The sequence below is a fragment of the Cytophagaceae bacterium ABcell3 genome (genome assembly GCA_030913385.1).
Lineage (GTDB): Bacteria > Bacteroidota > Bacteroidia > Cytophagales > Cytophagaceae > ABcell3.
This window is the reverse complement of sequence record CP133159.1, coordinates 2194629-2252299: the sequence shown is the minus strand read 5'-3', so window position 1 is coordinate 2252299 and position 57671 is coordinate 2194629. Positions and strand designations below refer to the sequence as shown.

Annotated in this window: 34 protein-coding genes (1 of these 34 only partly in view); 9 read left to right on the top strand and 25 right to left on the bottom strand. The window is 39.3% G+C overall.

Translation table 11 applies throughout. The features are described 5' to 3' along the window. The 3 genes from RCC89_09060 to RCC89_09050 all read left to right on the top strand — a co-directional run. On the top strand, window positions 1-372 hold the 3' portion of the coding sequence (locus tag RCC89_09060) for a T9SS type A sorting domain-containing protein (GenBank protein ID WMJ73311.1). The gene continues 102 nt to the left of window position 1, outside the view; only the last 372 of its 474 coding nucleotides appear in the window; its start codon lies beyond the left edge, outside the window; the stop codon is at window positions 370-372. Between the two features lie 85 nt (window positions 373-457). Next, the gene (locus RCC89_09055; protein ID WMJ73310.1) at window positions 458-1648 is read left to right on the top strand and encodes an aspartate aminotransferase family protein; all 1191 of its coding nucleotides are present in this window, start codon (window positions 458-460) and stop codon (window positions 1646-1648) included. Window positions 1649-1680: 32 nt separating this feature from the next. Beyond that, window positions 1681-3483, top strand: coding sequence for a matrixin family metalloprotease (locus tag RCC89_09050; GenBank protein WMJ73309.1), 1803 nt, complete (start codon window positions 1681-1683; stop codon window positions 3481-3483). Between the two features lie 2681 nt (window positions 3484-6164). Here the strand turns inward: RCC89_09050 and RCC89_09045 are convergent. Then, a complete protein-coding gene (locus RCC89_09045; protein WMJ73308.1) occupies window positions 6165-6959 on the bottom strand; it encodes a thymidylate synthase in 795 nt (264 codons plus the stop codon). Between the two features lie 171 nt (window positions 6960-7130). Next, window positions 7131-7400 carry a hypothetical protein gene (locus RCC89_09040; protein WMJ73307.1) on the bottom strand — a complete coding sequence of 90 codons (270 nt, stop codon included), beginning with the start codon at window positions 7398-7400 and terminating at the stop codon, window positions 7131-7133. A gap of 175 nt (window positions 7401-7575) precedes the next feature. Here RCC89_09040 and leuS point away from each other — a divergent pair, with 175 nt between their 5' ends. Continuing rightward, the gene (leuS, locus tag RCC89_09035; GenBank protein WMJ73306.1) at window positions 7576-10350 is read left to right on the top strand and encodes a leucine--tRNA ligase; all 2775 of its coding nucleotides are present in this window, start codon (window positions 7576-7578) and stop codon (window positions 10348-10350) included. A 22-nt stretch (window positions 10351-10372) separates the two neighbouring features. On the opposite strand, the gene RCC89_09030 is transcribed toward leuS, so the two are convergent. From RCC89_09030 to RCC89_09020, 3 genes are all read right to left on the bottom strand, one after another. Further along, the gene (locus RCC89_09030) at window positions 10373-10909 is read right to left on the bottom strand and encodes a response regulator (GenBank protein WMJ73305.1); all 537 of its coding nucleotides are present in this window, start codon (window positions 10907-10909) and stop codon (window positions 10373-10375) included. A gap of 7532 nt (window positions 10910-18441) precedes the next feature. Continuing rightward, a complete protein-coding gene (locus RCC89_09025; GenBank protein WMJ73304.1) occupies window positions 18442-19041 on the bottom strand; it encodes an SGNH/GDSL hydrolase family protein in 600 nt (199 codons plus the stop codon). After that, window positions 19042-19221 (bottom strand): hypothetical protein, encoded by a 180-nt coding sequence (locus RCC89_09020; protein WMJ73303.1) that lies wholly within the window; start codon window positions 19219-19221, stop codon window positions 19042-19044. Window positions 19222-19499: 278 nt separating this feature from the next. Between RCC89_09020 and RCC89_09015 the strand changes: the two genes are divergently transcribed. Continuing rightward, a complete protein-coding gene (locus tag RCC89_09015) occupies window positions 19500-21368 on the top strand; it encodes an ABC-F family ATP-binding cassette domain-containing protein (GenBank protein ID WMJ73302.1) in 1869 nt (622 codons plus the stop codon). Between the two features lie 157 nt (window positions 21369-21525). Here the strand turns inward: RCC89_09015 and RCC89_09010 are convergent, their stop codons facing one another. The 3 genes from RCC89_09010 to RCC89_09000 form a co-directional block, all read right to left on the bottom strand. After that, window positions 21526-22089, bottom strand: coding sequence for a hypothetical protein (locus tag RCC89_09010; GenBank protein ID WMJ73301.1), 564 nt, complete (start codon window positions 22087-22089; stop codon window positions 21526-21528). A gap of 1845 nt (window positions 22090-23934) precedes the next feature. Then, window positions 23935-24510: a hypothetical protein gene (locus RCC89_09005; GenBank protein ID WMJ73300.1), complete on the bottom strand. Its 576-nt coding sequence runs from the start codon at window positions 24508-24510 to the stop codon at window positions 23935-23937. A gap of 1904 nt (window positions 24511-26414) precedes the next feature. Then, on the bottom strand, window positions 26415-27077 hold the full coding sequence (locus RCC89_09000; protein ID WMJ73299.1) for a DUF6799 domain-containing protein: 663 nt from the start codon (window positions 27075-27077) through the stop codon (window positions 26415-26417). A gap of 460 nt (window positions 27078-27537) precedes the next feature. Between RCC89_09000 and RCC89_08995 the strand changes: the two genes are divergently transcribed. Further along, window positions 27538-27948, top strand: coding sequence for a response regulator (locus RCC89_08995; protein WMJ73298.1), 411 nt, complete (start codon window positions 27538-27540; stop codon window positions 27946-27948). A 265-nt stretch (window positions 27949-28213) separates the two neighbouring features. Further along, the gene (locus RCC89_08990) at window positions 28214-28852 is read left to right on the top strand and encodes a cyclase family protein (protein ID WMJ73297.1); all 639 of its coding nucleotides are present in this window, start codon (window positions 28214-28216) and stop codon (window positions 28850-28852) included. Window positions 28853-29052: 200 nt separating this feature from the next. Here the strand turns inward: RCC89_08990 and RCC89_08985 are convergent, their stop codons facing one another. Further along, the gene (locus tag RCC89_08985) at window positions 29053-29388 is read right to left on the bottom strand and encodes a DUF202 domain-containing protein (GenBank protein WMJ73296.1); all 336 of its coding nucleotides are present in this window, start codon (window positions 29386-29388) and stop codon (window positions 29053-29055) included. A 113-nt stretch (window positions 29389-29501) separates the two neighbouring features. On the opposite strand from RCC89_08985, the gene RCC89_08980 reads away from it, so the two are divergent. Together RCC89_08980 and RCC89_08975 are read left to right on the top strand one after the other, a co-directional pair. Continuing rightward, complete coding sequence (locus tag RCC89_08980) at window positions 29502-31088, top strand: sialidase family protein (GenBank protein WMJ73295.1); 1587 nt, start codon at window positions 29502-29504, stop codon at window positions 31086-31088. Between the two features lie 165 nt (window positions 31089-31253). Next, complete coding sequence (locus RCC89_08975) at window positions 31254-32093, top strand: DUF6089 family protein (GenBank protein WMJ73294.1); 840 nt, start codon at window positions 31254-31256, stop codon at window positions 32091-32093. A gap of 1090 nt (window positions 32094-33183) precedes the next feature. Here RCC89_08975 and RCC89_08970 read toward each other — a convergent pair. The 16 genes from RCC89_08970 to RCC89_08895 form a co-directional block, all read right to left on the bottom strand. Next, window positions 33184-34104: a transposase gene (locus tag RCC89_08970; protein WMJ73293.1), complete on the bottom strand. Its 921-nt coding sequence runs from the start codon at window positions 34102-34104 to the stop codon at window positions 33184-33186. A gap of 31 nt (window positions 34105-34135) precedes the next feature. Further along, window positions 34136-34522, bottom strand: coding sequence for a hypothetical protein (locus RCC89_08965; GenBank protein WMJ73292.1), 387 nt, complete (start codon window positions 34520-34522; stop codon window positions 34136-34138). A 2613-nt stretch (window positions 34523-37135) separates the two neighbouring features. Continuing rightward, window positions 37136-38557, bottom strand: coding sequence for an undecaprenyl-phosphate glucose phosphotransferase (locus tag RCC89_08960; GenBank protein ID WMJ73291.1), 1422 nt, complete (start codon window positions 38555-38557; stop codon window positions 37136-37138). A gap of 42 nt (window positions 38558-38599) precedes the next feature. Then, on the bottom strand, window positions 38600-39832 hold the full coding sequence (locus tag RCC89_08955) for a WcaI family glycosyltransferase (GenBank protein ID WMJ73290.1): 1233 nt from the start codon (window positions 39830-39832) through the stop codon (window positions 38600-38602). Window positions 39833-39975: 143 nt separating this feature from the next. Next, window positions 39976-41073 carry a DUF1972 domain-containing protein gene (locus tag RCC89_08950; GenBank protein WMJ73289.1) on the bottom strand — a complete coding sequence of 366 codons (1098 nt, stop codon included), beginning with the start codon at window positions 41071-41073 and terminating at the stop codon, window positions 39976-39978. A gap of 59 nt (window positions 41074-41132) precedes the next feature. After that, complete coding sequence (locus RCC89_08945) at window positions 41133-42569, bottom strand: hypothetical protein (protein ID WMJ73288.1); 1437 nt, start codon at window positions 42567-42569, stop codon at window positions 41133-41135. Between the two features lie 12 nt (window positions 42570-42581). Continuing rightward, a complete protein-coding gene (locus RCC89_08940) occupies window positions 42582-43619 on the bottom strand; it encodes a hypothetical protein (protein WMJ73287.1) in 1038 nt (345 codons plus the stop codon). Between the two features lie 174 nt (window positions 43620-43793). After that, the gene (locus tag RCC89_08935; GenBank protein WMJ73286.1) at window positions 43794-45038 is read right to left on the bottom strand and encodes a hypothetical protein; all 1245 of its coding nucleotides are present in this window, start codon (window positions 45036-45038) and stop codon (window positions 43794-43796) included. Between the two features lies 1 nt (window position 45039). Beyond that, the gene (locus RCC89_08930) at window positions 45040-46512 is read right to left on the bottom strand and encodes a hypothetical protein (GenBank protein WMJ73285.1); all 1473 of its coding nucleotides are present in this window, start codon (window positions 46510-46512) and stop codon (window positions 45040-45042) included. Window positions 46513-46539: 27 nt separating this feature from the next. Next, window positions 46540-48081 carry an oligosaccharide flippase family protein gene (locus tag RCC89_08925; protein ID WMJ73284.1) on the bottom strand — a complete coding sequence of 514 codons (1542 nt, stop codon included), beginning with the start codon at window positions 48079-48081 and terminating at the stop codon, window positions 46540-46542. Beyond that, on the bottom strand, window positions 48078-49562 hold the full coding sequence (locus RCC89_08920) for a hypothetical protein (protein ID WMJ73283.1): 1485 nt from the start codon (window positions 49560-49562) through the stop codon (window positions 48078-48080). Before RCC89_08920 ends, RCC89_08925 begins: the two co-directional genes overlap by 4 nt. A 77-nt stretch (window positions 49563-49639) precedes the next feature. Continuing rightward, window positions 49640-50506 (bottom strand): N-acetylneuraminate synthase family protein, encoded by an 867-nt coding sequence (locus RCC89_08915; GenBank protein ID WMJ73282.1) that lies wholly within the window; start codon window positions 50504-50506, stop codon window positions 49640-49642. Between the two features lie 2 nt (window positions 50507-50508). Next, window positions 50509-51672 (bottom strand): HAD hydrolase family protein, encoded by a 1164-nt coding sequence (locus tag RCC89_08910; protein WMJ73281.1) that lies wholly within the window; start codon window positions 51670-51672, stop codon window positions 50509-50511. A 62-nt stretch (window positions 51673-51734) separates the two neighbouring features. Next, window positions 51735-52607 (bottom strand): N-acetylneuraminate synthase family protein, encoded by an 873-nt coding sequence (locus tag RCC89_08905; GenBank protein ID WMJ73280.1) that lies wholly within the window; start codon window positions 52605-52607, stop codon window positions 51735-51737. 312 nt (window positions 52608-52919) lie between these two features. Next, entirely contained in the window at window positions 52920-54071 is a 1152-nt protein-coding gene (locus RCC89_08900) for a Wzz/FepE/Etk N-terminal domain-containing protein (protein WMJ73279.1), read from the bottom strand. Between the two features lie 12 nt (window positions 54072-54083). Then, window positions 54084-56492 carry an SLBB domain-containing protein gene (locus RCC89_08895; GenBank protein ID WMJ73278.1) on the bottom strand — a complete coding sequence of 803 codons (2409 nt, stop codon included), beginning with the start codon at window positions 56490-56492 and terminating at the stop codon, window positions 54084-54086. Window positions 56493-57671 lie beyond the last annotated feature (1179 nt).

Here is a 57671-nt window from a genome sequence, read left to right as displayed (position 1 = left end):
GAAGCGTCCCATTCCCATTTTCACAAAGCAAGCTTATCCGAAAGGTCTGAATTAATTAGAGTAGACAGGGAAGCAGATTACAAAAGTGCCGAAACTATTCAGTTATCTGACGAAGGCTTTGAGTTAAAAATTTTCCCAAACCCATTTTCTGAACATATTTACATTGAAGGTACTTATCAAGGCAACAAACCTATACGTATATCATTATACAATCAAATAGGGGTAAAACTTCACAATATTACCATAACAGATGCATTGATCAAGACCTCGTTTCACACAGCATCACTTGCTGCAGGCATATACTTCTTAAAAGTTGAAACAGAAGACCATAAACTGCTTAAAACGCACAAAATGATCAAAGAACACCTATAGGTATTCTATTTATAAACTGAGATTTTAAAGCCAATACTTCAGGCATGTCTTTAAAAACTGTTAACTTGCAGAAAAAAGACACTTTATGCCTTCAAATCGTGAGCTATTTCTTAGGCACATGGCCCAAACCTCTTCCGCCCCACTCCTGCTCGAAATTGATCGTGCAGAAGGCGTATACATGTATGATCAAAACGGCAAAGCCATTATAGACTTGATCTCAGGAATTGGCGTAAGCAACGTTGGTCATCGCCACCCTCGGGTCGTACAAGCTATCCACGAACAAACCAACAAATACTTACACCTGATGGTTTATGGAGAACTCATTCAAACACCACAGGTAAAACTATCACAAAAGCTTTGCGATTTGCTCCCCAGCACCCTTAACAGTGTATATCTTGTCAACTCTGGAAGCGAGGCTGTAGAAGGGGCAATGAAATTGGCCAAAAGGCACACTGGAAGGTTTGAGATTATTGCCTGTCACAATGCCTACCACGGCTCTACCCAAGGCTCTCTCTCCCTAAATGGCAACGAATATTTTAAAGAAGCCTATAGGCCATTATTGCCAGGCATCAGACACATAAGGTTCGGCCAGACGGAAGACCTTCAGCATATAACCACTGACACAGCAGCAATCATCCTGGAAACTGTTCAGGGTGAAGCAGGCGTTCGAACAACTACCCCTGCTTACTTTAGTGCCCTCAGAAAAAAGTGTAATGAAACAGGCACACTACTGATTCTCGACGAAGTCCAGTGTGGATTTGGAAGAACAGGCACCTTTTGGGCATTTGAACAGTTTGGTATTGTTCCAGATATTCTGGTATGTGCAAAAGGTATGGGGGGAGGAATGCCTATAGGAGCTTTCATATCCCCACAGGAAATCATGCACAGCCTTTCCGAAGATCCGGTTTTAGGACATATAACAACTTTTGGCGGACACCCTGTCAGTTGCGCTGCATCACTGGCCACTATAGATGTTATCCTTAGTGAAAGTCTAGTATCACAAGTCAAAGAAAAAGAGTTGCTTTTCAAAAAGCACCTAAACCATCCGGCAATTAAAGAAATAAGGAGCTGCGGACTCCTTATGGCTGCTGAAATGGAAAATTATGACACTCTAAAAATGGTTATTGACCGGGCAATTGAATTAGGTGTACTCACAGACTGGTTTTTGTTCTGCGACAACTCTATGCGTATAGCTCCCCCCCTTACTATTAGCCACGAGGAAATTGTCAACACATGTAACATCATCAAACAAGCCATTAAAGAGACCAAGGCATAAGATCAGGCAAATATTTACGTTAAGTATTCACCATGAAAAAATGCATTTACCTGTTTTTTATTATTTTAACCATCACTAGCATTAAAGTCTTTCATGCTTCAGCGCAACATATGATTGGAGATGCGTGCATGATGCTTCCCATATCTTTGGAAGACAAAACTAAAAAAGCTGCGCTCATAGTAGAAGGCCACATTGTAGATTCTTACGTAAAAAAAGATCCAAAAAACAACACATTATATACCTACTTTACCATTTCCGTAGCCACAGTTTTTAAGGGTGACAAAATAAGCAAAGAGATAACTGCTAAGTCCCCCGGAGGAAAAACAGAAGAAGAATGGCATATTATAACAGGCAGTCTAAACCCCACTATAGAAGACCAAGGTATTTTTTTCCTTACAGCTTCTCAAGAACAAGATATTTATGAACCATTAGGTGCCGTTCAAGGGCTTATCAAGTTCACGTCAGATGGAGAAGCCTCAGATGGTTTGCGCAAGTATAAAGACACAGAACAAGAAATAAGGCAAAGAATTGAACACTTGCTAGGAAAATCACCTACTCATCTACAAAAAAGGAAAATGAGGAAGATAAACCCAAGCCTTCCAGGCACTCCTACCCTTCCGGTCATACAGTCTTTCTCCCCCACAAACATAAGTGCAGGAACAGACAAAGTGCTTACAATTAAGGGTTCTGGCTTTGGGTCAATAAGAGGAACCGGCGGGAAAGTGGAATTTAGGAACTGTAACGATGGCGGTAGCACTTGGGTATCTCCAAGCTCCATCAGCTACACCCACTGGTCAGATACAGAAATAAGAGTAAAAGTACCTTCTAGTCCATGTGCAGGAACAGGCAATATCCGGGTTACCAATGCTTCTGGCGCAAGTACAATTAGCACAAAAGCCCTTTTGGTAAATTTTTCATATATAAATATTGAAGCGCACGGCATTACGCACATACCGGTACTTACCAACACCGACAATCGTGGCGGCCATAGTTTTAGGTTGAATGTAGACTTTGATGAAAACGAACCTGCCAAAGAAGCTTTCTACAACGCCCTGATCGCTTGGAGGTGCAATACGGGAGTTAACTTCAAAATAGGCAACACCACCACCAACAACACCTCTGAAGGAGACGGAGAAAATGTAGTAAGATTTGCCTTACCGGGCGAACTTCCTGAAGGCGTGCTGGGGAGGTGCTTGACCAGGCTCAGCAACTGCCATTTCAACAATTGGTATGTGGTAGAAACAGACTTGGAGTTTTCTTCTGATATCAATTGGAGTTACTCAGCTGGACGTACACCACAAAATCAAATAGACTTCGAGTCCGTTGCTATTCACGAGTTAGGACATGCTCACCTCATAGGCCATGTGATCAAACACAACGCAGTCATGCATCATGCAATAGGTTTTGGACAACAAAGGAGAGATTTAATTGAAGAGGTTGAAGTAGAAGCAGGAAATTATGTGCTTGACAAAAGTGGCGGATCAAGATTGTGCGGCCCAGGAAACATGACGCCTCTAGCAGAAGAAGATTGCGAAGATCCAGAAGGGCCTTTCGAATATGTCAATAATAAACCTGGGAAAGACAAGCCTGTGCTAATATTTTATAATTACAGGGACGACGAGCTTGTAATTGCGATTTCCGGCATGGAGGTAAAGAACACCTCATTACGGATCAGCAACATCAACGGACAAATCATAGACAACATTCCTATCAATACAGAAAACGGGGAATTTTACACCACCAAAACCCTGACCCACCTACCGCAGGCCATGTACCTCTACAGCCTATTTACAGATGAAGAAAAATACGCTGGAAAGTTTATCATCCAGAAGTAACCCAACTAAGATTAATACAAACAAGACTCGACGCGATGTTTGGTTGTAGAGCCGATTTCCTATCGGCTAAACGAAGCTGTAAATGTAGAGCCGATTTTTTATCGGCACGGCCTATATTGTTTGTTACCCAACTATGCCTTTGTAAGGAGGAACGGTGAAACAATTTTATTGTCTGGTATAATTATTTAACACTTACGCTGTCAGGACCAAAGGACGCTGACAGGTAAACAATCTATATACCAACACTATAGCTCTCTCCGTCATTGCGAGGAGGCACGACGAAGCAATCTCATCGTCAGGTCTAGTATTTGACACCTTTACTATCCTATAAAGTAACCTGTCATTCCGAGGAACGAGGGATCTGTCAGACGCTGGCACTAAGGGTATAAAAATAATAAAAGCCACCAAAAGTACTTACCCCAAACAGATCCTTCCTTCGTCAGGATGACAATTAGAAGTTGTTAAGGGAAGAGGGTAATACTAGCATTGGTATCATTACTGGTCAATTAAACAACCACAAGACCATACCCAGACAGACCCCGCAACAGGTGCGGGGAGACAGCTATAGTGTTTATTTTGGTGCTTTAAACAACATTCCAAAAACTAACACCTAGAGCTTGCAATAACCTCCTAACTGGTAAGCGCCAAAAAGTAGACAAAAAGAATAACTCCATAATCAGCAATCCGGTAGCTACTAAGGGGCGGGCAGGGACTCTATGGCTGGTTTGGGGCATATTGCGGCTTGTGGGGTGCCGGATTTTTAAAAATGCCGCCATAAAGAACTGCATTTGACAATGAATCGTCAGTTAAGGCATTTTTTGGGCAGGGAGGGATTGTGCGTCTAGTGCGTGGCAATATGCTTTCAGCCATAGTGTCTTTTTTTGGTTACCTTTTTTGGACAAGCAAAAAAGGTAAGAAAAGCTGGAGAACGAGCTTTTGGTGACATTAGCTCATTAAGTTTATTAATAAAACCATCAATATAATGATTTGATGATGCGCCAATCGTCAGGTCTAATATCATTCCCCACAAACAATCAACCAACACAGCTTACCCTAAACAGATTGCCGCGGCATTTTTTCATAAGAAATTTTAGGTTTTAAATTTCCAACCAAGAACTTTTACCACTACTAACTAATGCCTCGCAATGACGGTTAAATTTTGGTTTTCTGCCAATTATAACTTTAACAGGTATAACAAAAAATCTTAATAAAACCACAATTACCACATTACCCCACCACGTCATGCAAGGAGAAACGACGAAGCAATCTAGTCGTCAGGTCTAGTATTAAACCACAAACAATCAACCAACACAGCTTACCCTAAACAGATTGCCGCGGCATTTTTTCATAAGAAATTTTAGGTTTTAAATTTCCAACCAAGAACTTTTACCACTACTAACTAATGCCTCGCAATGACGGTTAAATTTTGGTTTTCTGCCAATTATAACTTTAACAGGTATAACAAAAAATCTTAATAAAACCACAATTACCACATTACCCCACCACGTCATGCAAGGAGAAACGACGAAGCAATCTAGTCGTCAGGTCTAGTATTAAACCACAAACAATCAACCAACACAGCTTACCCTAAACAGATTGCCGCGGCATTTTTTCATAAGAAATTTTAGGTTTTAAATTTCCAACCAAGAACTTTTACCACTACTAACTAATGCCTCGCAATGACGGTTAAATTCTGGTTTTCTGCCAATTATAACTTAAATAGGTAAACAAAAAATCTTAATAAAACCACTAATCATCACATTACCCCACCACGTCATTGCAAGGAGTAATGACGAAGCAATCTCATCGTCAGGTTTGGTATTATTCCCCCACAAGCATCAACCAGCACAGTTCACCGCAAACAGATGCCGCGACATTGTTTCATAAGAAACTTAAGGATGATTCGATGATATCGATGATGCAATGATATATAACCTGTCATTCCATCCCGATAGCTATCGGGAGAGGAATCTGTTAGACGCTAGCACTTACCATTGTAAAGACACTCACACTGTTACCCCAAGCAGATCCTTCCTTCGTCAGGATGACAGATAGAAGTATTAAGGACAGAGAGTAAAATTAACATTGGTATCATTACTGGTCAATTAAACAACCACAAGACCATATCCAAACAGACCCCGCAACAAGTGCGGGGAGACTGCTATAGTGTTTATTTTTAGAGCTTAAAACACCATCCCAAAAAACTACACCCAAAGCTAGCGATACCCTCCAATCTGGAAAGAGTCCAAAAGCAGACAAAAAGGATAACTCCATAGTCAGCAGCCCGGTAGCTACTAAGGGCGGGCGGGGAATCTATGGCTGGCGTGGGCATATTGCGGCTTGTGGGGTGCCGGATTTTTTAAAAATGCCGCCATAAAATACTGCCTTTGACAATGAATCGTCAGTTAAGGCATTTTTCTAGCAGGGAGGGATTGTGCGTTTAGTGCGTGGCAATATGCCTTTCAGCCATAGTGTCTTTTTTTGGTTACCTTTTTTGGACAAGCAAAAAAGGTAAGAAAAAGTGGAGAATGAGATTTAGGTGACATTAGCTCATTAAGTTTATTAAAGATACATTGATGATGAGGTTACCTAATAAGTCGACGGAGCTCTCATCGTCAGGTCTGGTAATATTCCCCTACAAATAAAAAAACAAACACAGCTTACCCAAAACAGTCGCATAACTAAACAGCTACCGGAGCTTTAATATGCGGATGGGGATCATAACCTTCCAACACAAAATCCTCAAATTTAAAATCAAAAATACTTTTAACTTCAGGGTTAAGTTTCATGGTAGGCAAAGGACGAGATGTTCTGGAAAGCTGAAGCCTTGCTTGCTCAAGATGGTTACTATATAAATGAGCATCACCCAAAGTGTGTATAAACTCTCCTACCTTGAGGCCTGAAACCTGTGCAAACATCATGGTCAACATGGCGTAAGAGGCTATATTGAATGGCACGCCTAAAAACACATCTGCACTTCTCTGGTATAGCTGACATGACAGTTTTCCATCTGCTACATAAAACTGAAAAAAGGCATGGCATGGAGGCAACTTCATCTTATCTACATCAGCTACATTCCATGCGCTCACTATTAACCTTCTACTGTCTGGGTTATTTTTAATTTGATCAGCAACCTGCGCAATCTGATCAATACTAGCCCCATCAGGAGTTGGCCAAGACCTCCATTGGTAACCATACACCGGCCCTAACTCTCCATTATCATCAGCCCACTCATCCCATATACTGACCTTGTTGTCCTTCAAATATTTAATATTGGTATCTCCTTTTAGAAACCATAACAACTCATGAATAATAGATCGCAAATGCAGCTTTTTTGTGGTAACAAGGGGAAAACCTTCCGAAAGATCAAAGCGCATTTGATAACCAAATACACTTAAGGTTCCGGTTCCGGTTCTATCTTCTTTTTTTACACCCTTATCAAGAATGTGCTGCATAAGGTCCAGATACTGCTTCATGAGATTTATTAAATTTTAAAGAATGTTATCCCTTCCTGTGCCCAGAAGAATAACGATATATTTCATTGACTTCAAAAATACCGGTTTATTAAATATAAAAAAAGCTGCCTCCTTCAGAAACAGCTTTATGAGAAACTAATAATGTATAGCGGTTGTCCTTGTAAGGCGATATTATTCGCTCTTCTTTTTAGAGCAGCAACCTTTTTTATCAGCTTTAGCTTCTGATTCACATTTCTTTTTCTCTTCCTTAGTGCACTCTTTTTTGTCTTTCTTACAGTCTTCCTTCTTTTCAGACTTGCAGCACTTCTTCTTACCTTTGTCTTTATCTTTTTCTTTATCTGTTAAAGAAACAGCGATTTCATTGCTAAACAAGGCAGCATTTACCATTGGCGAAGCAGCGGTTGCCACACAAAATATGATTGCAAAAACAATTTTTTTCATAGTTATAGGGGTTTAATATTTATACTCCAAAAGTTAAGAAAAATTCATTTTTTAACAAAAAACGAAGAAAAGAAAAAAAGATTTTTCTAATTTTCGGAAATATTTTCACAAACAAGATTCCTTACCAAAGTTTCTTGTTTTTTACAATTGTAGACCCTTTCTAAACTAAAGCTATATGAGCGAATATAATTTCAAGGAAACAGAAAAAAAGTGGCAAAACTACTGGGCGGAGAAACAAATATTCAAAACTGACAACAGCTCTTCAAAACCCAAATATTATACATTAGACATGTTCCCTTATCCTTCTGGTGCTGGATTGCATGTAGGTCACCCACTAGGATATATAGCAACAGACATTGTAGCAAGATATAAAAGACTCAAAGGGTACAATGTCCTTCACCCTATGGGGTACGATTCTTTTGGGTTGCCGGCAGAGCAGTATGCAGTGCAAACAGGGCAACATCCGGCTATTACTACAGAAAAAAACATTAGCAGATATAAAGAACAGCTTGACAACTTAGGCTTTTCTTTTGACTGGAGCAGAGAAATCAGGACGAGCAATCCGGACTATTACAAATGGACTCAATGGATATTTATCCAACTGTTCAAATCGTGGTACAACAAAGAGACAGACAAGGCCGAGCCTATAGCTAAACTTATAAGTGCCTTTGAAAAAGAAGGCAATGCAAATATCCATGCCGTATGCGATGAAGACACACCACCTTTTACAGCCGATGACTGGAAAGGAATGTCTGAAAAGGAGCAGCAAGAAATGCTCTTAAAGTACAGGCTCACCTACCTTTCTGAGACTATGGTAAACTGGTGTCCTGCGTTAGGAACAGTTCTGGCCAATGAGGAAGTTAAAGATGGGCGTTCTGAAAGAGGAGACCATCCTGTAGAACGGAAAAAAATGGCACAATGGAGCATGCGCATTACAGCATATGCAGAAAGGCTTTTGCAGGAACTGGACAAGGTTGACTGGCCAGAACCGATGAAGGAAATGCAGCGTAACTGGATTGGGAAATCATTAGGCGCAGAGCTTAATTTCAAAATCGAAAATTCTGATATAGAGATTAAAGTATTTACCACCAGGATTGACACAACCTATGGCGTCACTTTCTTAACACTAGCTCCTGAAAATGAACTGGTAGCACAACTAACAACACCCGAACTTAAAAAGGAAGTAGAGGCTTACGTAGAAAAAGCGAAGAACCGTTCAGAAAGAGACCGCATGAGTGATGTCAAAACCATCTCAGGTCAATTTACAGGATCCTACGCTATCAACCCTTTTAATGGAGAGCGTATTCCAGTTTGGATTGCTGATTATGTACTGGCGGGATATGGCACAGGAGCTGTTATGGCAGTACCATCTTCAGATCCCAGGGACTACAACTTTGCCAAGCATTTCAACCTCCCAATAATACCTGTTCAGGAAGGCGAAGGCACCGATATCAGCAAAGAGGATTTTGACCCCAAAAAAGGAACTATGGTCAATTCTGGTATCCTTAATGGGTTGACCGTAGAGCAAGCCATACCGAAAGCAATTGAGTATGTGGAGCAAAAAGGAATCGGCAAAGCGAAGATCAACTACAAAATGCGCGATTCCATTTTCAGTAGGCAAAGATACTGGGGGGAACCTATACCTGTATATTTTAAAGACGGTATACCATATGTGCTAGAAGAGTCCGAGTTGCCATTGGAACTGCCAGAAGTGGATGAATACAAACCTACTGAAACAGGTGAACCTCCATTAGGCAGGGCAAGCAACTTTCAGACCAAAGAAGGATATCCGTATGAGTTAAGCACCATGCCAGGCTGGGCAGGGTCTAGCTGGTACTACCTACGTTACATGGACCCTAAAAACACCGAACAACCATTCAGCAAAGATGCGGTAAACTACTGGGGACAGGTGGACTTATATATTGGCGGAGCCGAACATGCCACAGGACACCTTTTATATAGTAGGTTTTGGAACAAATTCCTGTTTGACCTTGGGTTAGTACCCCATGATGAACCATTTAAAAAATTGATCAATCAGGGAATGATCCAGGGAAGGTCAAATTTTGTCTACAGAGTAAAAGGCACAAACAAGTTTGTATCGTATGGACTAAGAAAAGACTATGATATCACACCTTTACACGTAGATGTCAATATAGTTGAAAATGATATACTAGATACAGAGGCATTTAGAAAATGGAGGCCAGAATTTGAAAACGCAGAATTTATTACCGAAGACGGCAAATACATCTGCGGAAGTGAGGTCGAAAAAATGTCTAAATCAAAATACAATGTCGTTAACCCAGATGACATGGTAGAAAAATATGGCGCCGATACTTTGCGTATGTACGAAATGTTCCTTGGCCCATTAGAGCAATTTAAGCCATGGAACACCAATGGCATTGACGGAGTGTTTAAATTTATCCGAAGGTTTTGGAACCTCTTCCATGATGGGCAAGGGAACTTTAAGGTATCAGAAGAAAAACCTTCTGAAAATGAACTTAAGGTCCTTCACAAGACCATAAAGAAAATTGAAGAAGATATTGAAAGGTACTCTTTCAATACATCTGTGAGTACTTTTATGATCTGTGTAAATGAATTAACATCATTAAAGTGCAATAAGAAAAGCATACTTCAAGACCTTTTGGTCATACTTGCGCCTTATGCACCACATATTACAGAAGAATTATGGAACAAGCTTGGGCACACAAGTTCAATTGCCAATGCCTCCTTCCCTACCTATGACGAATCATATGTTAAGGAAAACAATGTAACATATCCTATATCTGTTAATGGTAAAGTACGTGTAAAACTTCAGCTTCCGGCAGACATGTCCAAAGATCAAATAGAACAAGAAGTCTTAAAAGCTGAGCAAATTCAGAAATGGTTGGAAGGCAAACAACCTAAAAAGGTCATTGTAGTACCTAATAAAATTGTGAACCTTGTAATTTAAATGGATTAAGGGTAGCGTTTGGTTATCTCCTTGCCGCTGCCCTTGCTCTTTTCCTTTTCAGGTTCCTGCTATCTAATTTTACAGGTTCTTCGTTTTCAACAACAGCTCCAGCAACGTCAATATCCTCTACTTCATCATGCTGCTCTTCTAAACTAAAATACTTTTTAACAATGCAGTTAACCTCTTCAAAATTTACTGGTTTAGATACTGTATAATCAACACCTAAAAGCTCAAGCTCCTCTTTGACATCATCATCTATATGATTAGCCTGTACAACAATAAGGATATTTTCTTTATGGAATTCAGGTGTTTGGTTAAAGTTTTTCAAAAACTCCAAACCGTCCATAATAGGCATTTCCAAATCAAGTAAAACCAGCAATTTAGAGGTTTTGATCATAGCACTCATTTGATGTAAATACACCAAAGCATGTCCACCATTTAAGGTCGATTTAATTCTACTAAAGTTTGCTTTGCGAAATACTTCTTCATTCGCAGCATTGCAATCTTTATCATCATCTACAAGTAGTACATGAGAAACAGTTTCCATATTTTTTTCCATATAAATCTTTTACGAAGCCTTCAACAAGCAAGTTTCATATATTAAGGATTTACTTGAATTATTTCCAGAAACATGTAAAATTGTGAAGCCGATTTCCTATCGGCTAAACGAAATTATAGTAAAACCGACTTTTTATCGGCAAAGCTAAGTGAATGATTGATGATGCGATAATAAAAAAATGTGATGATGCTCCTAATCGTCAGGTCTGGTATTATACTGTCTGAACCGGGATTCGCAGGATGAAAGGATAGACAGGATTTAAGGAAAGAGGTTTTTACAATCTATCAGACAATAACACCCACTATTATAACTCACCCCACACGTCATTGTGAGGAGGAACGACGAAGCAATCTCATCGTCAGGTTTGGTATTATTCCCCCACAAGCATCAACCAGCACAGTTCACCGCAATCAGATTGCCGCGGCATTTTTTCATAAGAAACAAAAGACTTAAAAATTCAAACCAAGAGCTTTATCCACTACTACCCTAATGCCTCGCAATGACGGTTAAATACTGGTTTTCTGCCAATTATAACCTTTAACAAGTTTAACATAAATATCCCGTAATCACTATATAACCCCACTATTACACCCCACCCCACCACGTCATTGCGAGGAGGAACGACGAAGCAATCTCATCGTCAGGTCTGGTATTAAACTGTCTGAACCGGGATTTGCAGGATGAAAGGATAGACAGGATAAAGGAAAGATGTTTTTACAATTTATCAGATAATACCTCCCAGCAAAACTATTCCTGCTCACTGTAGCCTGTGGCTACTGATACGATGATTTGTTTGAAGAGCCGTTTTTTTATAACACCCACTTACAACTCACCCCTCAACGTCATTGTGAGGAGGAACGACGAAGCAATCTCATCGTCAGGTTTGGTATTTGCAAACCTAACAACAGCATTTAGAGCTTACCGCCAACAGATTGCCGCGGCATTGTTTCATAAGAAACTAAAGACTTAAAAATTCAAACCAAGAGCTTTATCCACTACTACCCTAATGCCTCGCAATGACGGTTAAATTCTGGTTTTCTGCTAATTAAGAACCTTCATAATAACCAGTCATCCCGAGGAACGAGGGATCTGTCAGACGCTGGCACCTACCATTGTAGTAGGAGCAGATAAAGATATTCATACTGATACCCCAAACAGATCCTTCCTTCGCCAGGATGACATGAAGAAGTGTCCAAGGAAGAGGGTAATATAACTTTGGTATCGTTACTGATCCATTAAACAACCACAAGTCCTTACCCAAACAGACCCCGCAACAGGTGCGGGGATGAATCTATAGTGTTTATTTTGGTACTAACAACCAAAACTTACGATACCTCCAAACTGGTAAGAGCCGAAAAATAGACAAAAAGGATAACTCCATAGTCAGCAGCCCGGTAGCTACTAAGGGCGGGCGGGGACTCTATGGCTGGTGTGGGCATATTGCGGCTTGTGGGGTGCCGGATTTTTAAAAATGCCGCCATTAAAAACTGCCTTTGACAATGAATCGTCAGTTAAGGCATTTTTCTGACAGGGAGGGACTGTGCGTTTAGTGCGTGGCAATATGCCTTTCAGCCATAGTGTCTTTTTTTGGTTACCTTTTTTGGACAAGCAAAAAAGGTAAGAAAAAATGGAGAATGAGCTTTAGGTAACATTAGCTCATTAAGTTTATTAATAAGGCGATCAATTTGATGAAGCAATCCCAACACAGCTTACCGCAAACAGATTGCCGCGGCATTTTTTCATAAGAAACTTAAAGACTTAAAATTCAACCCAAAGAACTTTACCCACTACTATCTTGCGCCTCGCAATGACGGTTATTTTTTGGTTTTCTGCTAATTACAACCTTAATAACAACCTACATCCCGAGAAACGAGGGATCTGCCGGACGCTGGCGGTAAACTGTCTGAACCGGGATTCGCAGGATGAAAGGATAGACAGGATTACAACTCACCCTCAACGTCATTGTGAGGAGGAACGACGAAGCAATCTCATCGTCAGGTTTGGTATTATTCCCCCACAAGCATCAACCAGCACAGTTCACCGCAATCAAATTGCCGCGGCATTGTTTCATAAGAAACTAAAGGATGATTCGATGATATGATGATGCAATGATATATAACCTGTCATTAATTAATAACCTGTCATTCCGAGGAACGAGGAATCTGTCAGCCGCTAGCACCTACCATTGTAGTAGGAGCAGATAAAGATATTCATACTGATACCCCAAACAGATCCTTCCTTCGTCAGGATGACAGGTAGAAGTGTTAAGGAAAGAGGGTAATATAACTTTGGTATCGTTACTGATCCATTAAACAACCACAAGTCCTTACCCAAACAGACCCCGCAACAGGTGCGGGGAGGCATATATAGTGTTTATTTTTGGAGCTTAAAACACCATCCCAAAAAACTACACCCAAAGCTAGCGATACCCTCCAAACTGGTAAGCGCCGAAAAATAGACAAAAAGGATAACTCCATAGTCAGCACCCCGGTAGCTACTAAGGGCGGGTGGGGACTCTATGGCTGGCGTGGGCATATTGCGGCTTGTGGGCTGCCGGATTTTAAAAATGCCGCCATTAAGAACTGCCTTTGACAATGAATCGTCAGTTAAGGCATTTTTCTGACAGGGAGGGACTGTGCGTTTAGTGCGTGGCAATATGCCTTTCAGCCATAGTGTCTTTTTTTGGTTACCTTTTTTGGACAAGCAAAAAAGGTAAGAAAAAATGACAATGAGCTTTAGGAGACATTAGCTCATTAGGATTATTAAAGATATATTGATGATGCGGTTATTTAATGAGTCGATGATGCTCTCATCGTCAGGTCTAGTATTATACTGTCTGAACCGGGATTCGCAGGATGAAAGGATAGACAGGATTAAAGGAAAGATGTTTCTACAATCAACCAGATAATAACACCCTCTATTACAACTCACCCCTCCACTAATTACGAGGAGGAACGAGGAAGCAATCTCATCGTCAGGTCTAATATCACTCCCCCACAACCAACCTTTACAGCTCACGGCAAACAGATTGCCGCGGCATTGTTTCATAAGAAACAAAAGGATGATTCGATGATATGATGATTCAATGATATATAACCTGTCATTCCGACGCAGGAGGAATCTGTCAGACGCTAGCACCTACCATTGCAAAGACACTCATGATGTTACCCAAACAGATCCTTCCTTCGTCAGGATGACAATTAAAAATATTAAGGGAAGAGGTATAATATTAACATTGGTATCATTACTGGTCAATTAAAAAACCACAAGCCCTTACCCTAACAGACCCCGCAACAGGTGCGGGGATGAATCTATAGTGTTTATTTTGGTACTAACAACCAAAACTTACGATACCTCCAAACTGGTAAGAGCCGAAAAGTAGACAAATAGGATAACTCCATAATCAGCAATCCGGTAGCTACTAAGGGCGGGAGGGGACTCTATGGCTGGCGTGGGCATATTGCGGCTTGTGGGCTGCCGGGTTTTTAAAAATGCCGCCATTCAGAACTGCCTTTGACAATGAATCGTCAGTTAAGGCATTTTTCTGGCAGGGAGGGACTGTGCGTTTAGTGCGTGGCAATATGCCTTTCAGCCATAGTGTCTTTTTTTGGTTACCTTTTTTGGACAAGCAAAAAAGGTAAGAAAAAATGGAGAATGAGCTTTAGGTAACATTAGCTCATTAGGTTTATTAACAAGGTGATCACCTTAATGATTTGATAATGCTATAATCGTCAGGTCTAGTACTATTCCCCACAAAGAATCAACCAGCACAGCTTACCGCAAACAGATTGCCGCGGCATTTTTTCATAAGAAACTTAAAGACTTAAAATTCAACCCAAAGAACTTTACCCACTACTATCTTGCGCCTCGCAATGACGGTTATTTTTTGGTTTTCTGCTAATTACAACCTTAATAACAACCTACATCCCGAGAAACGAGGGATCTGCCGGACGCTGGCGGTAAACTGTCTGAACCGGGATTCGCAGGATGAAAGGATAGACAGGATTACAACTCACCCTCAACGTCATTGTGAGGAGGAACGACGAAGCAATCTCATCGTCAGGTTTGGTATTATTCCCCCACAAGCATCAACCAGCACAGTTCACCGCAATCAGATTGCCGCGGCATTTTTTCATAAGAAACAAAAGGATGATTCGATGATATGATGATGCAATGATATATAACCTGTCATTCCGACGCAGGAGGAATCTGTCAGACGCTAGCACCTACCATTGTAAAGACACTCACACTGTTACCCCAAACAGATCCTTCCTTCGTCAGGATGACAGATAGAAGTTGTTAAGGGAAGAGGGTAATATTAGCATTGGTATCATTACTGGTCAATTAAAAAACCACAAGCCCTTACCCTAACAGACCCCGCAACAGGTGCGGGGAGGCATATATAGTGTTTATTTTTGGAGCTTAAAACACCATCCCAAAAAACTACACCCAAAGCTAGCGATACCCTCCAAACTGGTAAGCGCCGAAAAATAGACAAAAAGGATAACTCCATAGTCAGCACCCCGGTAGCTACTAAGGGCGGGTGGGGACTCTATGGCTGGCGTGGGCATATTGCGGCTTGTGGGCTGCCGGTTTTTTAAAAATGCCGCCATTCAGAACTGCCTTTGACAATGAATCGTCAGTTAAGGCATTTTTCTGGCAGGGAGGGACTGTGCGTTTAGTGCGTGGCAATATGCCTTTCAGCCATAGTGTCTTTTTTTGGTTACCTTTTTTGGACAAGCAAAAAAGGTAAGAAAAAATGGAGAATGAGCTTTAGGTAACATTAGCTCATTAGGTTTATTAACAAGGTGATCACCTTAATGATTTGATAATGCTATAATCGTCAGGTCTAGTACTATTCCCCACAAAGAATCAACCAGCACAGCTTACCGCAAACAGATTGCCGCGGCATTTTTTCATAAGAAACTTAAAGACTTAAAATTCAACCCAAAGAACTTTACCCACTACTATCTTGCGCCTCGCAATGACGGTTATTTTTTGGTTTTCTGCTAATTACAACCTTAATAACAACCTACATCCCGAGAAACGAGGGATCTGCCGGACGCTGGCGGTAAACTGTCTGAACCGGGATTCGCAGGATGAAAGGATAGACAGGATTACAACTCACCCTCAACGTCATTGTGAGGAGGAACGACGAAGCAATCTCATCGTCAGGTTTGGTATTATTCCCCCACAAGCATCAACCAGCACAGTTCACCGCAATCAGATTGCCGCGGCATTTTTTCATAAGAAACTTAAAGACTTAAAATTCATCCAAAGAACTTTACCCACTATTACCTTGTGCCTCGCAATGACGGTTAATTTTTGGTTTTCTGCTAATTAGAACCTTAATAGTAACCTGTCATTCCGAGGAACGAGGAATCTGTCAGCCGCTAGCACCTACCATTGTAAAGACACTCACACTGTTACCCCAAACAGATCCTTCCTTCGTCAGGATGACAGATAGAAGTTGTTAAGGGAAGAGGGTAATATTAGCATTGGTATCATTACTGGTCAATTAAAAAACCACAAGCCCTTACCCTAACAGACCCCGCAACAGGTGCGGGGATGAATCTATAGTGTTTATTTTGGTACTAACAACCAAAACTTACGATACCTCCAAACTGATAAGAGCCGAAAAGTAGACAAATAGGATAACTCCATAATCAGCAATCCGGTAGCTACTAAGGGCGGGCGGGGACTCTATGGCTGGTGTGGGCATATCGCGGCTTGTGGGGTGCCGGATTTTAAAAAATGCCGCCATTCAGAACTGCCTTTGACAATGAATCGTCAGTTAAGGCATTTTTCTGGCAGGGAGGGACTGTGCGTTTAGTGCGTGGCAATATGCCTTTCAGCCATAGTGTCTTTTTTTGGTTACCTTTTTTGGACAAGCAAAAAAGGTAAGAAAAAATGGAGAATGAGCTTTAGGTAACATTAGCTCATTAGGTTTATTAACAAGGTGATCACCTTAATGATTTGATAATGCTATAATCGTCAGGTCTAGTACTATTCCCCACAAAGAATCAACCAGCACAGCTTACCGCAAACAGATTGCCGCGGCATTTTTTCATAAGAAACTTAAAGACTTAAAATTCAACCCAAAGAACTTTACCCACTACTATCTTGCGCCTCGCAATGACGGTTATTTTTTGGTTTTCTGCTAATTACAACCTTAATAACAACCTACATCCCGAGAAACGAGGGATCTGCCGGACGCTGGCGGTAAACTGTCTGAACCGGGATTCGCAGGATGAAAGGATAGACAGGATTACAACTCACCCTCAACGTCATTGTGAGGAGGAACGACGAAGCAATCTCATCGTCAGGTTTGGTATTATTCCCCCACAAGCATCAACCAGCACAGTTCACCGCAATCAGATTGCCGCGGCATTTTTTCATAAGAAACTTAAAGACTTAAAATTCATCCAAAGAACTTTACCCACTATTACCTTGTGCCTCGCAATGACGGTTAATTTTTGGTTTTCTGCTAATTAGAACCTTAATAGTAACCTGTCATTCCGAGGAACGAGGAATCTGCCGGACATTAGCACCTACCTTCGTAAAAAGAGCAGATAAAGACACCCTGCTGTTACCCAAACAGATCCTTCCTTCGTCAGGATGACAGGTAGAAGTGTTAAGGAAAGAGGGTAATATAACTTTGGTATCGTTACTGATCCATTAAACAACCACAAGTCCTTACCCAAACAGACCCCGCAACAGGTGCGGGGAGGCATATATAGTGTTTATTTTTGGAGTTTAAAACACCATCCCAAAAAACTACACCCAAAGCTAGCGATACCCTCCAAACTGGTAAGCGCCGAAAAATAGACAAAAAGGATAACTCCATAATCAGCAGACCGGTAGCTACTAAGGGCGGGCGGGGACTCTATGGCTGGCGTGGGCATATTGCGGCTTGTGGGGTGCCGGATTTTTAAAAATGCCGCCATTAAAAACTGCCTTTGACAATGAATCGTCAGTTAAGGCATTTTTCTGGCAGGGAGGGACTGTGCGTTTAGTGCGTGGCAATATGCCTTTCAGCCATAGTGTCTTTTTTTGGTTACCTTTTTTGGACAAGCAAAAAAGGTAAGAAAAAATGGAGAATGAGCTTTAGGTAACATTAGCTCATTAAGTTTATTAATAAGGAGATCAATGTAATCATATAATGATGTTATCGTCAGTTCTGGTATATAACACCCACTATTACAACTCACCCAACCACGTCATTGCGAGGAGGAACGACGAAGCAATCTAGTCGTCAGGTCTGGTATTATTACCCAACAAACAACCAACACAGCTTACCCCAAACAGATCCTTCCTTCGTCAGGATGACAGGTAGAAGTGTTAAGGAAAGAGGGTAATATAACTTTGGTATCGTTACTGATCCATTAAACAACCACAAGTCCTTACCCAAACAGACCCCGCAACAGGTGCGGAAAGGCAGCTATAATGTACACTTCGAACCTTTTAACAACCTTACAAAAATCGAACTATTGCATCATCCCATCATCGTATCATCACTTTCCTCTTTACCTCTACTCAACCAACTTAACCAGCTCTTCTGCCCATAATTCATACATACGCCCTGAATAATGCAGTTTATCTTCAGCGAGCAAATCAGGTTTTCCAGAGATGTTGCGTGTGATAGAAGTAATATCAACATAGCAATACCCTTGCTTTGTTGCTTCTTCTTTGTTGACAGCATTAAAGGAATCTATTTTCTCTGCAATATCCGCCCTACCTGACTCCTTACCAAAAGGCGTTTCTCCCCAATCTGGTACCGACAGCACCCATACCCCTTTCTCATGGCTGCAAAAATCCCTAGCAGTGATAAGAAGTTCTTTAAACTCATGTCGGTAGTCACTTAGCGGCAACCTGCGGTATTGATTGTTCACGCCAATAAGCAAGAAAACCAAGTCATACGGAGGCTGCAAATAAGCTTGGCTAACACCTTCTATCAATTCACCTGTAGTCCAACCGGTTTTGGCAACGATGTCCACTTTAAGCTTTTGACCAGAATTATCCTCAAGCCTTTCAGCAAACTGATTAGGAAATCGCTCCTGCGGCCCTACTCCTTCACCAATGGTATACGAATCTCCAAGTGCTAAAATAGAATGAATAATTTCTTTTTTCATCTACCTTAAGAAAGCACGGCTAACCATTACCACCAACGCAATCAGAAACATAACAATAGACACCTTATTAATTCCATGCATTACCTTTAAGTTAAAACCAGTAGATGGATCCTTTTTCTTAAAAACACGAATCAAGTAACTAAAAACAGGTCCTACATTTAAATACTCTTTAAGTTTCATAATACTATTGTTTTTACTCTGTAACATTAGTTTTTCCAATAAGGTTGTAAAACCCAAACCATAAACGAAAGTTTAAAGGAATACTAAAATACATCACATAATGACACACACCAGTATTACGCCCTCATTTATGACCTTTTATTACTCATGAAGGATCTTATTCTTACCCTCCGCTCAAATTATAAATTAAATTTAAATAAATTTGCCAGACATAGGACCCTGATTGAGAAATTTTGTTTCTTTATTAACCACTTTCAGGTTTAGTTTAACATTTACATATGAATTACATTTCTGCTGACGCTATATCAAAATCATTTGCTGACAAACCTCTTTTTCAAAACATTACCTTAGGGATAAGTAAAGGAGAAAAGGTTGCGCTTACAGGTCGGAACGGATCTGGCAAAAGCACTTTGCTAAAAATTTTATCAGGAAAAATTCCACCAGATAGTGGTCAAGTAGTCATAAGAAAAGACATTAGAACTGCACACCTTGACCAGAATCCTGATTTTGGAAACGCCGTAACTGTTTCAGACGCCATATATTCAGGCAATACCGAAGTAGCTGATACGATCAAAGAATATGAGGCTTGTCTACAAAATCCCTCTGAATCAGACAAGCTGCAACATATTATGGAAAAAATGGACGCACTCAACGCCTGGGACTACGAAAGGAAAACCAGCGAAGTGCTTTCCAAATTAGGTATTACAGATATCCTTCAACCTGTGGAAACCCTGTCAGGTGGCCAGAAAAAACGGGTAGCTTTGGCCAAGGTACTTTTACAAGAACCAGACCTACTAATAATGGACGAACCTACCAACCACCTCGACTTAGACAGTATTGAGTGGCTGGAGCAGCTATTGTCCGCCAGTGCCACCACTCTCCTACTTGTCACCCACGACAGGTATTTTCTGGACAAAGTATGCAATGAAATCATTGAGCTAGACCAGGATCTTTATAAATACAAAGGAAACTACAGTTACTTTCTGGAAAAAAAAGCAGAAAGAATAGCCAATGAACAATCTGTAGCCGACAAAGCAGCCAACCTTTTAAAAAAAGAGCTGGACTGGATGCGCAGGCAACCCAAAGCCAGGGGAACAAAGGCAAAATATCGTGTAGATGCCTTTTACGACCTACAGGACAAAGCTCGCCCAGTACAGGAAGAAGACAACCTTCAACTGGACATGAAAGTAACTCGCTTAGGCAACAAAGTACTTGAGCTAGAAAATATTAGTAAATCATTTGGCGATAAAAAGGTGGCAGACAATTTTTCTTATACTTTTCCCAGAAAAGCAAGGGTGGGTATTGTCGGTAAAAACGGCACAGGAAAAAGCACCTTCCTAAATATGATTACGGGGCAAGTACAGCCAGACAGTGGCAAAATCACCACAGGAGAGACCATCATTTATGGGTACTACACACAGGAAATAACAGAATTAAAAGAAGATTTAAGGGTTATTGAAAATGTAACAGAAGTAGCCGAAGTGATCACCATGAACAACGGAAGCACCTTGTCCGCTTCTGCACTGCTTACCCGTTTTCTTTTCCCCCCAGAAAAACAGTATACCCCTGTGTATAAACTTAGTGGAGGAGAAAAGAAAAGGCTGATGCTCATGCGTATCCTTATGAAAAATCCTAATTTTCTTATCCTAGACGAGCCAACCAATGACCTTGACCTTAACTCATTAAATGTACTGGAAGATTTTCTAGAATCTTACGGTGGCTGCTTGCTCATTGTATCCCACGACAGATACTTTATGGACCGTTTGGTAAATGAGTTGTTCATTTTCGAAGGCGATGGAAAAATCCGGTCATTTCCTGGCAACTATACTGATTACCGTTTATGGCTTGACCAACAACAGCAGCAAGAAAAAAAAGAAGAAAAAGCGCAAGTCCAAGTAGAAAAGCAAGTTCCCAGCAAGACAAAATCTTCTTCCGACAAATTAACTTTTAAAGAAAAGAAAGAATACGAAACCCTAGAAAAAGACATAGAGCTGTTGGAAGAAAAAAAAGAACAGTTAGTGAATAAAATGAACAGCGGGACTTTGTCTCACGAAGACTTAACAGCGACTTCAGAAGAAGTAGAAAAGCTTATTAAGGACCTTGAAAAGAAAACAGACAGGTGGTTAGAGCTCAGCGAGAGGGCTTAAAACCAATAATGCCACAATTTAGGGAAAAGAGACCTTCAAACTATTTTATATCCGATCGTGCCTCATTACCACAATCCAGATACCATATCATTAAAATACCCTAGGCCTCAAGGTCTAGGGCATTATCAAACTAAGTTTTAAAATCGTCAGGATTTGTTCAGGACTTGTATCTTCCATATATCTTACTGACCAAGGCAAAGCCAAGCAGCGTACTAGCAGTAAATAATCCAGACATCCAAAAGTTGTTTGGGTAGTATAATCCCATATAAATCGCACCCGACAAAAGCATTACAGCCAGTGCAATATGCATCTTCAACTTAAATGCGAAATAATTTAAAGCAAATATAAAAGCAAACAGAACCATAAAGGCTGGAAAGAAATAGTTAATATTATCGTAAAAAGGGAAAAAACCGAGGATCAAGCCTGCTGGAACCCCTAAAATAATACACGAAACCATCGCCTTCAATGGGTTACTGTTTTTGATGTCGAGACTTTTTCTGGTATATGAAGTTATCGGATTAAGCATGCACAATCCGGTAAAAAACACTAAAATGGCAATTTCTGGATACTTTGACATTCCAGATAAACCTGAAACCAACCATATTAAACCTAAAACGCTTAGAATAACTGCGTTTTCAGTCATAACGCGATATTCGCTGTTTGCCTGTACAATCCTGGTATTCTTTCTCAACGCACTATTCTGCGTAAACTTCTCTTCCATATCCATCCTTTCTCACTTTCTAATACCAATTCTTAATAATATAACCTACCATAAGAACAGATGTTTCACAACTCTTATAAAAGAAATCAACATTCATTCAAAGACTATATATATAGGAGCATTTGTGGTGGTAAATGATGGAATGGAGTTTATACGATGGTGCGATAATTTGAACGCAGAGCCGATTGCCTATCCAGACTACATCACCCCACCAGCCTCATTGCGAGGAGGAATGACGAAGCAATCTCGCCGTCAGGTCTAGTATTTAACACTTACGCTGTCAGGTCGCAAAGGACGCTGACAGGTAATAATCCTAATAGACGCTAGCACCGGCTAATATTTGCCAATTTACATCCTGCCTTACTCCAACAGCCCCCGCAACAGGTGCGGGGAGGCAGATATAGTGTTTACTTTTAGAGCTTAAAACACCATCCTAAATAACTACACCCAAAGCCAGCGGTAACCTCCAATCTGGCAAGAGCCGAACAGTAGACAAAAAGAAAAACTCCATAATCAGCAGTCCGGTAGCTACTAAAGGCGGGCGGGGGTCGATGATGCGAGGCATGAATGTGGTGCCGATTTTTTATCGGCATGAACTATATTATTTGTTTTCTACATTTTACTCCAACGTCATTGCGAGGAGGAACGACGAAGCAATCTCATCGTCAGGTTGTTTAATACTTACGCTGTCAGGATCCAAGGACGCTGACAGGTAGTAATCAACTTGAATATTTAATACGCTTCCACAATCAACCGACACAGCTTACCACCAACAGATTGCCGCGGCATTGTTTCATAAGAAACAAAAGGATGATTCGATGATATGATGATGCAATGATATATAACCTGTCATTCCGACGCAGGAGGAATCTGTCAGACGCTGGCACCTGCCTAATATTTTGCAATTCACATTCCTGCTTTACCCAAACAGACCCCGCAACAGGTGCGGGGAGGCAGATATAGTGTTTACTTTTAGAGCTTAAAACACCATCCTAAATAACTACACCCAAAGCCAGCGGTAACCTCCAATCTGGCAAGAGCCGAACAGTAGACAAAAAGAAAAACTCCATAATCAGCAGTCCGGTAGCTACTAAAGGCGGGCGGGGATCGATGATGCGAGGCATGAATGTGGTGCCGATTTTTTATCGGCATGAACTATATTATTTGTTTTCTACATTTTACTCCAACGTCATTGCGAGGAGGAACGAGGAAGCAATCTCATCGTCAGGTCTAATATTGTTCTCCCACAAATAATCAACCAAAACAGCTTACCTCCAACAGATTGCCGCGGCATTTTTTCATAAGAAGCTAAAGGATGATTCGATGATATGATGATGCAATGATATATAACCTGTCATTCCGACGCAGGAGGAATCTGTCAGACGCTAGCACCTGCCTAATATTTTGCAATTCACATTCCTGCTTTACCCAAACAGACCCCGCAACAGGTGCGGGGAGACAGCTATATTGTTTATTTTTAGCGTTTAAAACACCATCCCAAAAAACTAACAGTCAAAATTTGCGATAACCTCCTAACTGGTAAGATCCGAAAAGTAGACAAAAAGAATAACTCCATAATCAGCAGTCCGATAGCTACTAAGGGCGGGCGGGGACTCTATGGCTGGCGTGGGCATATTGCGGCTTGTGGGGTGCCGGATTTTTAAAAATGCCGCCATTAAGAACTGCCTTTGACAATGAATCGTCAGTTAAGGCATTTTTCTGACAGGGAGGGATTGTGCGTTTAGTGCGTGGCAATATGCCTTTCAGCCATAGTGTCCTTTTTTGGTTACCTTTTTTGGACAAGCAAAAAAGGTAAGAAAAATGGACAATGAGCTTTAGGTGACATTAGCTCATTAGGATTATTAAAGATATATTGATGATGCGGTTATTTAATGAGTCGATGATGCTCTCATCGTCAGGTTTGGTATTATACTGTCTGAACCGGGATTCGCAGGATGAAAGGATAGACAGGATTAAAGGAAAGATGTTTCTACAATCAACCAGATAATAACACCCTCTATTACAACTCACCCCTCCACTCATTACGAGGAGGAACGAGGAAGCAATCTCATCGTCAGGTCTAATATCACTCCCCCACAACCAACCTTTACAGCTCACGGCAAACAGATTGCCGCGGCATTGTTTTATAAGAAGCAAAAGGATGATTTGATGATATGATGATGCAATGATATATAACCTGTCATTCCGACGCAGGAGGAATCTGTCAGACGCTGGCACCTGCCTAATATTTTGCAATTCACATTCCTGCTTTACCCAAACACCCCCCGCAACAAGTGCGGGGAGACAGATATAGTGTTTGTTTTTGGAGCTTAAAACACCATCCCAAAAAATAACAGCCAAAGCCAGCAATAACCTCCTAACTGGTAAGCGCCAAAAAGTAGACAAAAAGAATAACTCCATAATCAGCAGTCCGATAGCTACTAAGGGCGGGCGGGGACTCTATGGCTGGCGTGGGCATATTGCGGCTTGTGGGCTGCCGGATTTTTAAAAATGCCGCCTCACTACTCATTATATTACCCATTACCCCAACGTCATTGCGAGGAGGCACGACGAAGCAATCTCATCGTCAGGTCTGGTATTAAACACTTACGCTGTCAAGAAAAGATTGTGCGTTTAGCGCGTGGCAATATGCCTTTCAGCCATAGTGTCCTTTTTTGGTTACCTTTTTTGGACAAGCAAAAAAAGTAAGAAAAATGGACAATGAGCTTTAGGTGACATTAGCTCATTAGGATTATTAAAGATATATTGATGATGCGGTTATTTAATGAGTCGATGATGCTCTCATCGTCAGGTTTGGTATTATACTGTCTGAACCGGGATTCGCAGGATGAAAGGATAGACAGGATTAAAGGAAAGATGTTTCTACAATCAACCAGATAATAACACCCTCTATTACAACTCACCCCTCCACTCATTACGAGGAGGAACGAGGAAGCAATCTCATCGTCAGGTTGTTTAATACTTACGCTGTCAGGTCGCAAAGGACGCTGACAGGTAAACAATCTACATACCAACACTTTATCCCCACCGTCATTGCGAGGAGGCACGACGAAGCAATCTCATCGTCAGGTCTAATATTGTTCTCCCACAAATAATCAACCAAAACAGCTTACCGCCAACAGATTGCCGCGGCATTGTTTTATAAGAAGCTTAAGGATGATTCGATGATATGATGATGCAATGATATATAACCTGTCATTCCGACGCAGGAGGAATCTGTCAGACGCTGGCACCTGCCTAATATTTTGCAATTCACATTCCTGCTTTACCCAAACAGACCCCGCAACAGGTGCGGGGAGACAGCTATATTGTTTATTTTTAGCGTTTAAAACACCATCCCAAAAAACTAACAGTCAAAATTTGCGATAACCTCCTAACTGGTAAGATCCGAAAAGTAGACAAAAAGAATAACTCCATAATCAGCAGTCCGGTAGCTACTAAGGGCGGGTGGGGACTCTATGGCTGGCGTGGGCATATTGCGGCTTGTGGGCTGCCGGATTTTTAAAAATGCCGCCATTAAGAACTGCCTTTGACAATGAATCGTCAGTTAAGGCATTTTTCTGGCAGGGAGGGATTGTGCGTTTAGCGCGTGGCAATATGCCTTTCAGCCATAGTGTCCTTTTTTGGTTACCTTTTTTGGACAAGCAAAAAAGGTAAGAAAAATGGAGAATGGGCTTTAGGTGACATTAGCTCATTAGGATTATTAAAGATATATTGATGATGCGGTTATTTAATGAGTCGATGATGCTCTCATCGTCAGGTCTAGTATTATACTGTCTGAACCGGGATTCGCAGGATGAAAGGATAGACAGGATTAAAGGAAAGATGTTTCTACAATCAACCAGATAATAACACCCTCTATTACAACTCACCCCTCCACTCATTACGAGGAGGAACGAGGAAGCAATCTCATCGTCAGGTTGTTTAATACTTACGCTGTCAGGTCGCAAAGGACGCTGACAGGTAAACAATCTACATACCAACACTTTATCCCCACCGTCATTGCGAGGAGGCACGACGAAGCAATCTCATCGTCAGGTTTAGTATTAACACCCTAACAATCAACCAACACACCTTACCGCAATCAGATTGCCGCGGCATTGTTTCATAAGAAACTTAAAGACTTAAAATTCAATCCAAAGAACTTTACCCACTACTATCTTGCGCCTCGCAATGACGGTTAACATCTAGCTTTCTGCAAAACGCCAATCATTACAACCTAAAACTTTACCCAACTAATGCTAAAAAAAAAGCCCAGAGCTAATCCAAAACCCTGGGCACGATTACAAATATGTATAGAAATATTAAGAGTCTTCCTCTATTTCAAAATCCTGATCCTCTATACTTAACTCCCGCTCTTCCATCATTGCATTGATCTGGGAAATTTCCTCATCAATTTCTTCAATTTCTTCATCAATTTCAGCAATTCGATGACTAGCTTCAGCTCTGTCCCTACGACTCACTTTATCAGGACAAAAAACGATCCTGCTTGTATGGGTAAGTTTTTCATCCATCAAGTCTGCTTTTCTATTGGTTAACTCCAGCTTCCGGTTTACAAATGAAACTTTTTCATAGGTATCCATTTGTATATCTTCCATCATGCCAAAGTCACGACTCATTAAGTTGTAGCGTTGCTGAATCAAAGACGACTCATCAGCGTGAGCTATTTCACCATCCTCAAACAATACCTGGCCGTCTCTCAACATTAATGTATTACCATCGGGAAAAGTAACATGACCATCAGGTAGAACAGTAGTACCGTCTTCAAGCTCTGTTTCTTCCTGAAGAACACGGCTGGTTCCATCTTCTGACACCACCACATTCCCATCAATTTTCATTACCCAATTGTCTGCTTGCTCTATTCTATCCTGGGTTTCGTCTTCCTCCATATCCTGTTGAGCATAGGCAGACAAGCACAAAACAAGACATAAAGTTTTTACCAACATCACATTCCAAATACGCTCCATATCATTCTCACTTTTTAACACTTATAATTTTAACCTCAATCTTGCCATAAGGTTCGTCATCACCATATAAAATCAAGCAAACATGAATATAAAAGCCATGTATTTTGACCTGAAACATACAATAGAACTTTATTATATATAGAAGAACGAATCAAAATCAGTTGATTCACCCACATTGATTTCTTAACCATAGCGAGGATTATATTTTGCTGACCCAAAAATGCTGATTTATTGATATTTTACTCCTCATAACGAAATATCGCTTTAACAACTGTTAAGGGTAAGGGAGCTTTAACATCGACTAAGTTTATAGGTTAAAACATATAATGGCACAGGAATTGTAAGAAATAAAACAACATCCGTCTGGCCAGAACGTGCGGTTATCCAAATAAGGACGTATATTTTTAATGTTACGCCCACTTTAAATATTTTTGAAAAATCTTTTAAATTGAATCCAACTATGAGCGGTACTCCTAAGCATAAACATGTTATTGTTATTGATGATAGTCAGATGGACATACTGCTGATAAAGATGATTTTTGAGTCTATTAACTATACTGAAAAACTCACCATATTTCAGCAGGCAGAAGAGGCCCTTGACTATTTCAAAGAGATAAACCCAGGAAAAGACCAAGAAAAACTTCCAGATATTGTCTTTCTAGATATTTGCATGCCTGGTATCACAGGCTTTGAATTTCTCGATAAGTTCAATGACCTCCCAGAAGATATTGTCAAAAAAACAAAATTTTTAATTGTAAGCTCTTCTGAAGACCTTTCCGATATGGAACGTTCTACTAAGTATCCTAATGTAAAAGGTTATATGGTCAAACCTTTAAAAAAACAGCAACTGCTGAACGAGGAAAATCTTTAAAAACATTTTAAAACATCGTAAAGTGAGATAGTTTATACAACCATCTCACTTTACTTAACCATACTGTCTCCCCCAAGAAAGTTCTATTTTAAGTATTTGTGAAAGATATAGTTCAAATCTTGTATGTTTTTCCATGGACAGTAAACTAGTAAAGTTTGACCCAACTGCTTCTTTTGGATCTTAAAAACGTCCATTTTTTTTTGCCCCTTCTCTAAAACTTTTTACATTCTTAATAGTTAGTAAACTACCATAATTTTCAGCAATAATGACCAATTCAAACGAATGGATAGATATTACCTACCCTATTACCAATGGCATGGCACATTGGCCTGGCGACGTAGATGTACAGGTAGACAAATTATCTGACATGGACAAAGGTAATGAAGCCAATGTAACAAAAGTTTCTATGAGCGCGCATACCGGCACGCACATGGATGCCCCAAAACATTTCATCAACCAAGGAAAAACATTGGATCACTTACCTTTTGATGCTTTAATAGGTCCGGTAAAAGTTATCCCTATATCAAATAAAACATCAATAACCCAGGAAGAACTCACAAAACATAACCTAAGACCTGGCGAAAGAATACTTTTTAAGACAGCAAACTCAGAGACGGATTGGACAAGGAAGCCTTTCAATGAAGGCTTTGTATACATTAGCACGGAAGCTGGCCTGTATATGGTGGAGAAAGGGATACGTACCATTGGCATTGACTACCTTTCTGTAGGAGGCATGCAAAATGGCCCTGAGCTACACCGCATACTACTTGAAAAAGAAATATGGCTTATTGAGGGACTAGACCTTAGGAATGTTTCTCCTGGAAACTATGAAATGGTTTGCCTGCCAATAAAAATAGCAGAAGCTGATGGCGCACCAGTAAGGGCGCTTCTGAAAAAAATATAGTGCACACATTAGTGCATGCTAAAAAACACACAAAGCATTGATTATAAACACCTATTATAATCTCTTACAAAGGTATGTCGAAAAGAACTATATTTCCTGAACAGTGAGCAGTTTCAAATAATTTAAGCAGCCTTTTATTTATACCTTGAGCTGTCAAGAAAACTAAAAGACTCCAAGCTAGATAAGCAGCTTATTGATTATCAACCATCTATCTGCTCAACATTAGTACTGCAATATTCAGATTGCAGCATCTGTTGTAGCATTTTCCGCTCTTCATTGATCACTTTCTTTTTCTTTCGGTACCTTACAAAGCCCCAGAAGAACACCATAAGGCTCAAAGGAATAAAGAGTACCCCTATCATACCTAGTATAACTGAATCCGTAAAATGAAGAAATGAAACACCAGGTACCAACAGCGCCAAAGAAGTATTAGCATAGGAAAGCAAAGTCCGTTCATTGGCCATAACCGTTCGGTCTATTGCCATCGCGTGACGGATATCATGCTTAGCCTGGATTTCTTTAAGTATAGGTTCCATTAAAAATTAACTTCCTTCTCTTCAAACACAAAAAAATTACAATAAGTTTTCTTGCTCAAATATCTTTTCAAAAGGATTTTATGTATATTAAAGGTTCTTTAGATTTAATTATTATGAAAAAACAAATATACGCAATAATTATAACAGTAACCTTTGCAGCAGTTGCCCCTATTCAAAGTTTTGCACAAAAGATATACACCCTACCCTCTCCATTAAACCAGCACCTGATTTCTGAGACACAACCATGTTTGAGTGCCAATGGGCGAACTATGGTTTACCGTGCAGATAGCGGCGAAGACAATGAAGAAGAAATAGTAATCAGCCACCAAAAATCTGGGAGATGGAGCAGGCCACAACCTGTTCCAGGAATAAACACAAGAGGTAAAGTTTTTACCAGCCAACACCACTTGTCAGCAGACGGGAACACTATTGTATTCACTTCAAACCGCTATGGCGGATTGGGAGATAAAGATTTATGGTATGTAGAAAAAACAGCATCTGGAGGGTGGACAGCGCCACAAAACTTTGGAAAGCCTATTAACTCTTCAGAAGGCGAAGGCGACCCTGCATTATCACCAGATGGCCGAAGCTTATATTTTGTAAAATATAATGGACAAAAATCGCCATCAGGCTTGCCTTGCGGAACAATCATGGTGTCCAAAATGAAAGGGCGAAATATGTGGGAAGAACCAGCCCCATTACCTGCACCAATCAATAAAGGCTGTGAGTGCAACCCTAGACTTTTATCTGATGGAAGAACAATGACATTTGCCTCTGTGAGAGATGGTGGAAAAGGCGGGTTTGACCAGTATATCACCCAGATGGGCAGCAATGGGGAGTGGTCCGAACCTAAACCTTTTGAGCCGGTAAACACCGAGGAAGACGATTTATACATTACCATACCTGCTTCTGGAAAATTGGTATACTTTTCAGCTATAAAAAATGATGAAAGAGGAATTGCCATGACCATGATACCTGAACACCTGCAACCAGACCCTGTAATGCTTCAGTTTGGCAACATCTCTGATTCAGACGGAAATAAATTAAATGCACGTCTAATCCTAACAGACCTCAATACCGAAGATATGACCATCTTCAACAATGGACCTGATGGGAGTTACTTATTATGTCTTCCCAAAAACAAGTCACTAGATTTTGCTATCCAAGCCAATGAAACAGGTTACTTCTGGTATTCCACACCAGTCAACACAGACTCTTTAGATACATACAAAGAGGTGGTCAAAAACATTACTTTAGAGAAAGTAGTTTCAGGATTTACTGTAGATCTAAAAGACATAGACTTTACAACGGCATCAAAAGAGTTTACAGGACATTCAACCCATCAGTTAAACCGTTTGGCGCGCTTGATCAAAGACCTTCCAGAAAAAAAATTCTATATTTCAATCGCATATCCAGAAATTATTTCTGATACAATTCACCATGAAGAACTTACTGAAGTAAAACACGATACCCTAGAAAAGATACTCCCCCAAGAAAGTGAAGACGACATAATAGAAAAAAAAGAGTTTATTATACAAACCATATACCATAATGACCGTACACAGAGAGAGGCAAATTTGATAGAAACCTATCTGACCAAGAAAGGTGTTCAGCCTTTGCGCTTAAAAGCAGAAGGACTGGGCGCCCCAAAAAATAAAACGGTAGACAAGCCAAGAACAATAACCTTACGGGTTGAGTAAACGCCAAATTATTTTTTTCATATTATACATGCAAAAAATTATACTCCAATGAAGTCATAGTATTATTTATCTGTAAAATATTCATTCTTGTCAAACCTATAATTGGTAATTAACTAAATATAAGTTAATTTTAAATTTATAATCGGAGATATACATAAGGCTTTTATGAAAAAGAGCTTACAAATTGCAACATTGTTTACCGGAGTATTTCTGCTTTCTTTCAGTTCATCCGCACAAACACTCAGAGATACCTGGCGAAATATCCAAAGGGATGAAAGATTGAGCGTACTCGGAAGTCTTGGGCTCAGTGCATATTTTGGCGACGTATGCGAAAGTTTCGACTGCATGCAGCTAAGACCCAATGCTGGGATAGGAGCTATTTTTAGAATAACAAACCACTTCTCCAGTAAAACAGAAGCTAACTATTTCAGGCTGTATTCAGACGACACCCATGAAAGCCGAAATTTAGGTTTTCGGTCTGATAATGTTGAGTTATACACCTCTGTCATGTTTGACCTTTTTGCTTACCAAAAAAATATAAGGTTAAGAAATGTGGTCTCTCCCTACCTCTTTGCAGGCTTCGGCGTTGCCTTTTATAACCCGCAAGCACAATATAATGGCCGCTGGTTCAACCTACGTCCACTGGAAACAGAAGGAGAAAGATACAGTATTGCCACCCCAATCATTCCTTTTGGTGGCGGAGTAAGGTTTACAATCAACAGGAACTTTGAGTTTATGCTAGAAGGCGCCTACAGGGTTACATTTACGGACCACCTAGACGATGTTAGCTCTGTAGAGCATAGGCCTATAGAGTCTTTTTCAGATCCACTAGCCAGAAATATTGCTCATAGATATAAAGACAATTACAACCCAGAGAACGGCCAAAGAGGAAACCCAGACAGAAACGACGGTTACTTCTTACTACAAGCTAAGATAAGATACACTTTTGTAAGACAATTAAGCACTTACGGCACCAGACCTCCAGGTTTAAGGCGTAAACTTTAGGCTTGGTCTAACGATCATTTAATGATAGGATGATTCGATGATGCCACACTAAAATGTAGAGCCGATTTTTTATCGGCATGAACTATAGTGTCTGTTATCTACCTTTTACCCCAACGTCATTGCGAGGAGGAACGACGAAGCAATCTCATCGTCAGGTTTAGTATTAACACCCTAACAATCAACCAACACAGCTTACAGCAATCAGATTGCCGCGGCATTGTTTTATAAGAAGCTTAAGGATGATTCGATGATATGATGATGCAATGATATATAACCTGTCATTCCGACGCAGGAGGAATCTGTCAGACGCTGGCACCTGCCTAATATTTTGCAATTCACATTCCTGCTTTACCCAAACAGACCCCGCAACAGGTGCGGGGAGACAGCTATATTGTTTATTTTTAGCGTTTAAAACACCATCCCAAAAAACTAACAGTCAAAATTTGCGATAACCTCCTAACTGGTAAGATCCGAAAAGTAGACAAAAAGAATAACTCCATAATCAGCAGTCCGATAGCTACTAAGGGCGGGCGGGGACTCTATGGCTGGCGTGGGCATATTGCGGCTTGTGGGGTGCCGGATTTTTAAAAATGCCGCCTCACTACTCATTATATTACCCATTACCCCAACGTCATTGCGAGGAGGCACGACGAAGCAATCTCATCGTCAGGTCTGGTATTAAACACTTACGCTGTCAAGAAAAGGCTGTGCGTTTAGTGCGTGGCACTATGCCTTGCAGCCATAGTGTCTTTTTTTGGTTACCTTTTTTGGACAAGCAAAAAAGGTAAGAAAAATGGAGAATGGGCTTTAGGTGACATTAGCTCATTAGGATTATTAAAGATATATTGATGATGCGGTTATTTAATGAGTCGATGATGCTCTCATCGTCAGGTTTGGTATTATACTGTCTGAACCGGGATTCGCAGGATGAAAGGATATACAGGATTAAAGGAAAGATGTTTCTACAATCAACCAGATAATAACACCCTCTATTACAACTCACCCCTCCACTCATTACGAGGAGGAACGAGGAAGCAATCTCATCGTCAGGTTGTTTAATACTTACGGGTCACCGTATTTTTCTGGGGATTTAAGCAAAAAGCTTAGAGAGCCTGAACAAGAAAAACCTGGTATCTACAACGCCTCTTAAGTTTGCCCTGAAGAGCTTTATTTTTGAATTAAAAGATTCCGCATTTGCATTGGTAGATCTATTGTCAAAGAAGTTTAGAATATTGCTCATATGGTTGCTTACTGTATTTGCTACCGTTAAAAATTCTTTAATTTCCATCTCATGAGTTTTATTGATCCATTCATTAAACTTTTTTTCAGCGGAAATTTTTGTGTTGCTTTCATATATTAGCCTAAACTCAAGAACATGGTCATAAGCTTTTTTGAGGTCTGGATAATTTTCAAAAGCTATGTTGGCTCTCTGCTCTTGGCTTTGAGTCCAATCAGCTTTCTTTTTGGCAAAGACATACCTGCAGCGGGCCAAAAGTTGCTTTGGGGTGTCCCCATTGGGCAATAAGGGTGCTTTATACCTAACGCCATTCTTTTTGGCAGCTTCGATAGCCTTGTTTTCCATATCTAGTTCAACCCATCTTTGATTGACCCTTATATGTTGTAGAGCCTCCAGGGCCAGCCTTACTACATGAAAGCGGTCTGTAACCAAATTTGCCATGGGGAAACATGTTCTTGCGGATGACTCCATGTTTTTTGCCATGTCAAGGGTTACTTCCTTTACTTTATTCCTTTGTTCCAGAGGGATTTTCTCCAGAACTTGTATGATATTTGCCGACAATGTGCCTTTTACAGAAGCTACCAAAGAGCCTCTTTTGCCTCTCCCGTTTTTATTGGTAACAAAAGTGTACAACTCTCCTTTTGACAGTGCAACTTCGTCTATACTGAGATGCTCTCCGATATTGTCCGGAAAGACCAAATAGTCCTCTGCATGCTCTTTTTGTTCCCACTGCTTAAACCCACTGCTTTTCTTCTTATAGTGCCTCCTCAACAAATCCCCTTTGACCTCATAATAGCTGCCAATGTTACCAATGGTATCTTCGCGGGTCTCGACCTGTACCTTTTAAAAAATCTGAAAGCTCTTGAGTGATTTTAGAGCCTTCAGCTACAAATGAATAGTCATTGTAAACTATTTTGTTCTTGCATGTTTTATGCCTCCACCTTCGTCGCTTAAATTCAAGATAAACGGCTTTTCCCCTTATAGGGAAATCTTGCACAATTTTAGGTTCATAAAAACCTTTAGACTCGTACTCTTCAGGATTATGTTTTCCTAATAGCCGGTTCTGCTCAATGAGGTTGATTTTATAAAAGGATCTTTTGCTGTTCAGGTCACATAGCTCTATTACAGCTTCTATTTCAAAAAAATCTAGTATGCCTTCCGGCAAAAAAGGGGCAATAATGTTTTCTTTCATCTTGCCTTAAAATTAACAAATCAAACCAAAACTCCCCAACTTTTACGTGTGAGCCATACTTACGCTGTCAGGATCCAAGGACGCTGACAGGTAGTAATCAACTTGAATATTTAATACGCTTCCACAATCAACCGACACAGCTTACCTCCAACAGATTGCCGCGGCATTTTTTCATAAGAAGCTAAAGGATGATTCGATGATATGATGATGCAATGATATATAACCTGTCATTCCGACGCAGGAGGAATCTGTCAGACGCTGGCACCTGCCTAATATTTTGCAATTCACATTCCTGCTTTACCCAAACAGACCCCGCAACAGGTGCGGGGAGACAGCTATATTGTTTATTTTTAGCGTTTAAAACACCATCCCAAAAAACTAACAGTCAAAATTTGCGATAACCTCCTAACTGGTAAGATCCGAAAAGTAGACAAAAAGAATAACTCCATAATCAGCAGACCGGTAGCTACTAAGGGCGGGCGGGGACTCTATGGCTGGCGTGGGCATATTGCGGCTTGTGGGCTGCCGGATTTTTAAAAATGCCGCCTCACTACTCATTATATTACCCATTACCCCAACGTCATTGCGAGGAGGCACGACGAAGCAATCTCATCGTCAGGTCTGGTATTAAACACTTACGCTGTCAAGAAAAGGCTGTGCGTTTAGTGCGTGGCAATATGCCTTTCAGCCATAGAGTCCTTTTTTGGTTACCTTTTTTGGACAAGCAAAAAAGGTAAGAGAAATGGAGAATGGGCTTTAGGTGACATTAGCTCATTAGGATTATTAAAGATATATTGATGATGCGGTTATTTAATGAGTCGATGATGCTCTCATCGTCAGGTTTGGTATTATACTGTCTGAACCGGGATTCGCAGGATGAAAGGATATACAGGATTAAAGGAAAGATGTTTCTACAATCAACCAGATAATAACACCCTCTATTACAACTCACCCCTCCACTCATTACGAGGAGGAACGAGGAAGCAATCTCATCGTCAGATCTAATATTGTTCTCCCACAAATAATCAACCAAAACAGCTCACGGCAAACAGATTGCCGCGGCATTGTTTCATAAGAAACAAAAGGATGATTCGATGATATGATGATGCAATGATATATAACCTGTCATTCCGACGCAGGAGGAATCTGTCAGACGCTGGCACCTGCCTAATATTTTGCAATTCACATTCCTGCTTTACCCAAACAGACCCCGCAACAGGTGCGGGGAGACAGCTATATTGTTTATTTTTAGCGTTTAAAACACCATCCCAAAAAACTAACAGTCAAAATTTGCGATAACCTCCTAACTGGTAAGATCCGAAAAGTAGACAAAAAGAATAACTCCATAATCAGCAGACCGGTAGCTACTAAGGGCGGGCGGGGACTCTATGGCTGGCGTGGGCATATTGCGGCTTGTGGGCTGCCGGATTTTTAAAAATGCCGCCTCACTACTCATTATATTACCCATTACCCCAACGTCATTGCGAGGAGGCACGACGAAGCAATCTCATCGTCAGGTCTGGTATTAAACACTTACGCTGTCAAGAAAAGGCTGTGCGTTTAGCGCGTGGCAATATGCCTTTCAGCCATAGTGTCCTTTTTTGGTTACCTTTTTTGGACAAGCAAAAAAGGTAACCAAAATGGAGAATGGGCTTTAGGTGACATTAGCTCATTAGGATTATTAAAGATATATTGATGATGCGGTTATTTAATGAGTCGATGATGCTCTCATCGTCAGGTTTGGTATTATACTGTCTGAACCGGGATTCGCAGGATGAAAGGATAGACAGGATTAAAGGAAAGATGTTTCTACAATCAACCAGATAATAACACCCTCTATTACAACTCACCCCTCCACTCATTACGAGGAGGAACGAGGAAGCAATCTCATCGTCAGGTCTAATATTGTTCTCCCACAAATAATCAACCAAAACAGCTTACCACCATTAAAACACCATCCCAAAAAACTAACAGTCAAAATTTGCGATAACCTCCTAACTGGTAAGATCCGAAAAGTAGACAAAAAGAATAACTCCATAATCAGCAGTCCGGTAGCTACTAAGGGCGGGCGGGGACTCTATGGCTGGCGTGGGCATATTGCGGCTTGTGGGCTGCCGGATTTTTAAAAATGCCGCCTCACTACTCATTATATTACCCATTACCCCAACGTCATTGCGAGGAGGCACGACGAAGCAATCTCATCGTCAGGTCTGGTATTAAACACTTACGCTGTCAAGAAAAGGCTGTGCGTTTAGCGCGTGGCAATATGCCTTTCAGCCATAGTGTCCTTTTTGGGTTACCTTTTTTGGACAAGCAAAAAAGGTAAGAAAAATGGAGAATGGGCTTTAGGTGACATTAGCTCATTAGGATTATTAAAGATATATTGATGATGCGGTTATTTAATGAGTCGATGATGCTCTTATCGTCAGGTTTGGTAACATTCCCCAACAAACAACCAACACAGCTTACCACAAACAGGTCCTTCCTTCGTCAGGATGACAATTAAGAGTATTAAGGGACAGAGGATAATATTAACATTGGTATCGTTACGGGGCAATTAAACAACCAAAAGTCCTTTACCCAAACAAGCTCCGAAACAGGTGCGGAGAGGCGTTAAACCGCATTCTTCTCACCTTTAAACATATTATAAACCGTAAGGAAAATAATCTTAAGATCAAGAAGAAAACTCCAGTTTTCTATGTACCACAAATCATACCGTACCCTTTTTAACATATAGCGCGGATCAGTGGTAGCACCTCTAAAGCCGTTCACTTGAGCCCAGCCTGTGATGCCAGGTTTCACCAAGTGTCTTACCATAAATTTGTCAATGATCCTTGAGTACTCTACCGTATGCTTCAGCATGTGTGGCCGAGGGCCGACGATAGACATATTGCCCATCAAAACATTAAAAAACTGTGGCAGCTCATCAAAGTTAGACTTCCGGAGAAATTTACCAACTCTAGTTACCCTAGGATCCCCGGCGGTTGCCTGTTTAGAGTCAGAGTCTCTGTTTACCTGCATAGAACGAAACTTATATAGGTAAAACTCTGAATTATCCCTTCCACTTCTCTTTTGCTTAAAAAACACAGGACCAGGAGAGGACAGTTTTATCATAACAAATAAAATAGGGAACAGCCATGGAAAGACTAAAACAATGACCAACCCAGAAAAAAGAATATCGAAGCTTCTTTTGACAAAGCGGTTCAATAAACTTTCCAATGGCTCTGGCCTAAGGGAAAGCACAGGTACCTGGTCGTAAAACTCAATATTTACCTTCTTGTTATAAAACCCTCTAAAATCAGGAACAAGCCTTAAACGAATCAAATGGTTATCGGCAAAAGTCATCAGTTCCCTGATTTTTTTTGTTTCAGTCAGTGGCAGTGCACAGAAAATTTCATCTATATGTGTTTTTTTTGAGAAGTTTAAAAGGTCTGAAACCCGACCCACAATCTGATCTTTATAAATTGACTTTTCAGGCTTATCGTCAAAAAAACCTACAAACCTGTACCCTGTAGCTTCATTTTTCTTAAAGAACTGATAAATTTGATTACCAGCACCGCCTGCCCCTACGATAACTACGTTTTTAAAATTCGAACCGGTTTTTCGGTAGTACTGCAGAAACCAAAGAAACAAAAGCCGCCATACCAAAATAAGAAAAGCAAAGACAGCATAAGTAACATAAATCTGCACCCGGCTATAGTAATAACCTTGAATAAAGAAAATAAAAGCAGAAATAACCAGTGCATGAAGTATAGTAGCTTTGATCAGGTCCCACACTACACGCTCTATCCGTATAACACGCTTGATGTCATAGAGGTTAATCAACATGACGAGTAAACCCCAAACCAAGTTAAAAGCCAAATGCAGGAATACATAATGATCATTGACAGGCCTCAACAGATCCTCACCAATGTAGTTAAGGTAAGTAATAAAAAATGCAAAATTCAAGAGGGTCAGGTCCCCAGAAAAATGTATAAAATTTATAAAGCGTGAATACCCCCTTTTGAGAGGAATAGGGTGCTTTTTATCGGTCATTTGAACTAATCTCCTAAAATCAGGGCAAGTGTACTTTCTCCCTTATTTAACGTAAAAAGTGTCTTTTAAAGTACGCTCAAAATTAGATAAAATTTTGCTGATATGTAACTCTTCTTCTGCATATCTGCGGGCATTTTTACGGTAAACGGAAAGGTCTTCTTCCAAAGCCTTGGAAACCGCCTCAAACAAGGCTGTTTCACTTTCCGGTTCTGCGATAAACCCTAGAGACCTGTCACGTACCAAATCATAGAGGCTCGTCCCGGGCAGGGCGGTCACCACCGGCACTCCTCCCGCTGAGAGGATACTCATCAATTTGGAAGGGAGAACAAGGTCTGATGCAGCCTTTTTCTGCACCACCAAGTGAAGGTCTGCCACAGCCAAAAATTCCGGCAGTTTTTCATAAGGTTGCAGTCCGACAAACTGCATGTTCTGCAGTCCCTTGCGGGCCGCAGCTTCCTTCAAGGCTTTCTTTCCTGCCCCTTCCCCGGCCATGAGAAAGTGTACATCTTTACGTCCAGAAAATTGCTCTGCGACTTCCAGCACCACTTCCAGTCCTTGCTTGCTGCCCATGTTTCCGGAGTACAAAATCACCTTGTCCTCCTTACCATACCCAAACTCCTTGCGCATAGAACATTCTTTGGAAATTGGCCGCACAAATTCAGTATCGCTCCAGTTGGGTAGGTCTATATAATTGTTCTCGAGCCCGCCCTTTGCCAAAATCTTCCTTTTCATCCCGGGGCTGATACTGGAAACACCGGAGGCCTTTTTAATAATGTATTTTTCTATGCCCAAAAGCAGGTTCAGAAAAAACTTGTTCTTCAACATACCCAAATCTCTGGCGGCATCTACCTGCAGGTCCTGCACATGAAAAACCAAGGGCTTTCTCCTGAAAAACTTATATAAAAGCGGGAAAACGCCTGTCTGCAAGGGAGGACAGATACCAATGACCACATCATAAGACCTAAACATAGCCGGTATCCAATGGGGGAGAGACTTGAAAATAAAAGAAATCTCTTGCCTGATCCTGGATTTTCCCGTTATTTCAGTGGGCACATATAAAGGCGTCCGCCGCACTTTAACCCCTTTAATTATCTCTGTAAAATGCTTTTTCCCTGCATAATCGGCACGGATTTTCCATTCAGGATAATAAGGCATGGCCGTGATCACCTCAACCTGATGACCTTTTGCAGCCAACCATTCACACATTTCACCGGTATATTTACCTATCCCTGTTAGTTCTGGATAGTAGTTGATACCGTAGACGAGGATTTTCATGTTTTATTCTAAGTCCTATAAATCGTAAACACATGTAAGTTATAATTAGCTAATCATCCCTTTTTTCACTTATAACACATAGAGCTAACTTAATTACAAAAAAAATACATTAAACTAAAAGTCATTAAATGAAACAAATTCTTTTAACATAAATCCGTTAAACTTTTCTTCATAAGACATTCATATTGATAATTAACATTGTCCCATGAATACACTTGTTTTATTTTTTCTATGTTACTTTTCACCATTTCATAAGATTTCTCATTTTTATCAAATTGGTTCAGTAGCTGAGAAAGGGAATCTGATGAGTCAAAATAAATAGCATCGTTATCTAAAATACTTCTATTAAAGATATTATCATGCGCAAAAATAAACGCCCAAGAAGCCATTGCTTCTAACAGAGAAGGATTTGTGCCTCCCACACTATGCCCATGGAAATAAACATATGAATAATACCTTAAGTTGTTTAGAATTTGTAAATCATAAATTGTTCCTAAAAACCTTATTTTATCATTAGTAAACTTCTCTTTTAGATATACACCGTACTTCGTTTGGTCGTTACCGATAACTACCAAAAGTTTATCAACGTTCGACTTTAGATATCCATCTAAAATAGTTTCAATATTATTCTCAGGTTCAAACCTTGCTACAAGAATAGAGTAGTCGTTTTTATAAAGTTGATACTTTTCAAGTACCACTTCATCAGGACTTTCAAATACATGGGCACCATAAGGTATATAAACAGAGTCTTGATTATACTTCTTTTTTAAATATGTCTTTATACCTATAGAATCGGCGACTAGGCAGTCTGAAAATTTGGTAGCCAGTTTTTCTGCATACCGTAAAAACCTTTGCACAGGTTTAGAGTATTTACTTCTCTTCCACTCAAGACCATCCATATTAGTCAAAAGAAATGAGCTTTTAGGAAACAGCCAATTCCAAACAGAACTACTTGTATACCCCAGTTGAAGAATAATATCAAACTGCCTTTTCCGTGTATCCAAGACACAGTTCAAGTCATATATGAACTGGCCAGGAGTACCTACCCAAACTTCTGGATTAAATGCATGGATTATATTTACTCCATTCCATTTAGGTTCTTTATATGGGTGGTCATGCCCGTTATAAACCCAAACCTCATGTCCTTTTTTTACAAGGTACTCAGACAAATACTGTGCAAACTGTTCAAACCCACCATAATAGTTAGGTATTCCCCTTGTACCAAATATAGCAATACGCATTTTATCAAATTTCCAACAAACTTAAACATAAAACTCAATCCCTACTGCACAACTAATGATTAAAAAAACTCAAGCTTTACAACAAACACATCTTGTGAATGCATATCTATTTCAAGCCTGACAATTCCATTAGCTAAAACATCAACAATTCCCTCCTCTCTAACCTTTTCAGCACCATTATCAACATCTAATATAGTATATTTTGCTTTTTTTTTAGTACAACTCTCTACTTTCAATTTCAAAGGGCGTACTTGATCAAACTGGTGAGCAACCATTGTTTGCAAAACATCATTATCTTCAGATACCGCTGCCAATATCTGTACATTATCTCCACTCGTCTTCACTGAACTTTTTAACAAGTAAGAAGTAACAAGCTTAAAGTTATCAAACATTTTATGAACATCAGCCACATGTGTATGTGAAAGGTAAGTAACATTGTCTGATGACTTTGATTTATTAGGCACAAACATTCCCCAGTCGTCTATTAAAGGGTAAAAGAACAAGCCGTCAAGTCCAAACTCCTCAGCCCACAGCAATGTCATCCCAACATCAACGGCAGCCGCTTTACTATTGATATATTCTGACGGCAAATCAGCGTTCCATTCTGTACATATACTTTCGACATCTCCATACCCATACTTATCAAGGAGATCTTGAACTAACAATGTAAATTCCTTAAAAATAGAAACCCCTCTTTTTATTTCATAGACATGCCATGAAAAAAAGTCTATTTCAACCTTATCTTCGTCTTTACCGTTTTGGTTAGGATCTGACAGATAAGAAAGAAGCCCTTCTGCAAACGTTTTGTTCTTTCTAATATTGGAGATGCCACACAAACCAACCTTTAACTCAGGAAACTTTTCCTTTAAATTAGTAAGTGCTGAGTAGCTTAATTCATAAAATTCATCTGGAGACCCAGTCCAAAATCCAAGATCTGGCTCATTCCAAATCTCAACATATTCTATAGGATAGTGGTACCCATCTGCCCACCCCTCCATATAGTGCTCCATAATTTTTGTTACAATTATAGTCCACTTTTTAGGATCAGGAGGACAAAGTCCTACTTCTCTGTTGTTTCTTTTAGCACTTACACTAACGCCCAATCGAATAAATGGAACAAATCCATTTTCGACCATATAGGAAATGATTCTATCACTATCTTCAAATGAATAATTTTCTGGCAAATGTGGATCCGCATCCCAATCTGGGAAAATAATGTCCCAGTCTAAACTTTTGGTGTCGTGCAACCGAAAATGTCTAATTCCGGTATGTTTTAATACCCTAAAAACCGAGTCAGGCCAAACACCCATTTTCTCTCCACTATGAGCGATATTCCCCCCAATTAATGACGTAAAACTATATGCATCATCTTTATTATCTAAAGAAACAGTTATTGACACATCTTCATTTGCAGGTTTTTCTTTGTAAAAAAAAGAAAGTAAAAAAATCAAGACAATTGGGATAAGAAAAATATAGTATTGTTGTTTAAGATTCATAAAACCAATAGTCTAAACAATTTTGGTTCCCTTGATTACACTATCAAATATATTGATAATGCTTTCTGTCTTACTAGCCCACGTATGAAAATGATCAAGACATTCTTTTTTTCTATTCGTTAAAGCTTCATTAATAAAATTAGAAAAACTATTTTTATTATCAGCAACATATATATACTTTGACATTTCATTCATGCCAGCACCTTGAGTTCCAACCACCCCCAAACCCGCAGCAATATATTCATAAACTTTGATACTATCCGCTCCATGCTCAAGTTGATTCGTTACATAAGGAACGATGCCCAAATCAAAGTTGGTTACATATGATGGGTAAAGAGAATAATGGATATCTCCAAGGTAAAAAACATTTGGTGCTTGCTTAATTTTTGAAAAAACTTGTTTATCAATAACCTGACCTAAAATAACAAAACTTTTATCAGGGTGTTTCGACACAACATAGTTGAACAAATCATAATCAAACAGGTGTGTTATTTTACCTCCAAATCCAATTAATGGTCGGGGCAGTTTGTTGAGATGTTCAGGAACAGTATATTTTTGATTAAAAACCTCAACATCGACCCCATTTTTTACTAAATAGCACTTTTGGGGTTTATAAAATTTATCATAGTAAGCCAAGTTCTTTTTTGAATTTGTAACCCAAACACTTCCATTATGGGCAAACTCCTGATATGAACTTTTTAAATCTTGCTCAATTACTTTATTTTCTGGAAACAGCAAAAAGTTATCCCATGCGTCAAACACACATTGACGACCGAGCCCTTTCAGGAAGTTAACAGAAAAAATATTTTGTGTAAAAAACACATCTGGGCTGAAATTAATGTATGCCAAGCTTTTATTAAAACAATGTATAAAGTTTTCAGACCCAAAACTATCTAAAAACCATTTTTTCTTTTTCAAGATAGGGCCTAATACATCTCCTGATAAATAGTCAAAGACATATGTTTTCTCGTCTACTTTATATAAAGAAGAGTTTTTATACTTAAACACAACCTGGCCATTGATCTTTCTTTTTTTCTTTTTCAGAATCATCTCTACAAGAGTAATCGGCCGGTTGACAATTACAATTTTGTCTATCCTTTCACTTTGGGTCAAGTGATGTATGATATGCGAATCCCTCGTCCGGGCACCTTCCATCTCTATTTTACGCCAATCATGATAAGGTATACAAACTAAATTCATATATTTTTAATAGTAAAATTCTTATTAATTATTTGTAGAACAAACCTTTTTCTCAACCTTCCCCTTTTTATCCTTTAACAATACATCTGACCCATTGACTACAAAAAGATAAAATACAATGTTAAAAGCCAAGTCACTCAATGTATTTGAAAAGAAAGAGAAAACAAGAATCATTCCCAAGTAAAGAATTGCAGGACTCCAAAGCGAATTATATTTAAAGTAAACTCTTGTAAAAATAATAATTACTAAAATCACTCCAATAAACCCAATGTCATTATAAAACCATAGAAGTTGGCTAAAATTTGGGAATAAAGTAAACTCCTTATTTATAGGATCAAAATAACTATAAGGCCCGCTACCTATTACCTCAAAAGTTTGTTCTAAAAAATACAACAATATATCCCCCCTCTCAGCATATTTTGCTTGAGAAACTATATCGACAGCTGTAGATTCATAATCTTTTTCAAAAATTTTCTTATAAATAAACATATATTTTTCCTCAACTACTTCCTGATAACCAGAAAAAGCTAGAAACATAAAAAATAGACCGATACTACAGAATGAGACAATAACGATTCTTAAATTTAGGTTTACAACGGTAAAATAAAGAAATACAATTGCCAATAATAGTAAAGAGATATAAGAATTAGCAAAAAGGATGGTAAGAGAAAACCAGAAAATTAAAAACAACCTAGTCCCATTTCGTAGACCTGTCTTGTAAAACAGCAAATAAACAATAAGGCATAATAAGAAAAAACCAAGACCGTGATCGTTGGCAACAAAGAATGTCCCAAAACCTATATCAGTTTCAGAAACAGAACGTGCACTTACTGAAAGTATACTTGAGAAAAACGTCTGTTGAATAAAAATCACAGGAAGCTGTAATGAGCCTACAACAAACAAGAACTTGGTAAGCAAATGTAGTTTCCCTCGTAAATTATTTATAATAATATACGAAACAAGTGCGGGAATTACCGCAAAAAGAAGCATATAGAGCAAAATAAGAAAGACAGGTGTTTTATTGGAATAGCCCGAAACGGCAATTAATGCCATTAGTACTAGGAAAAACTTGGTTGGCAAAGCATCCTTCACCGACTGTAGCTTCTCTTTAATGTAAACCAAAAACAAAAGGAATGCGATTCCAACTGTCATGACTGTATTTGAAATCAGGCCAACCACCTGAAGTGAGCCACCAATTAGAAATGTCAAGACAAAAACAAAAAAAAGGAGTTTCCTATATTTAAAGCTGTCTGTTCCCAATTTACTCATTTTATGAAGACGAGTTCCTTTTTAATATTCTATCAACATTAACGGATAAATTCTCCATCCAAGCAGTCTCAAAAATAAACTCTTTATCTATTTTAGAGGCATTCTTAAATCCTTCCTTTGACAGTTGAACAATGTCATCTTCACCATTTATAACTATTTCTGGGCATAAATCTATTAAAGTTTCCATGCTATCTATTCCAGGAAGGTCAATTAAAACAACAGGGACTCCTAGCGCTATTGCTTCATAAAGAGCTGTAGAGTAAACCCCTACAATAAGCTCTGACCCAACCATAGTTTCATACAGATCCTGCTTGTCATTTTCAATAACATTTATCCCAGGCGAAGAGTCTAGCCCTTCATAACTTTTCCTCCAAGAGCTATACTCGGATGAATGTAGCTTATAGTTTATGGTATAATCTGAAGAAAGTTTGTTTCTCAACCTAAGCGCTATCTTTGCAAGCTCCTTTCCTATGGTTCCTTGTGAAATAAAAGTTATAACATTCTTATTTTGCGCATCTGCTCTCAACTTACTCACTCTTTCTGAGAAGAAAGGGTATCCCATGGTTAAAACCTTATCAGAAGGAATAGGAAATTGAATCCCATTTTTCCAAAAATCTCCAAAAGTAAATATATAGTCTGGATGATACTTGCATTTAATATTCAAGTCAGGAAAACTATATCCCATATGATTTTTAAAAATAGTCCCATGCTGAAGTTCGACAACCGGTATACCTAACCTTTTACACACGCTAGTAAGGGCAAAAGAGGAAGGCAGGTAATTTACCACTAAAAACATTATAGATGGACGCACCTTTGATAATAGTCTGAAGTAGAATTTTTCGTACATTTTATGCAGAGGAACTCGCTTATGCACCATTTTCTCAATATCACAGCAAACACCAAAACGACTGTTAACAGCATCTTCAATTTGTTGGATAAAACTTTCATCTTCACGTGTCAGCTTTACCCTTGACCGACTAGACTTCCACCTAATAAAAGTATCTTGTAGGTCTATAAATTTGATATCGGATGATTTTGCCGGTGTAAAATGCCTGCCTAAATAAGGATGTTCAAGAAAATAATAATCCATTTCCATTTTATCCAAAATAGGATCAACATATAGATCCCACCATAAGCCATCGATATACTTTCTACGGGGATGACCTACAAAAAAGAACTTTTTAGAACTGGTGTTAAACGGCTTGTTTAAGAAAAAATTTTTTATTGCACCGGAAACGATAAGTAATTTATCAACAATAGATTTACTACTGAGATTATCTTGAGCAGACCCATAAACACCTTTTTGCTCACAAATGGCTGAAAAGAGCGACACCCTTAACAGTATCCAGAAATCTATATTGTCTATTTTTTTGTTAAAAAGGTCAAACTGACGCTCTATTTCCCAGAACTGCTCACAAAGCGCTCTAATTTTAGAAGATTCTGAAATTGATGTACCTTTAATATCTGCTCTCATCTATATAAACAACAACTTAATAATCAACTACCTGAATTGAAGGTTTTCTTTTAGGAAAGGAATTTCTTTTTTTATAACGTAAAACCACCCTAACATCGTTAGCCCCATTATAAAGATTATACGTAAAACTAAAGAGTTTATTTCCCATGGAACAAAGGTATTATAGGTAAGATATATACACAGCACTCCAACTAAGGTGTTAGTCAAAAAACCGAGTTTGATAGGGTATCCAGAATCCTCAATACTGTTACTTCTAACATAAACCACAATAAAAGTTATAAAGTAAACTAAAAGATTGACCCACACCACTGTCATAAAACCAAAAACAGGGAGTAGAATTATATTAGCTGCGACTCCGGCCAAACCTGGAAACAAGGTAAGAACGGGAACTATCTTTGTCTTTTTATGAAAGAACAACGGTTTTATAACCAATGTATACTGCCCTTGAAAATAAATAGCATAAACAATTAGAGGGGTTATAAGAGCAGCTTGTGCATAATCTTCTGGTGCCAGTAAAAAAACTATCTCCCTAGCAAAAAGAGCTACAGACAGTGTCAATATGCCCATTATAATTAAATAGCAATTATTAAATGATCTATACATAAAAACAGCATCCTTACCTTTGACTTTTCGAGTTCTGTAAAACAAAGGGCTGTAGGCCATATCAATACAGGAAACAAAGATACTCATTACATTACCGATATTGACACTTAACTGATACAAACCAACATTAGATAAAGACACAAACCTTCCTAATATAACCCTATCTGAGGCAGACCGAAGCCAGTTTCCTAGCTGATGAGGAATAAGAGGAACACCAAACCTTAAATTATCTTTTGCATCCAAAGGAGAAAGCTTCATATCGGATACACGGAAAAAATTTTTGAAATAAAATATCCCCATGACCAATAAACCTGCCGAAATCGCCCCCACTGCCTGAGCATTAAGAATAGCCTCTGCACTACTTTCAACATTAAAAAGAACATACAGCACAAAAGCGAATTGCAAGAAAGTTTGTCCAATCCTACAGATAGCAAAGTTAAATGCTTGATATGTCGTCCTAAAGTAAGAACAAGCAAAATTAACCAACGTAGTACCTAGGGCAAATAGAACAATCCACAAAACAATACCTTTTCCTACTGGATTTTCAGCGAAAAGCCAGTTCCAGCTAACATAAAGAATTATGCCACAGAAAAGTGAAGAAACTAAAGAAGAGTAAATTCTTAACCAAAAGCTAGATTTTAAATATCCTAACAATCTAGCTTTATCGTCAAAGTAATCATGTATGAACCTAGCCAAAGAAGCACTCAGCCCTAAGTCAACCAGCGGGATAACAACCCCACATAAAGCCACCGCAGCACCGTAAAAACCATATTCTTCTGTACTCATCATCCTGGTGAATAGAGGAATCAAAAGAAGCAGAGATGCTTTTTCCAGAAGATTTCCAACTATATATACTGCTGATTTCTGAGCAAATTGGCCTGTTGCTGAACCTTTTTTCTTCGGATTAATATCCTTCCGAACCAAGCTGGTATCATCCGCTTGTTTAGTAGCAGGGTCTTGCATCATATATTATATTCGGCTTCATAAACCCGCACTAATTCCAAAAGGCGTTTGTTTTGTTCATGGTTCTTTCCCATAGAAAAAATAAAATCAAAATAATTATCCATTTTACATTTAAAGTTGTTATGGATATCCGATTTAAGCTTTTCACTTTCCAAACAAACATTCTTTAGACTAAAAGTCGGTTCAGGAATTTCCACTGCAAGTATGCTAACTTTCGGTAAAAACTTCAACATATCATTAATTCCCAACTCCACTTTCCAAAGCTCTGTGTTGTCTAACACATTTACCTTTCTTACAAAATCTTCTAACCTATTGCTAAGATCAATTTCAACAACTTTAGGAACACGATATCTTTTTTTAACATAACTAACAATGTCAGCTAAAAATTCTTGGGCAGGAGGCCATACAATAAGAGGAAACCAGACCCCTTCGCGTTCAAAAAGCTCATCCCTAACCTTATCTAAGGCCTGAAGAATTGGCTCTTCTATGCCGTAACCAGACAAAACAGATCTGCGATAGTCAACGACCTGACGCACTGGTTTAACATCAACTGGCAATTCTGCTATTTTAAAATATAGTGCAGTTGCTAGACGGTGGGCTCCATCTATAACACGTCCTTCCTGCGTCAAAGGAAGAGGAAAGCTTGCGTTGAACCCAGCTCTCTTAACACTTTTTACAAGAATAACCATGTTCATATAAGTGTCCCGGTTAACCCTAGCTTTCTGCATTTGCTTGTATACAGGCTTTAACCTATGGTCACCAAGATCTATAGAACGTGCTGTAAGATATCTTAACAAAACATCATACCTAGCAAATTCATTCCCAATAAACTGTCTTCCAAGAATAGCTCCTACAGGAACTTTCTGCATCATCTGAGCTTGCAAGTTTGGAGATATTCCTGAAAGTTTCTGATTGACCTTCGCCAGTAAAAATCTGAAAACAAAGGCACTGTCATTCCGACTCCTATAAAGAAATCCTCGAAACTTATTTATTCCCCCATCCCATACACCTGAGAGCCTCTTTAACAACTTAGGTTTATTTTTCTTTACTTGCTTTTTAGAAAATGCGAACTCTTTAACAAGGTTCCAGTCCCAATGCTCTGACGAAGTAGCGTATTCCTCAAGGAGCTTAATATCCTTAAGCTGTTCCTTCTTATGTTTTCGTATTAACCTGCCTAAAATTACTTCCGGGCGAGCTATTTTATAGCCATTAACCCTTAGATAGTATTTGTCAGAATGAATAAGTTTATCATCTTTTACGAAAGGCATTCCCCATCCTACTTTTACATCAACATTTTCAGGGAGCTGAGATGTAATGTCTGAAGGAGAATCCCTGTACTTAGACCTGTTCAATACAATATCTATATCATTATGCTCTCTTATTCCCAACATACTTAAAGCAGCTCCGCCTACTATACAGAAATCTTCAGATGGCACCTCTATCCCCCTCAATTCATGATCAAGATCACATGTATTTTGTAACATAACTTATAAATATTTCCTAACAAAGGTCGTCAGACTACCTTCTTAACATACTAATATACCAAATAAAATTAAAGTTTTTAACTTACCCTAAACTTCAATTTTTTTCGCTGTACCTCTTCTATATCAAGTACATCTTTTGGCTTAAATGTCAATGCTTTCTGTACAGCATGCAAGTCACGGACGATCCTCCGCAGGCCGTCAGGCTCTAAAGATGCTGAGTGATCTGTGCCCTTCCATGTACGGTCAAGTGTATAATGCCGTTCAATCCATTCTGCACCCAATGTATAAGCGGCCACATCTACAGCAATACCCAAATGGTGACCGGAGAAACCTATAGCTTTCACCTTGTCTCCATACTTTTCCTTTAATGTAACTATATCTAAAAGGCAAATATCTTCGAATGGCACCGGATAACCCGATGTGCAATTATAAACAACCAAATCTTTATTACGCCCTCTCTCTACAAAAAACCTGATCAGGTCATCAATTTCCTGTTTAGTGGTCATACCTGTAGATACATGTAATTCACCTTCATAATGATCACAAAGCCACCCCAACATTTCATAATGATTGTTGCATGCTGAAGGTATCTTTATCAAAGAAGGCTTTAGAGCCGCAATTTCCTTGGCAGAGGTTAGGTCCCAGACAGAAGTGGAATATGTGATGTCAAGTTCTTCGCAATAACGCTTCAGTTCTGCATGTTGATCAGCCGTAAATTCCAAAAATTCCCTATGCTCTCCATATGTATCTCCATATGAATTAGCTGGGTTGGGGTGTGGGGCAGCATATTGCTCGGGAGTTAAAAGCTCTTTGTTATTGCGTTTCTGAAATTTAACAACATCGGCTTTACAAAATATTTTGGCAACTTTCACTAGCTCTTTGGCTATTTCCATATCGCCCTTGTGGTTGCAGCCTATTTCTGCTATGACTTTTGGTGTATTCATTATTATTTTAGCCGGTTATTTATTTTCAAAATCATCTCAATTGCTTCTCTGATAGCTTTATCTCCCCCTTGGGACTGAAGGACAAAATCTGCAGAAAATTTTATTTTTTCTACAGCATTATTAGGAGTCAAACTCCAATTTACACTCAACATATTAGCTAAATCATTAATATCATCCCCAACATAAGCTATTTCACACCTTCTTATATTATTGATTTTGCAGATTTGATCCAGCAAGGCATATTTATCTTTAACTCCTTTATAGTAATTTTCTATTTTGAGCTTTTCCATTCTCCTATCAACAATGGGACTGTCTTCAGAAGTAATCACTATAAGCATTAACTGATTTTCACGCGCAATTTCAAAACCCATTCCATCCCTAAGACTAAACGATTTGGCAAGTTCTCCATCAGGTCCTGTCAAAACATTTCCTCCTGTAAAAACCCCATCCACATCCAAAACTAAAGCCTTTGTTTTACTTTGAAGATTTTTACCTTGTATAAGACGGTTATGAAGCAACTGCTCAACTACTGTCCAGTCAGAAGGCTCGTCAATTTCAGTAAAGGTTTCTTCAGACATTTCAACCAAAGCAATATTCCCTCCTAGCCTGTTTTTAGTTTCAAGATAAACATCTTTTTTAATAGCATAGACGGCTCCATTTTCTATAAAAAGACCTTGGAAGTCCTGTCTTCTGGGCCTTTCCATATATTTATAATTCAGGCTTTCTCCATCTTCGGACCAGATAAATCTTTTAGAGTTTACCACTGTCAACACTGAATCAGCCTCTTTATTCTTAAGCTTATTCAGGACTGCGTTTATATCTTCAGATTTAGTAAAAGGGGATGTAGCCTGAAGAAGACAAAAGATATCAAAATCATAGTTTAAGCTTTCTGCTAATTCCAGCATCCCCGCTTCGGTGCTTGCTGTATCGGTAGCAGAGCATTTACTACGTTCCCAAAATTTGACTTTATCTGTCCAGAGATAATCCTTTTCAACTCTCGCTTTAAGTTCGGGGTCATCAGAAAATATGTAAATTTCATCAAGGTCGCTAAATATAGCTTCAGAGAGAACCCATTGATATAATGACCGCCCTAAAAGCTTCTTTGTATTCTTACCTGGAATACCTTTAGAACCCTTACGAAGCGGAATTATCGCTACTGATTTCATAATAAAAAATAAAAGCTATCTTATGACAAATAGCTTTTACGCTTAAGTTTATGTATTAATTATTAGTTGACAGGCTTTCTGTACTTTAGTTTCACACGCTGCACTTCTTCAATATCAAGTACATCTTTATGTTTATGTGTCAAAGCTTTCTTAACAACATTCAGGTCTCTTACAAGTCTTCTAAGTCCATCAGGTTCTAAGGATGCGGAGTGATCTGTCCCTTTCCACGTCCTGTCAAGTGTATAATGCCTTTCTATCCATTCCGCACCCAGTGTACAGGCTGCTACATCAACGGCTATTCCCAAATGATGACCAGAGAAACCTATAGCTTTAACTTTATCTCCATATTTCTCCTTCAGCGTCAGAATATCTAAAAGACAGATATCTTCAAACGGAACAGGATAACCTGAGGTGCAGTTATAAACTACCAGATCCTTGTTACGACCTTTTTCTACAAAAAAGTTAATTAATTCCTCTATTTCATCTTTTGTAGTCATTCCGGTTGACACATGTATCTCGCCTTTATAGTTCTGGCACAGCCATCCGAGCATTTCATAGTGGTTATTGCAGGCAGAAGGTATTTTTATAAGTTCCGGGTTAAGTGCTGCTATTTCTTTGGCAGATGTCAGATCCCATACTGAAGTAGAATATACTATTTCAAACTCATCACAGTATCTTTTCAACTCTGCATGCTGCTCTGCAGTAAATTCAAGATACTCACGATGTTCCCCATAAGTACTGCCATAGGAATTTGCAGGATTAGGATGCGGTGCATCATACTGTTCAGGGGTTAATAGTTCCCTGTTGTTACGCTTCTGAAATTTAACAACATCAGCTTTACAAAATATCTTGGCAACCTTCACTAGCTCTTTGGCTATTTCAATATCGCCTTTGTGGTTGCAGCCTATTTCTGCTATAACTTTTGGTGTATTCATGAAAAATCTATGTTATCTTATAATAATATTTTGGGTTTCCCATTTATTTAATCAATGTTATTTCTAAAAAAAACAGCCTACCAATACTCGTTTAGCAGCTTCTGCCTCACGGAAAGACCTTGTTTATTTCCTAACATTTGCACATACACTTCCATCTAGGACTTAGAGGCTATAACATATAATAACACAAATAAAAGCTTCAAACTTTCAAGATGCCCAAAAAGTAATCCTATTAATGTTACTGCCAGTCAGAAAAGTAGATGGGTATTAACACTAATATTCAACTCCTACATCCACGCCTATTCAAATTACCTATTTAAATAGAAAGTGAAAGCTATTTGTCTTTGCATATTGTCCTTTTATATAGACAACAAAACAAGCAAATACTAAACCTAAAAACAAAAATCCTATTAATATTAACCCGCGTTTGGGCTCACTCTTATAAACAGGTACACTTACAGGCTCTAGAACCTTAAAAACAGGAGTTTCCTCCTGAACAGTAATCTGCGCTTGTTCCAGCTGCTGAGCAAGACTGTTGTAAATATTATAGGCAAGGTTAAACTCTGACTGCAAGAACTCTTCATCTGTCCTGACTGATGCAGATATAATATTCCTATTTTGATCTCGAAATTTTGCCAAAGCTTTTTGAGACTTCCTATATTTCGCTTCAGCTTCTTTGTGTCTTTCTTGTATAAAATCAAGGTTTAACTTGGCCTTTTCCAAACGATAATCCGCTACATAACTTGTAAGGTACCTAACTGACTTATCAGCGACGAAAGCAGCTACATATGGATCAGGCATTTTTGCAGTTATAGTAATAATTCCAGATTTTTTATCTATTTCTGCCGACACTCTCTTTTGGATATTTTCTACAATAGCACTTTCCTCTTTACTAAACTTCAAAGTAATAAATTCCTGTTTAACAACCGAATTTAATGAATCATTATCCTCTTTGTGAAACAACAATCCTGGCAAACCTAAAGTGTATTTCTTGACATAAGAAAAAGGGCTTCTACCACTTTTAGCAATTAAATAATCGTAAACCTGAACACTTGTGTCTGAATCAACCAGATAAACATTTTCTTTCATTAAAAAAGCACCAAAAGCCATGCTATTAACAATGTCTGGGTACAAATCTGGCCTTACAGCATCTGATCCACCCATCCCTTCTAAATTTAGCCCACCGAGAGCAGCAAGCCCTCCTAACTTGTTAAGCATACCATTCCCTTTTCCGGAATTAATTTCAGGTAAAAGCTTGACTCTGGTCTCATACTCTTCTTGACTTACGAAACCATACAAAATACCTAAAACTGCCCCTATTAGGCATGACTTCAAAATCAAGGATCTGCCATCCCAAAGAATCTTGAAAGTTTCTAGAAGATTAGAATCATTGTCATCTTCTGGGAGATTAGTCAAAACTTCTTTTCCTTCAAAAACTGTATCTTTAGTTTCCGCTTCTTTCATTCTTAACCGACATTAATTAAGCATATTAATCAGGGTAACAATAACCATACCGAGCGAAGCAAACCCAGTACCCAATCCTAGCGCTTCCTGAGTAGTCATTTTTCTTCTTTCTGGTTTCTCTGGAACAATAATCTCTGCTCCACGTTCTACCTTTGGGTAATCTTTAAAAAGCAGATAATTCCTTGTCCGTGCCACTTCTCCATTGGCATAAACCACGTAGGTTTTCCTTCTCAAGGCTTGTTTATTGAATCCCCCTACCTGAGATACGTAGTTTTTGAAGCTTCTGTTTTCTTCATACCGCACACTTCTAGGAAATAGCACTTCTCCTTTAACTTTTACTGTTTGAAGTTTTAAAGGAATCTTTAGCACATCACCCTCCATTAATATTAAATCTTCGTCTCCTTTGGGCTTCTCCATAATTTTGTGCAAATCTATATCTACTGTCCCAGTATTGGCTAACTTCCGTTCCAATCTGGCACCCCTTGGGTAGGCAGATGCAGTTAAGCCTCCTGATCTTGCCAGTAAATCAGAAATTCGCTCATCTTTATCCTGTATAGCATAACGTCCAGGATACAAGACCTCTCCTTCAATTTCTACATTATGTTGCACTTCATATCCCGGTGCTCTCCTGACATAAACATGGTCGAATGGACTTAGCACAAACTCTGAATCTTTATCACTCAAGCTTAGGTTCTCATCAACATCAAAGTGGTACACTTCTGCAATTTTACTCTTAGCTGAAGTCGGGTCTGCATTACGCACACGTCTGGCCACCTCTATCCTTTCTATAGATGCAGACTCTTTGAACCCGCCAGCTTGTAAAATAAAGTCCTTCAATGTCAGGTTTTCCATATAAGGAAAATCTCCCTCTTTATGCACATCCCCCGAAATAGAGACGCTAAACTTGTCCCTTAATTCATAAATTGAAGACACCCTAATAAGGTCTTCCCTTACAAGCTCAATATCCTCACTTTCACCATTCATGATCTTTGTCAAGTCGATTGGCAATACTTCAATGGTAAAGTCATCACGGGTTCTATATATTGCGGCACGGTGAAGGTAAGCATCCCCACGAAGTCCATCGGCTTTGTCAATAAGTCCTTTTACAGTCATACCTTCCGATAGCTCAAAATCCCCTTCACGGAACACTGCTCCTACTATTTCTACACGATTTTCAAACCTATCCAAGATAGGGTCCACATAAACAACATCTCCATTATCTAATATAAGGTTTCGAGCATCCGCCATAAGTATATCCAACATCCTCCGTTCTTTGCCTGTGTTCCTCTTAATCTTTACTCTATTTGTATAAGCACGATCAGAAAACCCTCCGGCGAACTCCAAAAGATCCTCTACAGTTTCTCCTTTTTTCATTTCAAAGAAACCTTCTCGTTTAACCTCTCCCTCTATTCTAACACGTTGATCATAAGGCCTTATGCGGATAATATCCTGATCTTGCAATCTGATGTTATTTTGCTGGTCTCCTTGCACCAAAAAGTCATATACATCTAATACAGCTATCTTTTTATTCTCCCTCCAAACTTCAATATTTCGGAAAGACCCGTTTTCAGAGGGGCCGCCTGAAACATACAAAGCGTTAAATACAGTAGACAAGGATGACAAGGTATATGTCCCTGGTGTTTCTACCTCGCCTACAAGACTGACCTTAATACTTCTCACCCGACCAAGACTTACTTGGGCATAGGTATTGGCAGCTCGTCCCCCACTTGTTTTAAGGCCACTATATATAGATGACAAACGGTTGATAATCCTATTAGATGCTTGATCTACATTGAGGCCATTTACATATACCGGCCCTATACCAACAATATTAATAGTACCTTCGCGACTGATGGTTTGACGATAGTTCTGTTGCGAAGCTCCCCATATATCGATAACCAACTCATCTCCCGCACCAAGCTGGTAGTTTTTGGGTGTAGGAATGTTAATGCTCGGTTCAAAAGTAAGGTTTTTGGTATTAAAAAGGTTAAACCCGTAAACCCTATTGCTGTCCCTCAATACACTATCTTCTTGAGCTGCTTTCAAAGTTTGTTCCTTTATCTTAGCTAAAGAAACATCATGGTCATCATCAGCATCTTCTATGACTTCTTTATTATCTGCTTCTGCCATAGCAGAGTCCTGCTGCATTGACAGTTGGTTTACCCTTTCTCTAAGTTTAGCAATTTGATCAGCCTTCATACCTTTAGCACGCGCTGCCATTTCCAACTCCTGTTCACTATACCCACTCTTTTCAGCCTGCTTAATAAAGTTTCTAATCTGATCATCAGAAAGCTCATCGACATTGATATTCTGCAAGTCCCTAGCAGACAGGTTTTGCTGACCATAAGAATGATCAGCTATAAACAACAATTGAAAAACTACAAGAAATAAAACAGCAATCCTTGTATTGAAGAAACACATGTTCATTAATATGAATTAAATGTACTACGTTTTTTAAAGGTTAAAATCAACACCTTGTCAAAATTACATATTTAAAACGAGATTTTATAAAAGATGATATATATAGTATCTAAAAAATAAAGAAACCGTGAACATTTTTCTAAAAAAACTGTTAACCGCTAAAGTTTACAATCTTTCGTCAGGATACCCCCACCACATCATCGGTAGGAGGAACGACGAAGAAATCTATCGTCAGGTTATTTAACACTTACGCTGTCAGGACCAAAGGACGCTGACAGGTAATAATCACTTGGATATTTAATACGCTCCCGCAAACAATCAACCAACACAGCTTATTGACATAGTTTAATATTTGGAAAGTCACATCCTACCTTACCCCAACAGACCCCGCAACAGGTGCGGGGAGGCAGCTATATTGTTTATTTTAGCGTTTAAAACAACTGTCTGAACCGGGATTTTCAGGATGAAAGGATAGACAGGATTAAAGGGAAGATGTTTTTACAATCTATCAAAAAAACTAACACCCGAAGCTTGTAATAACCTCCAAACTGGCAAGAGCCGAAAAGTAGACAAATAGATTAACACAATAATCAGCAGCCCGGTAGCTACTAAGGGCGGGTGGGCTTACCCGTCAGCGTCCAAAGACCTGACGGCGTATGGAGGCAAGAAGGATCTGTCAGACGCTGGCATTTGCTTTGATGGTGTAAAGATTTGATTGTAGTGCCGATTTTTTATCAGCATGAACTATATTGTTTGTTTTAGACCTTTTACCCCAACGTCATTGCGAGGAGGAACGACGAAGCAATCTCACCGTCAGGTTATTTAACACTTACGCTGTCAGGACCAAAGGACGCTGACAGGTAGTAATCAACTTGGGTATTTAATACGCTTCCACAAACAATCAACCAACACAGCTCCCCCCAAACAGATCCTTCCTGCGTCAGGATGACATAAAGAAGTGTCCAGGGAAGAGGGAATATAACTTTGGTATCGTTACTGGTCAATTAAACAACCACAAGTCCTTAACCCAAACAGACCCCGCAACAGGTGCGGGGAGACAGCTATATTGTTTATTTTTAGCGTTTAAAACAACTGTCTAAACCGGGATTTTCAGGATGAAAGGATAGACAGGATTAAAGGGAAGATGTTTTTACAATCTATCAAAAAAACTAACACCCG

Excerpts from the sequence above, each read along its gene's own strand:
- RCC89_09055 (WMJ73310.1), top strand. The coding sequence starts at position 458 with ATGCCTTCAAATCGTGAGCTATTTCTTAGGCACATGGCCCAAACCTCT.
- RCC89_09050 (WMJ73309.1), top strand. The coding sequence starts at position 1,681 with ATGAAAAAATGCATTTACCTGTTTTTTATTATTTTAACCATCACTAGC.
- RCC89_09045 (WMJ73308.1), bottom strand. The coding sequence starts at position 6,959 with ATGAAGCAGTATCTGGACCTTATGCAGCACATTCTTGATAAGGGTGTA.
- RCC89_09040 (WMJ73307.1), bottom strand. The coding sequence starts at position 7,400 with ATGAAAAAAATTGTTTTTGCAATCATATTTTGTGTGGCAACCGCTGCT.
- leuS (WMJ73306.1), top strand. The coding sequence starts at position 7,576 with ATGAGCGAATATAATTTCAAGGAAACAGAAAAAAAGTGGCAAAACTAC.
- RCC89_09030 (WMJ73305.1), bottom strand. The coding sequence starts at position 10,909 with ATGGAAAAAAATATGGAAACTGTTTCTCATGTACTACTTGTAGATGAT.
- RCC89_09025 (WMJ73304.1), bottom strand. The coding sequence starts at position 19,041 with ATGAAAAAAGAAATTATTCATTCTATTTTAGCACTTGGAGATTCGTAT.
- RCC89_09020 (WMJ73303.1), bottom strand. The coding sequence starts at position 19,221 with ATGAAACTTAAAGAGTATTTAAATGTAGGACCTGTTTTTAGTTACTTG.
- RCC89_09015 (WMJ73302.1), top strand. The coding sequence starts at position 19,500 with ATGAATTACATTTCTGCTGACGCTATATCAAAATCATTTGCTGACAAA.
- RCC89_09010 (WMJ73301.1), bottom strand. The coding sequence starts at position 22,089 with ATGGAAGAGAAGTTTACGCAGAATAGTGCGTTGAGAAAGAATACCAGG.
- RCC89_09005 (WMJ73300.1), bottom strand. The coding sequence starts at position 24,510 with ATGGAGTTATTCTTTTTGTCTACTTTTTGGCGCTTACCAGTTAGGAGG.
- RCC89_09000 (WMJ73299.1), bottom strand. The coding sequence starts at position 27,077 with ATGGAGCGTATTTGGAATGTGATGTTGGTAAAAACTTTATGTCTTGTT.
- RCC89_08995 (WMJ73298.1), top strand. The coding sequence starts at position 27,538 with ATGAGCGGTACTCCTAAGCATAAACATGTTATTGTTATTGATGATAGT.
- RCC89_08990 (WMJ73297.1), top strand. The coding sequence starts at position 28,214 with ATGACCAATTCAAACGAATGGATAGATATTACCTACCCTATTACCAAT.
- RCC89_08985 (WMJ73296.1), bottom strand. The coding sequence starts at position 29,388 with ATGGAACCTATACTTAAAGAAATCCAGGCTAAGCATGATATCCGTCAC.
- RCC89_08980 (WMJ73295.1), top strand. The coding sequence starts at position 29,502 with ATGAAAAAACAAATATACGCAATAATTATAACAGTAACCTTTGCAGCA.
- RCC89_08975 (WMJ73294.1), top strand. The coding sequence starts at position 31,254 with ATGAAAAAGAGCTTACAAATTGCAACATTGTTTACCGGAGTATTTCTG.
- RCC89_08965 (WMJ73292.1), bottom strand. The coding sequence starts at position 34,522 with ATGAAAGAAAACATTATTGCCCCTTTTTTGCCGGAAGGCATACTAGAT.
- RCC89_08960 (WMJ73291.1), bottom strand. The coding sequence starts at position 38,557 with ATGACCGATAAAAAGCACCCTATTCCTCTCAAAAGGGGGTATTCACGC.
- RCC89_08955 (WMJ73290.1), bottom strand. The coding sequence starts at position 39,832 with ATGAAAATCCTCGTCTACGGTATCAACTACTATCCAGAACTAACAGGG.
- RCC89_08950 (WMJ73289.1), bottom strand. The coding sequence starts at position 41,073 with ATGCGTATTGCTATATTTGGTACAAGGGGAATACCTAACTATTATGGT.
- RCC89_08945 (WMJ73288.1), bottom strand. The coding sequence starts at position 42,569 with ATGAATCTTAAACAACAATACTATATTTTTCTTATCCCAATTGTCTTG.
- RCC89_08940 (WMJ73287.1), bottom strand. The coding sequence starts at position 43,619 with ATGATTCTGAAAAAGAAAAAAAGAAAGATCAATGGCCAGGTTGTGTTT.
- RCC89_08935 (WMJ73286.1), bottom strand. The coding sequence starts at position 45,038 with ATGAGTAAATTGGGAACAGACAGCTTTAAATATAGGAAACTCCTTTTT.
- RCC89_08930 (WMJ73285.1), bottom strand. The coding sequence starts at position 46,512 with ATGAGAGCAGATATTAAAGGTACATCAATTTCAGAATCTTCTAAAATT.
- RCC89_08925 (WMJ73284.1), bottom strand. The coding sequence starts at position 48,081 with ATGATGCAAGACCCTGCTACTAAACAAGCGGATGATACCAGCTTGGTT.
- RCC89_08920 (WMJ73283.1), bottom strand. The coding sequence starts at position 49,562 with ATGTTACAAAATACATGTGATCTTGATCATGAATTGAGGGGGATAGAG.
- RCC89_08915 (WMJ73282.1), bottom strand. The coding sequence starts at position 50,506 with ATGAATACACCAAAAGTCATAGCAGAAATAGGCTGCAACCACAAGGGC.
- RCC89_08910 (WMJ73281.1), bottom strand. The coding sequence starts at position 51,672 with ATGAAATCAGTAGCGATAATTCCGCTTCGTAAGGGTTCTAAAGGTATT.
- RCC89_08905 (WMJ73280.1), bottom strand. The coding sequence starts at position 52,607 with ATGAATACACCAAAAGTTATAGCAGAAATAGGCTGCAACCACAAAGGC.
- RCC89_08900 (WMJ73279.1), bottom strand. The coding sequence starts at position 54,071 with ATGAAAGAAGCGGAAACTAAAGATACAGTTTTTGAAGGAAAAGAAGTT.
- RCC89_08895 (WMJ73278.1), bottom strand. The coding sequence starts at position 56,492 with ATGTGTTTCTTCAATACAAGGATTGCTGTTTTATTTCTTGTAGTTTTT.